Annotated in this window: 56 protein-coding genes and 1 riboswitch (1 of these 57 running past the window's edge); of the genes, 2 read left to right on the top strand and 54 right to left on the bottom strand. The window is 45.9% G+C overall.

The features are described from left to right. The 11 genes from ACIFQN_RS34400 to hpf form a co-directional block, all read right to left on the bottom strand. Positions 1-212: the 5' end (the start) of a carbamoyl phosphate synthase small subunit gene (locus ACIFQN_RS34400; protein WP_429837548.1), read on the bottom strand. The gene continues 895 nt to the left of window position 1, outside the view; only the first 212 of its 1,107 coding nucleotides appear in the window; it begins with the start codon at positions 210-212; its stop codon lies off the left edge, out of view. A 200-nt stretch (positions 213-412) separates the two neighbouring features. Further along, positions 413-1,594 carry an aspartate aminotransferase family protein gene (locus tag ACIFQN_RS34395; RefSeq protein ID WP_429837547.1) on the bottom strand — a complete coding sequence of 394 codons (1,182 nt, stop codon included), beginning with the start codon at positions 1,592-1,594 and terminating at the stop codon, positions 413-415. 28 nt (positions 1,595-1,622) lie between these two features. Next, complete coding sequence (gene argB, locus ACIFQN_RS34390; RefSeq protein WP_429837546.1) at positions 1,623-2,423, bottom strand: acetylglutamate kinase; 801 nt, start codon at positions 2,421-2,423, stop codon at positions 1,623-1,625. A 14-nt stretch (positions 2,424-2,437) separates the two neighbouring features. Continuing rightward, positions 2,438-3,478, bottom strand: a complete 1,041-nt coding sequence (gene argC / locus ACIFQN_RS34385) for an N-acetyl-gamma-glutamyl-phosphate reductase (RefSeq protein ID WP_429837545.1) — start codon at positions 3,476-3,478, stop codon at positions 2,438-2,440. Between the two features lie 135 nt (positions 3,479-3,613). Next, on the bottom strand, positions 3,614-3,988 hold the full coding sequence (locus tag ACIFQN_RS34380) for a c-type cytochrome (protein ID WP_429837544.1): 375 nt from the start codon (positions 3,986-3,988) through the stop codon (positions 3,614-3,616). 80 nt (positions 3,989-4,068) lie between these two features. Further along, the gene (locus tag ACIFQN_RS34375) at positions 4,069-4,338 is read right to left on the bottom strand and encodes a YciI family protein (RefSeq protein WP_429837543.1); all 270 of its coding nucleotides are present in this window, start codon (positions 4,336-4,338) and stop codon (positions 4,069-4,071) included. 136 nt (positions 4,339-4,474) lie between these two features. Further along, positions 4,475-5,588, bottom strand: a protein-coding gene (prfB, locus tag ACIFQN_RS34370) for a peptide chain release factor 2 (RefSeq protein WP_429837542.1) whose coding sequence is annotated in 2 segments (ribosomal slippage) — positions 4,475-5,506 and positions 5,508-5,588 — 1,113 coding nt in all. Because the reading frame shifts where the segments join, the coding sequence is not laid out codon by codon here. Between the two features lie 112 nt (positions 5,589-5,700). Then, positions 5,701-6,156 carry a hypothetical protein gene (locus ACIFQN_RS34365; protein ID WP_429837541.1) on the bottom strand — a complete coding sequence of 152 codons (456 nt, stop codon included), beginning with the start codon at positions 6,154-6,156 and terminating at the stop codon, positions 5,701-5,703. A gap of 229 nt (positions 6,157-6,385) precedes the next feature. Further along, positions 6,386-7,822: a S8 family serine peptidase gene (locus ACIFQN_RS34360; protein ID WP_429837540.1), complete on the bottom strand. Its 1,437-nt coding sequence runs from the start codon at positions 7,820-7,822 to the stop codon at positions 6,386-6,388. 218 nt (positions 7,823-8,040) lie between these two features. After that, positions 8,041-10,563, bottom strand: coding sequence for a preprotein translocase subunit SecA (gene secA / locus ACIFQN_RS34355; RefSeq protein WP_429837539.1), 2,523 nt, complete (start codon positions 10,561-10,563; stop codon positions 8,041-8,043). 211 nt (positions 10,564-10,774) lie between these two features. Further along, positions 10,775-11,332, bottom strand: a complete 558-nt coding sequence (hpf, locus tag ACIFQN_RS34350) for a ribosome hibernation-promoting factor, HPF/YfiA family (protein WP_429837538.1) — start codon at positions 11,330-11,332, stop codon at positions 10,775-10,777. A 210-nt stretch (positions 11,333-11,542) separates the two neighbouring features. Here hpf and ACIFQN_RS34345 point away from each other — a divergent pair, with 210 nt between their 5' ends. Next, positions 11,543-12,595 carry an HD-GYP domain-containing protein gene (locus ACIFQN_RS34345; protein ID WP_429837537.1) on the top strand — a complete coding sequence of 351 codons (1,053 nt, stop codon included), beginning with the start codon at positions 11,543-11,545 and terminating at the stop codon, positions 12,593-12,595. A gap of 50 nt (positions 12,596-12,645) precedes the next feature. Here the strand turns inward: ACIFQN_RS34345 and ACIFQN_RS34340 are convergent, their stop codons facing one another. The 5 genes from ACIFQN_RS34340 to ACIFQN_RS34320 all read right to left on the bottom strand — a co-directional run bounded on the left by ACIFQN_RS34340 (position 12,646) and on the right by ACIFQN_RS34320 (position 16,616). Next, positions 12,646-12,843, bottom strand: a complete 198-nt coding sequence (locus tag ACIFQN_RS34340; RefSeq protein ID WP_429837536.1) for a cold shock domain-containing protein — start codon at positions 12,841-12,843, stop codon at positions 12,646-12,648. A 92-nt stretch (positions 12,844-12,935) separates the two neighbouring features. Next, complete coding sequence (locus tag ACIFQN_RS34335; protein WP_429837535.1) at positions 12,936-13,610, bottom strand: amino acid ABC transporter permease; 675 nt, start codon at positions 13,608-13,610, stop codon at positions 12,936-12,938. Positions 13,611-13,922: 312 nt separating this feature from the next. Continuing rightward, on the bottom strand, positions 13,923-14,723 hold the full coding sequence (locus ACIFQN_RS34330) for a basic amino acid ABC transporter substrate-binding protein (RefSeq protein WP_429837534.1): 801 nt from the start codon (positions 14,721-14,723) through the stop codon (positions 13,923-13,925). A 293-nt stretch (positions 14,724-15,016) separates the two neighbouring features. After that, complete coding sequence (locus ACIFQN_RS34325) at positions 15,017-15,814, bottom strand: OmpA/MotB family protein (RefSeq protein WP_429837533.1); 798 nt, start codon at positions 15,812-15,814, stop codon at positions 15,017-15,019. Then, entirely contained in the window at positions 15,807-16,616 is an 810-nt protein-coding gene (locus ACIFQN_RS34320) for a motility protein A (RefSeq protein ID WP_429837532.1), read from the bottom strand. Before ACIFQN_RS34320 ends, ACIFQN_RS34325 begins: the two co-directional genes overlap by 8 nt. A gap of 127 nt (positions 16,617-16,743) precedes the next feature. Between ACIFQN_RS34320 and ACIFQN_RS34315 the strand changes: the two genes are divergently transcribed. Then, the gene (locus ACIFQN_RS34315; RefSeq protein ID WP_429837531.1) at positions 16,744-16,935 is read left to right on the top strand and encodes a putative motility protein; all 192 of its coding nucleotides are present in this window, start codon (positions 16,744-16,746) and stop codon (positions 16,933-16,935) included. 410 nt (positions 16,936-17,345) lie between these two features. Here the strand turns inward: ACIFQN_RS34315 and ACIFQN_RS34310 are convergent, their stop codons facing one another. The 38 genes from ACIFQN_RS34310 to ACIFQN_RS34125 form a co-directional block, all read right to left on the bottom strand. Beyond that, entirely contained in the window at positions 17,346-17,582 is a 237-nt protein-coding gene (locus tag ACIFQN_RS34310; RefSeq protein WP_429837530.1) for a transposase, read from the bottom strand. A gap of 87 nt (positions 17,583-17,669) precedes the next feature. After that, complete coding sequence (locus ACIFQN_RS34305; RefSeq protein WP_429837529.1) at positions 17,670-18,053, bottom strand: flagellar protein FliT; 384 nt, start codon at positions 18,051-18,053, stop codon at positions 17,670-17,672. 4 nt (positions 18,054-18,057) lie between these two features. Next, positions 18,058-18,438, bottom strand: a complete 381-nt coding sequence (gene fliS, locus ACIFQN_RS34300) for a flagellar export chaperone FliS (RefSeq protein WP_429837528.1) — start codon at positions 18,436-18,438, stop codon at positions 18,058-18,060. A gap of 22 nt (positions 18,439-18,460) precedes the next feature. Beyond that, complete coding sequence (locus ACIFQN_RS34295) at positions 18,461-20,008, bottom strand: flagellar hook-associated protein 2 (RefSeq protein ID WP_429837527.1); 1,548 nt, start codon at positions 20,006-20,008, stop codon at positions 18,461-18,463. A 15-nt stretch (positions 20,009-20,023) separates the two neighbouring features. Then, positions 20,024-20,374 (bottom strand): flagellar protein FlaG, encoded by a 351-nt coding sequence (gene flaG, locus ACIFQN_RS34290; RefSeq protein WP_429837526.1) that lies wholly within the window; start codon positions 20,372-20,374, stop codon positions 20,024-20,026. 87 nt (positions 20,375-20,461) lie between these two features. Beyond that, the gene (locus ACIFQN_RS34285) at positions 20,462-20,899 is read right to left on the bottom strand and encodes a YaaR family protein (protein WP_429837525.1); all 438 of its coding nucleotides are present in this window, start codon (positions 20,897-20,899) and stop codon (positions 20,462-20,464) included. 83 nt (positions 20,900-20,982) lie between these two features. Beyond that, the gene (locus ACIFQN_RS34280) at positions 20,983-22,791 is read right to left on the bottom strand and encodes a flagellin (protein ID WP_429837524.1); all 1,809 of its coding nucleotides are present in this window, start codon (positions 22,789-22,791) and stop codon (positions 20,983-20,985) included. Positions 22,792-22,817: 26 nt separating this feature from the next. Beyond that, a complete protein-coding gene (gene fliS / locus ACIFQN_RS34275) occupies positions 22,818-23,267 on the bottom strand; it encodes a flagellar export chaperone FliS (RefSeq protein ID WP_429837523.1) in 450 nt (149 codons plus the stop codon). Between the two features lie 64 nt (positions 23,268-23,331). After that, complete coding sequence (locus tag ACIFQN_RS34270; RefSeq protein WP_429837522.1) at positions 23,332-23,625, bottom strand: EscU/YscU/HrcU family type III secretion system export apparatus switch protein; 294 nt, start codon at positions 23,623-23,625, stop codon at positions 23,332-23,334. After that, positions 23,622-26,339, bottom strand: a complete 2,718-nt coding sequence (locus ACIFQN_RS34265; RefSeq protein WP_429837521.1) for a hypothetical protein — start codon at positions 26,337-26,339, stop codon at positions 23,622-23,624. Before ACIFQN_RS34265 ends, ACIFQN_RS34270 begins: the two co-directional genes overlap by 4 nt. Before the next feature lie 182 nt (positions 26,340-26,521). After that, positions 26,522-26,893 carry a hypothetical protein gene (locus ACIFQN_RS34260; RefSeq protein ID WP_429837520.1) on the bottom strand — a complete coding sequence of 124 codons (372 nt, stop codon included), beginning with the start codon at positions 26,891-26,893 and terminating at the stop codon, positions 26,522-26,524. Positions 26,894-26,949: 56 nt separating this feature from the next. Continuing rightward, positions 26,950-28,188, bottom strand: coding sequence for a flagellin lysine-N-methylase (gene fliB / locus ACIFQN_RS34255; RefSeq protein ID WP_429837519.1), 1,239 nt, complete (start codon positions 28,186-28,188; stop codon positions 26,950-26,952). Positions 28,189-28,372: 184 nt separating this feature from the next. Continuing rightward, entirely contained in the window at positions 28,373-29,431 is a 1,059-nt protein-coding gene (locus tag ACIFQN_RS34250) for a glycosyltransferase family 2 protein (RefSeq protein WP_429837518.1), read from the bottom strand. Between the two features lie 105 nt (positions 29,432-29,536). After that, entirely contained in the window at positions 29,537-30,349 is an 813-nt protein-coding gene (gene hag / locus ACIFQN_RS34245) for a flagellin Hag (protein ID WP_429837517.1), read from the bottom strand. 186 nt (positions 30,350-30,535) lie between these two features. Continuing rightward, the gene (gene csrA / locus ACIFQN_RS34240; protein ID WP_429837516.1) at positions 30,536-30,775 is read right to left on the bottom strand and encodes a carbon storage regulator CsrA; all 240 of its coding nucleotides are present in this window, start codon (positions 30,773-30,775) and stop codon (positions 30,536-30,538) included. 7 nt (positions 30,776-30,782) lie between these two features. Next, the gene (fliW, locus tag ACIFQN_RS34235) at positions 30,783-31,202 is read right to left on the bottom strand and encodes a flagellar assembly protein FliW (protein ID WP_429837515.1); all 420 of its coding nucleotides are present in this window, start codon (positions 31,200-31,202) and stop codon (positions 30,783-30,785) included. 16 nt (positions 31,203-31,218) lie between these two features. Next, positions 31,219-31,797 carry a DUF6470 family protein gene (locus tag ACIFQN_RS34230; RefSeq protein WP_429837514.1) on the bottom strand — a complete coding sequence of 193 codons (579 nt, stop codon included), beginning with the start codon at positions 31,795-31,797 and terminating at the stop codon, positions 31,219-31,221. Between the two features lie 24 nt (positions 31,798-31,821). After that, complete coding sequence (flgL, locus tag ACIFQN_RS34225; protein ID WP_429837513.1) at positions 31,822-32,715, bottom strand: flagellar hook-associated protein FlgL; 894 nt, start codon at positions 32,713-32,715, stop codon at positions 31,822-31,824. A 34-nt stretch (positions 32,716-32,749) separates the two neighbouring features. Then, positions 32,750-34,231, bottom strand: coding sequence for a flagellar hook-associated protein FlgK (gene flgK, locus ACIFQN_RS34220; protein ID WP_429837512.1), 1,482 nt, complete (start codon positions 34,229-34,231; stop codon positions 32,750-32,752). A 12-nt stretch (positions 34,232-34,243) separates the two neighbouring features. After that, the gene (locus ACIFQN_RS34215; protein ID WP_429837583.1) at positions 34,244-34,735 is read right to left on the bottom strand and encodes a flagellar protein FlgN; all 492 of its coding nucleotides are present in this window, start codon (positions 34,733-34,735) and stop codon (positions 34,244-34,246) included. 77 nt (positions 34,736-34,812) lie between these two features. Continuing rightward, positions 34,813-35,088, bottom strand: coding sequence for a flagellar biosynthesis anti-sigma factor FlgM (flgM, locus tag ACIFQN_RS34210; protein WP_429837511.1), 276 nt, complete (start codon positions 35,086-35,088; stop codon positions 34,813-34,815). Between the two features lie 168 nt (positions 35,089-35,256). Further along, positions 35,257-35,688: a TIGR03826 family flagellar region protein gene (locus ACIFQN_RS34205; protein WP_429837510.1), complete on the bottom strand. Its 432-nt coding sequence runs from the start codon at positions 35,686-35,688 to the stop codon at positions 35,257-35,259. An 87-nt stretch (positions 35,689-35,775) separates the two neighbouring features. Continuing rightward, positions 35,776-36,570, bottom strand: coding sequence for a ComF family protein (locus tag ACIFQN_RS34200; RefSeq protein ID WP_429837509.1), 795 nt, complete (start codon positions 36,568-36,570; stop codon positions 35,776-35,778). Continuing rightward, on the bottom strand, positions 36,567-38,495 hold the full coding sequence (locus ACIFQN_RS34195) for a DEAD/DEAH box helicase (RefSeq protein ID WP_429837508.1): 1,929 nt from the start codon (positions 38,493-38,495) through the stop codon (positions 36,567-36,569). Before ACIFQN_RS34195 ends, ACIFQN_RS34200 begins: the two co-directional genes overlap by 4 nt. An 88-nt stretch (positions 38,496-38,583) precedes the next feature. Then, positions 38,584-40,518 carry a PAS domain S-box protein gene (locus tag ACIFQN_RS34190; RefSeq protein ID WP_429837507.1) on the bottom strand — a complete coding sequence of 645 codons (1,935 nt, stop codon included), beginning with the start codon at positions 40,516-40,518 and terminating at the stop codon, positions 38,584-38,586. After that, positions 40,460-41,287, bottom strand: a complete 828-nt coding sequence (locus ACIFQN_RS34185) for a CheR family methyltransferase (RefSeq protein WP_429837582.1) — start codon at positions 41,285-41,287, stop codon at positions 40,460-40,462. The genes ACIFQN_RS34190 and ACIFQN_RS34185 overlap by 59 nt, the downstream gene beginning before the upstream one ends. A 28-nt stretch (positions 41,288-41,315) precedes the next feature. Continuing rightward, entirely contained in the window at positions 41,316-44,018 is a 2,703-nt protein-coding gene (locus tag ACIFQN_RS34180) for a response regulator (RefSeq protein WP_429837506.1), read from the bottom strand. Between the two features lie 173 nt (positions 44,019-44,191). Beyond that, positions 44,192-44,566, bottom strand: coding sequence for a glycosyltransferase family 2 protein (locus ACIFQN_RS34175; RefSeq protein ID WP_429837581.1), 375 nt, complete (start codon positions 44,564-44,566; stop codon positions 44,192-44,194). Positions 44,567-44,635: 69 nt separating this feature from the next. Then, positions 44,636-45,343, bottom strand: coding sequence for a response regulator (locus ACIFQN_RS34170; protein WP_429837505.1), 708 nt, complete (start codon positions 45,341-45,343; stop codon positions 44,636-44,638). A 32-nt stretch (positions 45,344-45,375) separates the two neighbouring features. Beyond that, positions 45,376-46,518, bottom strand: coding sequence for a sensor histidine kinase (locus tag ACIFQN_RS34165; protein WP_429837504.1), 1,143 nt, complete (start codon positions 46,516-46,518; stop codon positions 45,376-45,378). Further along, complete coding sequence (locus ACIFQN_RS34160) at positions 46,515-47,531, bottom strand: polysaccharide deacetylase family protein (protein ID WP_429837503.1); 1,017 nt, start codon at positions 47,529-47,531, stop codon at positions 46,515-46,517. The genes ACIFQN_RS34165 and ACIFQN_RS34160 overlap by 4 nt, the downstream gene beginning before the upstream one ends. 149 nt (positions 47,532-47,680) lie before the next feature. After that, entirely contained in the window at positions 47,681-48,892 is a 1,212-nt protein-coding gene (gene metK / locus ACIFQN_RS34155; RefSeq protein ID WP_429837502.1) for a methionine adenosyltransferase, read from the bottom strand. A 135-nt stretch (positions 48,893-49,027) separates the two neighbouring features. After that, a riboswitch (SAM riboswitch) is annotated at positions 49,028-49,128 on the bottom strand. A gap of 100 nt (positions 49,129-49,228) precedes the next feature. Continuing rightward, positions 49,229-51,757 (bottom strand): S8 family peptidase, encoded by a 2,529-nt coding sequence (locus tag ACIFQN_RS34150; protein ID WP_429837580.1) that lies wholly within the window; start codon positions 51,755-51,757, stop codon positions 49,229-49,231. A 236-nt stretch (positions 51,758-51,993) separates the two neighbouring features. Then, complete coding sequence (locus ACIFQN_RS34145) at positions 51,994-52,989, bottom strand: SLAP domain-containing protein (protein WP_429837501.1); 996 nt, start codon at positions 52,987-52,989, stop codon at positions 51,994-51,996. A 39-nt stretch (positions 52,990-53,028) separates the two neighbouring features. Then, the gene (locus ACIFQN_RS34140; RefSeq protein WP_429837500.1) at positions 53,029-53,991 is read right to left on the bottom strand and encodes an SLAP domain-containing protein; all 963 of its coding nucleotides are present in this window, start codon (positions 53,989-53,991) and stop codon (positions 53,029-53,031) included. Positions 53,992-54,082: 91 nt separating this feature from the next. Then, positions 54,083-55,030 carry an accessory Sec system S-layer assembly protein gene (locus ACIFQN_RS34135; RefSeq protein ID WP_429837499.1) on the bottom strand — a complete coding sequence of 316 codons (948 nt, stop codon included), beginning with the start codon at positions 55,028-55,030 and terminating at the stop codon, positions 54,083-54,085. Between the two features lie 821 nt (positions 55,031-55,851). Then, the gene (locus tag ACIFQN_RS34130) at positions 55,852-56,040 is read right to left on the bottom strand and encodes a hypothetical protein (RefSeq protein ID WP_429837498.1); all 189 of its coding nucleotides are present in this window, start codon (positions 56,038-56,040) and stop codon (positions 55,852-55,854) included. A 194-nt stretch (positions 56,041-56,234) separates the two neighbouring features. After that, complete coding sequence (locus ACIFQN_RS34125; protein WP_429837497.1) at positions 56,235-56,993, bottom strand: hypothetical protein; 759 nt, start codon at positions 56,991-56,993, stop codon at positions 56,235-56,237. Positions 56,994-57,671: the final 678 nt, after the last annotated feature.

The raw sequence follows: 57,671 nt of genomic DNA, 5'->3' as shown, positions 1-57,671 counted from the left end.
ATTCCGTAGTTCCCGATCAAAGGGTATGTGAATGTAACGATTTGACCCGCAAAGGAAGGGTCTGACATTACTTCCTGATAACCAGTCATTCCTGTAGTAAAAACCACTTCTCCAAATCCATTCATAGGGGCTCCGTAAAGGGTTCCCGTGAAAACCTCACCGCTCTCCAGCGTGAGATATCCTGTTCCAAATCCTTTATTTTCTCTATCCATCTATGAAGCCACTCCTCTCCATTGGGCACAAACCATAGAAATATGGCGACGGCATGTGAATAAGACATTCACATTTTTGTGTTTCCTACCGAAAATTTATGCAACTCTTTGTATTAATATACATTCAACATTATAAAAATGCAACGAGTTTTTTGACTTGGACCACTCGTTGCATTTTTCCAATGCGCACAATATTTTCTTTACTCTTGCGACAGTGCCTCGCCCAGGACTGCTATTGCCTGCTGCACCTCTGCCTCCGTAGTCACAAAGGAAGGAAGCAGCCTGACTACTTGAGGTCCCGCCATGAGCAGGATAACGCCTTTTTCCCGTGCATACGCTACAGCATTTGCTGCCGGGATCGCCAATTCCACTCCCAAAAGCAGCCCTTTTCCGCGAATCGTGGATACCTTGTCTGGATGCTCTGCTTTTAGCTTCTCCAGCTCACCCATTAGCATGGTATGAATATGAGCTATACGCCCCAGAATCTGTTCTTCTTCCATTGTCTCCAGGGTGGCAATCCCAGCCGTTGCAGCCAATGGGTTCCCGCCGAAAGTCGTCCCATGTGTACCTGGTGCGAATGCTTCTGCCACTTCCTTCGTTGCCACGACTGCTCCAATCGGGAAACCGCTCCCCAATCCTTTTGCAAGCGAGATCGCGTCTGGCTTCACTCCGTACTGCTGAAAAGCAAACCAGGTTCCGGTACGTCCGATCCCGGTCTGAATCTCATCTACCAGGAGCAGCAGACCATGGGTATCGCACAAGTCGCGCAGTGCCTTCACCCACTTCTCTTCTGCTGGATGAACGCCGCCTTCGCCTTGAACCAATTCCAGCATAATCGCGCAGGTTTTCTCTGTAATGGCGGATTGGACTGCTGCCAAATCGTTGTATGGTACGGTTACAAAGCCTTGTGGCAATGGAGCGAACCCGTCTTTTACTTTCTCTTGACCAGTCGCGGTCAGTGTAGCTAGCGTACGGCCGTGGAAAGACTGCTCGAACGTAATGATTTCGTAGCGATCATTCCCTTTCACCTTTTGGGCGTATCTTCGCGCCAGCTTGATCAAGCCTTCATTCGCCTCCGCTCCGCTATTGCAGAAAAAAGCTTGGTCCAATCCGGATAAGCGGCTCAGTTTTTCCGCCAGGATCCCTTGCTGCGGAATATGCACCAAATTGGAGCAATGCCACAATGTATCCAGTTGCTCATGCAGCTTGGCTGTTACTTTTGGTGGAACGTGCCCCAAGGAGGTTACCGCGATTCCCGAAGTGAAGTCTAAATACTGCTTGCCTTGGTCATCCCATACCTGGTTACCCTTCCCTTTCACCAAGCTAATGGGCCATCTTGCATAGTTATTCATGAGATGCATTGGTGCTGTTACTGTACTCATAATCTAGACCTCCTTTTTGAACTCCCATTTACAACGTTTGGTTTACATTCATTCTGACCGTTGTACCAACAGCTTCTCCGTTGCACACGGACAAAAGATCTTCTGCGGTCCCCCGGCAAATCACAACCTGTTCAACACCTTGGCCAAGTGCATCAAGTGCTGCCTGAACCTTCGGAATCATTCCGCCAGTAATAACCTCATCTGCGATCATTTCTTTGATCTCGCTGGCACTAGTCTCTGTTACAACCGCCTTGCTTCCATCTGCTTGAGGGCGCATGATGCCCGGAACGTCGGTCACCATAATCAGTTTTTCAGCCGAGAGTGCAGCTGCAATCGCTCCGGCAGCTACATCAGCATTGATGTTAAAAGCTTGGATCGCATCTTCACTAACAGCAAGGGGAGCAATGACAGGCACGTAGCCCTGATCCAAAATCGCCACGGGAATGGCCGTATTCGTCTGTTTTATTTCCCCAACCAATCCTAATGGCCTGGTCGTTTTTTCTGCCACCAGCGTCTGGCCGTCGATTCCACTTACGCCCCACGCCTTGGCCCCTGCTTGTGTCAAGCGTCGCACCAAGGCTTTATTAATGCTTCCACACAACACCATCTCTACGACACGCAGCGTATCTTCACACGTGACACGCAGTCCATTCACAAATTGGGGCGTGATCTGAACCTGATCAAGCATCCCATTAATGGCAGGTCCACCTCCGTGTACGATGACAAGCTGCCCTCCCGCTGCTTGCAGCTTCGCTATCGCTTGAAAAAAATGATCTGGCAGTTGATCCATCGTGCTGCCTCCACATTTGATGACTACGATTCCTTGCATCCGTGCTCCTCCTCTTACGGAAACGCCGGTACGAGCGGCAATCCTGCTTTTTCTGGCAACGCGAACATGACATTCATATTTTGCACCGCTTGACCAGCCGCACCTTTTACCACATTATCGATTACGGACAAGAGAATGACTCGACCTGTGCGCTCATCGACATGGACGGCAATGTCACAATAGTTGGAACCGTATACCTCTTTTGTATGGGGATGACTACCGGCAGGGCGCACCCGTACGAAAGGCTTATCCGCATAGGTGGATGTATACAGGTCCTGGATTTGTTCCTGTGTTACGTCCGCCGTTAATTGTCCGTATGCAGTGACCAAAATTCCCCGCGTCATCGGCACCAGATGAGGCGTAAACTGCACGATTGCCTCCACACCACTTTGTCGTAGCAGCTCCTGCTCGATCTCTGGCGTATGCTGATGTTTGGATACTTTGTATGCATGAATGCTTTCATTGATTTCACTGTAGTGAACACCCAGAGACATACCGCGACCTGCTCCTGATACACCCGACTTCGCATCGACAATCCAGCTATTCGGCTGTACCCATCCGCTTTTCATCAGTGGGAGCATGGCAAGCAATGCAGCAGTAGGATAGCATCCTGGATTCGCGATCAGACTCGCTCCCGCCACCTGCTCGCGGTTCCACTCCGTTAGGCCGTATACTGCTTTTTGTACCCATTCGGCAGGGGCAGCCTCTCGTTTGTACCAGGTTTTATACACATCTGCGCTGTCCAACCGGAAATCACCGGACAAGTCGATTACTTTGACTCCCTGCTCCATTAGTTGCGGCGTCAATTCAGCACTCACCCCAGCAGGAGTAGCCAAAAAAATGACATCATTATCAGCGCTCATCTTGGCAGCATCAATCGGAGACAGCAACGGCAATCCCAAACCTGTTACGTGGGGAAATGTTTTTTCCAATGCCTCTCCATCCGCAGAGCTTGAATATAAATTCGTTATTTGAGCCTCAGGATGCCCTGCCAAGACACGGATCAATTCCGCTCCTCCGTAGCCAGTAGCTCCCACAATTCCGACCCGAACCATGCTCTTCTCCCCTTTTCCATCGTTCTGTATTTTTATACATGAATAATAATAAAAATTCATACGGAATACAACCCTAAAAACAAGTGAACGCAAAAAAGCGCCCGATTTACTCGAGCGCTCCTGGTTGGATCCACACTATTTTTTATCTGCCAGCCATGCAGCTATGTTTTCTGCGTCCGCACCTTTTACCAATCCCGGCGGCATCGCACCTTTACCTTTATTCAATACTTCTAAAATCTGATCCTTCGTTAATTCTCCACCAATCTTTTGGAGATTGGGACCAACTGCACCTTCCAGTGTTTGACCGTGGCAGCCTGCACAAGTATTTTTGAAGAGTGCTTCTGCAGTTGCAGCATCATAGCTGCCAGATGGTGCTGTGGTCGCTGGTGGTGTGGTTGCTGGTGGTGGAGTCGAAGGTTGGGTAGCTGGTGGTTGAGCTGTTTTACCTGCACAGGCACTTAGCGAGAATACGAGTACAGCCGCCATGATTGCAAATGGAAAACGTTTCAAGGCTGTTCCCTCCTTTTTCGGATATTTCTTTGCTAAGTATGCCTCCTGTGAGGATTTATCATTCCTGTTCAAAATGGAAATTAGTTCAAAGGAAATTCGAGCGGACTCCATTCACGAAGCTCAAGTGTACGAGCTCCTTCGACAATAACTGGATCTGCTTCTGCCAATTTACGGGCTTCTTCCAGTGACTCAGCCTTGTAAATGACAAGACCTGCCGTCTTATCCGTAAACGGGCCTGCCATGAATACTTTGCCTTGCTTGTAAAGTTCATTCACATATTCCAGATGAGCAGGTCTGACCTTTGCATTCAAATCCTGGTCAATAATCGATAAAAATGCAGCGTATAACATCCTTCTCTCTCCTTTAAAGTAGCGTCTTTTTCTGAAGTATATCACATTTTGTAAATGGCCTTTTTCTCTGTTTATGAGTACAGGAAAATACGGCATGGAATCCATGCCGCAAAAGGAGTTTTCCCTCGAAGGTATTTTAGCGATTAATCTGTGCGCGTAAATAAGCATCAATGAACGTGTCAATCTCCCCATCCATAACTGCCTGCACGTTGCCTACCTCAACGTTGGTCCGATGATCTTTGACGAGGCTGTACGGGTGAAAGACATAAGAACGGATCTGGCTTCCCCAGGCGATGTCTTTTTGCTCACCCTGGATTGCTGCAAGCGTCTTCTCCTGTTCCTCCCGTTTGCGCTCAAACAGTCGCGCTGTCAGCATTTTCATCGCTCGCTCACGGTTTTTGATCTGAGAGCGCTCTGTTTGGCAAGTAACAACGATGCCCGAAGGCAAGTGCGTAATCCGGACTGCGGAGTCTGTCGTGTTGATATGCTGACCCCCTGCGCCACTTGAGCGATAGGTGTCAATTTTAAGGTCCTCCGAACGAATGTCTACAGCCGTATCGTCTTCGATTTCCGGCAGGACGTTGCAAGAAACAAAGGAAGTATGACGGCGTCCCGAAGCATCGAACGGAGAAATCCGAACAAGTCGATGAACCCCTTTTTCTGATTTTAGATAACCATACGCATTATAGCCTTTGATCAAAAGCGTCACACTTTTAACGCCCGCCTCGTCTCCTGGCAGGTAATCCAAGGTTTCCACTTTAAAGCCCTTGGCATCGCCCCAGCGAGTATACATACGCAAAAGCATGGAAGCCCAGTCCTGGGACTCCGTTCCACCTGCTCCTGGATGCAGCTCTAAAATGGCATTGTTTTTGTCGTATTGATCGCTGAGGAGCAGTTCCAGCTCAAAGCTTTCAAACGATTTTTTCAGCTCCTGGGTACTGTCGTACAAATCCTGAATAAGCGAGGTATCCCCTTCTTCGATGACAAGCTCCAGCATCAACTGGAGATCCTCATATTGAGAATCCAGCTTCCCCATGGTTTCTACAAGGTTTCGAATGACATTTAACTCACTGATCGTTTTTTGCGCAGCATCATTGTCGTCCCAAAAATCGGGAGCAAGCATGCGCTCTTCGAGTTCTCCGATCCGCTCCTCTTTTACAGGAAGGTCAAAGAGACCCCCTGATATCTGCTAAACGCTTAGCCATACTGGACATCTCTTGTTTGATGTCCGCAATATCAATTAATGCCATCTTGCGAATCACCTTCTCTTTACGTAAGCTTACGTTTCATTGTAACGTAATTTGCCAGATGCGCAAACTGACAAAAGTGTTACGCACAAAAGAAGTCTTTGCTGCATGCCGATCACGTTACCGTTTCTACTGGTGGGGATAACGAAGATCTGAAGTCTCGGATGTCGCGTGGTTGTTTGCTCTCCACCTGTGGAAAGACTGCCCGAGAAACTTTTGCCTGTCCTCTATTTATGATTCTTTGGCGAATCGGCCGCCTAATACCCGCTCGTCTCGCTGAGGATTGATTTTGATTATCCGCACTTTGGATTGCCTTTTCTGCCAGCACCTTCGGATGGACGAGCAGGCCAGGCGAAAAGTTCGGCTCCGGAATTTCCGTCAGCAATCTCTCTTCGTAGAAAACGGCATCTCGTGCTGTAAACACGCTTGGTTGCTCCTCGGTGGATTCTTCTCCAATGACTTGTATCGTTTTTTGCTCTTTTCCCGTTCTCATCACTGCTTTTAAAGTAGCTGCGATACAGTCCAGCATATCTTTCGCTTGTATGCCCATCACGTTGACTGACGTTTTCATTTTCCATCCCTCGTCTCCGTGTAATTGGTAAAAAGTGTTGTACCTATGATTCTATGGATTTTTCAAAACATTTCCACCTGAATCGTTCGATCACTTTTTCCAGTGTTAGACAAATAGATCTGTCGTATGAGACGAGGAAGAAGGGATTGGGACGAACGCTGTCTAGCCAAAAGGATTGGAGTAGAAAAAAAACCTCTGAGTCTGTACACTCAGAGGTTTCCATAAGGAATTAATCTTCAAGGGCATTAAAAATGTTTGCCTCACCGGCACCAAAATACTTGTCTTGTCCCCTTTTCCCGTAATCGTCTGCTGTTTTCCGGATCAATGCTGCCACCTGCACTGGGCTGTAATTCGGATGTTCCGATTTAATGACCGCAGCGATACCAGCCACTTTCGGCGCAGCCATCGACGTGCCATGCAAATAAGCGTAGCCTTTCAAATTCGAGGTGAAATATGGCGGCAAATAAGTAGGCCAAGTCGAAATGGTGCGATAGTGGAAATCGCGTTTATCCAAATAATCTCCTTTTGGGTCTTCCCGATAGAGTTCGTCATAGACTGGACCGTTGTCTCCACCCGGTGCCGCAATGTCAATCGGATTGCCGTAATTGGAATAGAAAGCGATCTTTTCATCTGACCATTCGTTGGTAGCGGATACCGTAATCACTCCAGGTATTTGAGCTGGAACTACCCGAGATGGTCCCTTGATATCCAATCCGTATGTTTCCTTCCAATATTCTCTCATGTCTTTAATATTGCCAAGTTCTCTGGAGTCATTACCCGCTGCAACCACAACCGTTACACCCTTCTTGACCGCATATTGAACAGCACGGTGGTAGGCAACAATGGATGCGGATTCACCCTTCTCCCCATAGTTGTGAGCCATCCATCGCCACCCGCCCAGTGACATGTTGACGACATCGACCTTATCATTGGCTGCAGCCACCAGTGCATCTGTAATCCATGATTGTTGCGCTCCTCCTGTCGCACCAAAGACTCGATAGGCGCGTACGGTCAATTTGGGCCCAATCCCCAATACCTTTCCATCTCCTGCGATGGAACCAGCTACATGGGTACCATGACCATTTTCATCCCACGCGTCATCAGTGCCTGGAACAAACGTCTTGCTCCCTTCCTCGTCTGCATTGTTCCGTAAATCAGGATGATCAAAATCCATTCCCGTGTCAATGATGCCGACTACCGTACCGGAATCCCCCTTGCTTATTTCATGAGAGGCGAAATCATTGGTGATCCTTTTTACATCCCACTGCAAATCATGGTAAGTTTGGTCCGGGTCATCCCAGTCAGGCTGGGGAACATCTGTAATCATTTGACCGTCTGCGGCTTCTGGCTCCTCTTCGTCCAGTAAGATTTCCAGCTCTTCTTCCGCTGACAGCACATCCTTGAACGCAGCTACATTATCAAAAAAGTCAGGATCGTCGGAAGTGGCGGATACGATGCCTATTTCCTCAACTACGGTTCCAACTTTGCCCCCTGCCTCTTCAATCTGTTCTTCAAAATCATCTGGAAGATCTTTTTTGTACGCGATCAGGTATGAGGTTTCCTTGCTTTTCCCTTGCACCGGGACTTGGACAACGGACAGAACGGAAGCCATCAGCCCAATAACCAGTGTAGAGTTGAACAGGACCAGTTTTAATGATTTTTTCAAGTAGATTCCCCCTCTGAATGCAATTAGTTAAACTCTTTTTTATTGTAAGAATTTTACTAATCGAACTCTAGAAGAATCGTTCGATAGATTCTCTTGTATTTTTACAAGAATCGTTACCATTTTACAAGTATTTTGTAAAAAAAGGATGAATATGTAAAAACATCCTCCCCAAGCACTTTACTCCTCGGGAAGGATGTTCGCATATACACGTTGCAAGATTATTGGTTACGCTTGTTCTGGCGGCGACGCTCCTGCTCTTGGGCACGGCGCTGCGCGCGGTTTTTCGGATCTGCATCACCAGAGGTTTCTGGATCTGGACGGTCAGACGGTCCGGATGTTTGCAGGTCCTCTGGATCAATACCCTGGCCGCGAATGACATCCTGACGCTCCAGGTTCTGGCTGACTTCTGCCTTCATGATGTACATGGCCACTTCTTCTTGTACTGCCGAAAGCATTGCTTGATACATCTCATACCCTTCGAACTGGTACTCGCGCAACGGGTCATTTTGAGCGTAAGCACGCAGGTGAATACCTTGACGCAATTGCTCCATCGCATCAATATGATCCATCCATTTGCTGTCGACCGCACGCAGGATCACCACTTTTTCAAACTCGCGAATCATTTCACCAATCTGTTCTTCGCGCGCTCTGTACTGCTTGGTGATTTCATCCTTCAAGAGTTCCATGATTTCCTCTGCCTCTTTGCCTTTCAGCATGTTGACAGTGATCGTTTCATCATGCAGGAACGTTTGGTTGGCAGCATCCGCCAAAGCTTGCAGGTCCCAATCCTCTGGTACCTCTTCTTTTGGACAATGCGCAGCTACGTTACGCTCAAGCACACTGTATAGCATGCCCAGTGCAACTTCGCTCAGGTTTTCCTGTTCCAAGATATCGCGGCGCTGTTTGTAAATAACCAAGCGCTGCTGGTTCATGACATCGTCATACTGGAGAACGCCTTTACGCGCATCGAAGTTCGAGCCTTCCACTCGTTTTTGAGCAGATTCTACTGCACGGGTGACCAGACGGCTCTCAATCGGCATGTCTTCTTCCATACCCAAACGATCCATCATGTTCATGATATTATCAGCACCGAAACGGCGCATCAGCTCATCTTGCATGGAGAGGAAGAACTGGGATGAACCCGGGTCCCCTTGGCGACCGGCACGACCGCGCAGCTGATTGTCGATCCGTCGGCTCTCATGGCGCTCTGTACCGATGATATGAAGACCACCGAGATTGGCAACACCTTCGCCCAACTGGATATCCGTACCACGGCCCGCCATGTTCGTAGCGATCGTAACCGCTCCGTATTGACCTGCGCGAGCAACAATCTCCGCCTCGCGCTCATGCTGCTTCGCGTTCAGCACGTTATGCGGAACACCTTTTTGCTTCAGCATGTGCGCTAGGCGCTCGGAGTTTTCAATGGAAATCGTACCGACCAGAATCGGCTGTCCTTTTTTATGACGCTCCACGATATCGTTCACAACCGCACGATATTTGGCTGCCTCTGTTTTAAAGACGAGATCCGGGAAGTCTTGACGAGCAACAGGCTTGTTCGTTGGGATAACCACAACATCGAGCCCGTAAATCTTTTTAAACTCTTCTTCTTCCGTTTTAGCCGTACCAGTCATACCGGACAGCTTTTGATACATCCGGAAGTAGTTTTGCAATGTGATCGTTGCCAGCGTCATGCTCTCGCTTTGCACGCGCAGACCTTCTTTTGCTTCGATCGCTTGGTGCAAGCCGTCACTGTAGCGACGTCCCACCATCAGACGGCCTGTAAATTCGTCAACAATGACTACTTCGCCTTCCTGCACCACGTAATCCACATCGAGTTTAAACAGGATTTGAGCCTTCAGAGCTGCTGTGATGTGATGGTTCAGTGTGGTATGCGCGGAATCGTACAGATTCTCGATGTTGAATGCCTGCTCAACTTTTCCAATCCCGTCATCAGTCAGGTTGACGATTTTCAGCTTTTCATCGACAGTAAAGTCTTTTTCCAGCTCCAGACGCTTCACAAAGTGAGAGCAGATGTAATACAGCTCTGTTGATTTGTTAGCCGATCCAGAAATGATCAACGGCGTACGCGCTTCGTCGATCAAGATACTGTCCACTTCATCGATGATGGCGTAGAAAAGCGGACGTTGTACCATTTGTTCTTTGTAAAGCACCATATTGTCACGCAGGTAGTCAAAACCGAACTCATTGTTCGTTCCATACGTGATATCACAAGCATACGCTTCCCGTTTTTCTTCCGCAGTGAGTCCATTTCTATTCAAGCCGACGGTCAGACCCAGGAAATTGTACAACTGTCCCATGATTGTCGAGTCGCGCTCTGCCAAGTATTCATTCACGGTTACCACGTGAACGCCTTTGCCTTGCAAAGCATTCAGGTAAGTTGCCAGTGTCGCCACCAGCGTTTTCCCTTCACCTGTCTTCATCTCCGAAATACGGCCTTCTTGTAAAACCATACCACCGATCAACTGCACGTCGAAATGTCGCATGCCAAGAACCCGTTTAGATGCTTCGCGTACTACGGCAAACGCTTCATTCAGGATTTTGTCCAGGTCTTCCCCTTTTTCCAGACGGGCTTTGAACTCAGCCGTTTTTTCCCGCAACTGGTCGTCGGAAAGCGCCGCTATGCCAGTTTCCAGCGCATTGATTGATTCTACGCGCTTAAACATTTTTTTGACTTCGCGTTCGTTGCTGTCGCCAAATATCTTTTTAACGAGTCCTAACATGAGGACACCCCTTCCATATGCTCCCAAACAAAGAATAATGAACTACTCCGTAAGAGAGGGTTCCACATATCCCAACAGAGATATTGATTTCTACGAAAAATAATACTTTCTAAAAAGCTATTTTATCAAATAGAGGCCAATGTACACAAGTAAAGGGAGTTGCCAATAGCAACTCCCTAGTCTTATACGAGTGATAGGCTATAAAGTTTCGTTATTTGGGCTCAATTAATCCGTAACGACCATCGTTGCGGCGATAAACCACACTTACATCATTAGTGTCGCTGTTTTGGAAGACGAAGAAGCTATGTCCCAGCATATCCATCTGCATGACTGCTTCCTGCGCATCCATCGGCTTCAAATTGAAACGCTTGGTTCGGACGATGTTGATATCGATATCGTCCTCATCACTGTCTGCCATAAGCACAGCAACCGGTTGACTCTCACGCTGTACCGCCTTGCTAACAGAATCAATTCGCAGCTTACGCATCAGCTTCGTTTTGTGCTTGCGAATCTGACGCTCCAGCTTTTCTGCTATCAGATCAATAGCAGCATACATGTCTTCATGTGTTTCTTCGGCGCGAATAATCACCCCGTTTAGTGGGATTGTGACCTCAATCGTGCCTTCCCCGCGACGTACCTGCATGGTTACTTGTACATCGGCAGGCTGCTGTGTTTCAAAGTATTTTTCGAGACGGCCGACTTTCTTTTCCACATACTCTCTCAGTGCTGCGGTGACTTGAATGTTTTCTCCACGAATGTTAAATTTCATGGTTCCAACCTCCTTCCGTCTATAAATAAGTATTCGGCACGATTGTAAATAATCCTCCTATTCATCTACAAAAAATCTTTACAAATTTTATATATTTCAACACGAATCGACAGAATATTACCAATACTTACTAGTTTCCCTATGCTATAATACCTAATAGTCACTCTAAACTTAATCCTGCATGTTACCATTCGCACAGGAGGAATCCTCATGGCCGGGGTGAAACCTTCCCACTCTATCATTGGAACTACGCTCGCCCAAGACGTGTACAACGAGTACGGCCTACTTCTTTTGCCCGCTGGGGTTATCCTTCATCAGAGTGACATCCGCCTACTCGAAGCCCATAAAATCATGGCCATTCACGTAGCTGCTGCCTCACCGAACATCGAAATGCCTTCACCTGTCTTACACTGGAGCGAGACTGAAGCAGCTAGCCAATATGTTGTGGCTGTTCAGAAGACTGGACATTTATTTAAGCAAATTGCCTCTGGGAACATGCTGTCGCTAAACCATTTTAATGACATTTTTTACCCCTTGCTTGATGAAGTATTACAGCGCCTTGGTTTTCTCCGATTTATCTATTTGAAAGAAGGAACAGGCGACTATACGTATCGTCACTCCCTTCATGTAGGCATTCTCGCCGCCTTAATCGGCAAATTATTAGGAAAGTCCCATGAAGAAATCTACTTTCTGGGACAAGCCGGTCTGCTGCATGATATCGGAAAGATGAAAATTCCTGATGAGCTTTTGTCCAAGCCTAGTCAATTGACGGAAGAAGAGTATGCGGAAATGAAACGCCATACGGAGTACGGCTATCAAATGCTCCGTTCCATGGACCGAGCTGATGAAATGTTGGCTTTATGCGCGCTGCTGCATCACGAACGACTAGATGGCACCGGTTATCCAGAGCAACGGACGAGGGAGTCCATTCCTTTTGAATGCCAGATCATCAGTGTCGCTGATGTATTTGATGCGATTTGCACGGACCGTGTCTATCGCAGAGGCTCCTCGCCTTTTGAAGCCGCGAATGTTCTTTGGGAACAAGCATGCGCGGGGAAACTGAATCCATTGATCGTCTCTCGCTTCATCCAGTATATCGTTATGCTCTATATTGGTTCCCATGCCGTATTAAACAATGGGGATCAAGTCGAAGTCATCATGATTCATTCCGACGAACCGATGCGCCCGCTCGTACGCAGGGGAGAAGAATTTCTCGATCTGCGAGAGCACCGGACGCTTCGCATTCATAAAATGATCAGTTAACAACAAACAATCCCCCTGCACCCGATGATTGGGCCAGGGGGATTTCATGTTTACAATTTCACGACGTTAGCTGCCTGTGGACCGCGGTCTCCATCCACAATATCAAACTCTACCGCTTGTCCCTCATCCAAAGAACGAAATCCATCCGATTGAATGGCCGAGAAGTGAACGAAAACATCATCTCCGCCTTCTCGCTCAATGAATCCAAACCCTTTTTCTGCGTTAAACCATTTTACTTTGCCTTGCATGGAACAGCACAACCCTTTCTTTTGTAAAAAATTAGGATATGTAATCCCTCGTGTTCCCATCTAGCTTGCCCAAATTCAATCACGAAATTCCATCACTTTGTGGAATATTTTTTCTCCAGTCCTCGTACGACAATTCGCGACAAGAATAAGGTCAGAACCAGATAAACAGCCGCTTCTGTAAGGTATGGAGTAAAGCGTTCAAACGTACTCTTTGCCACGTTCATAGCCGCGTAGTTCAACTCCGGTGTAGCAATGACAGCACAGAGGGAAGAATCTTTTAAAAGGGCGATAAACTCATTACCGATGGCAGGCAGCATACGCGTAAACGCCTGCGGAAGAACAATCAATCGCATCGACAAGCTCTTGGTCATGCCAAGCGATCTCGCCGCCTCCATTTGCCCAGGATCAATCGATTGGATACCCGCACGGAATATTTCCGCAATGTAGGCCGCTGCATTCAATGACAGTGCGACAAAACCGGAATAGATGGCCTCCGGATTCGGCTGTCCTGGAAAAAACAGCCCCCAGATCGAAGGGATTACCGCGAAGTGGATGAGCAGGATTTGAACCAGCATCGGTGTTCCGCGGAAAAGCTCTACATAAATGGAACACACCCATCTCAAGATGCGCTTGCTCGACATTTTTCCCAGACTGATGAATAGTCCGAGTGTGGTACCACAGATAGTTGCGACCGCTGTCAGTAAAATCGTATTGATAATGCCGCGAATAAATAGCTCTCGATAATCATAGATGACGCTCCAATCCAAACGGCAGTTCCCCCTTTCCTTAAAACTTAAATACACTCGGGAAGTAAGCTGGTGTTTTGGGTGAGTGGTTGGTCGGGCTGTGGTGGTGGGTGATTCGTACGGCGTTTCTTTAAGGACAACGCAATATCAAACGGTTGTGACTAATGAAACCATACTCAGGGAAGGAGCGAATTCATTGCGATGGTACGCGGAAAATAGAAGCTTGTTTCTCCCTATCCTGAAGCCATGTTTGTCCACAAAAAAGCTTATAAACAATTATCAGTGAACAAATACCAGGTACGCCCTAGGGACGTACCCGGCTCACGATCATACCTACTTGTTACCGAAGTACTTGTTGTAAATTTCCTGCAGTTTCCCGTTTTCTTTAATCTTTTTCAAGCCGTCGTTAATTTTGTTCATCATATCCGTATTCCCTTTTTTCACCATGATGCCGTAGTATTCTTTTTCAAACGAATCATCCTTGATCAGCTTGAACTTTTTGTTCTCGATTTTTTTCACATAATACTGAAGCACACCGTTGTCGCCCACGACAGCATCCACGCGGCCATTGAAGAAATCGTCTACGGAAGAAGGCATGTCATCATAGCCTTTCAGGCCTTCGTAGGTGTCTCCAAATGCTTTTTTGACCACCTCTTCACCTGTAGTCGCTGCTTGTACCCCGATCTTTTTGCCTTTCAAATCAGCCAGCTTCTGTACAGGTGAATCTTCGGCTACCAGGATCAACTGGTTGGCTTCAAAATAGGGTTCAGAAAAGTCGTACTTTTGTTTGCGTTTATCCGTGATCGTAATGGTAGAAATCCCAATGTCGACCGTTCCTTTATCCAAACCGTCAAATAGCGGATCCCACCCCGTATTCTTCCATTCGACTTTAAATCCGCCCGCTTCTGCAATGGCGTTCAACACGTCCACATCATGGCCGCTGATCTTGTCTGCTTCCAACATTTCAAATGGCGGATAAGCCGCATCTGTTCCTACCACATAAACCTTGTCACTCGCTCCAGCTCCTGATCCACCAGCCGCTGGTTGCTGACCACCCGATCCACAGGCCGAGACCAAAAGTCCCGCTCCTACGATCAGCGCAAGCGACGACAACCACTTTTTCCCGATCTTCATCTGAAAGTCCCCCTTGTTTCTATCTCTTTGGTCTTTGTTTGTCCCCAACTATGTCCACAAGAAAATCGTGCTTTTTTTGCGTTCTCCACAGAGTTATCCACATTATCCACATAGCGTTGTGCACAAGCTATGGAATAACTATCCTCTGCGCTGCACGCTTGAATGCTCCCCCCTTATACGGACGAGATGGCACTTAGAATAGGAATTTGTGTAAAAAAAACAAGATTCTTGCATGTAAGATATATTTCGCTCTCACATACAAGAATCCTGCCTTATTATCAGAAAAATAGGAATTATTCTTTATCTGCCAAAATAATAATCTCTACTCGGCGATTGCGTGCACGGTTCTCGTCATTCGAATTATCCACGAGTGGCTTGTATTCGCCTAATCCAGCCACTGTAAAGCGAGAGGCTGGTAAAGAATATCCATCAACCATTTCCCGCATCACCGCGATAGCGCGCCCAGAGGACAGCTCCCAGTTTGAATTGTACGTACTATGTGTAATCGGCACGTCATCTGTATAACCCTCAACCCGTACGAGATGACCAAACCTCTGCAACACCCCTGCGACGGTGCCCACTACCTTCTTGCCTTGCTCCTGCAGCTCGGCTGAACCACTCTTGAACAGGATGCTCTCTGGCAGGCGGATCCGCAGACCCTCTTCTGTCTCCTCGAAGTCCAGATTCAGCTCCGCCAAGGCTGAGGAAAGCTGTGTGCGCACGGTGTCCATATCCCGCTCTCCCGTATCAGCTTTACCAGCTATTGGTTTGAGTGCGCTTGGCGATTCCCCGCTGCTCTCGCTCTCCGGCGTCCCTGCGAGCGCTTTTTGGCGCGCTTCCAGCTGATGGACCTCACGCTGCAGCTCCAGCTTTTGCAGGTTTAAAAGATCCAGACTTTCATGCACCTCTTGCATCGCTGCTTGCTGCTGCGCTTCCTCTTTTTTTATCTCTTCGCGCTGAGCCTGGATATTGGAAGTATACGTCGCCGCAATAATCACCACGATCACGAATAGCAAGGTAATCAGGTCACTGTAGCTGAGAAGCCAGCTTTTCTCCAGCTCCTTTTCGTCATACAGCCGTTCATCATGCATAGCGATCCTGCCTTTCAATCGTTCCCTTCATGCTGCCTGCCTCTTTAATGAGCACCAGCTTCTGGTCCCCCGGCAGGAACGAATTCAGTTTTTCAAACAGCAGGCGCGGCGTCTCCATTCGCTGCAAGCCGACACAGCCCTCGATGTAGAGACGCTTTTCAAACATTTCCCGGTCATACAAATCCATCATCCGGTAATAACATGGCAGAGCAAACAGGTTGGCCAAGAGAGCTCCATACAAGGTAGCCACTACCGCTGCACTCAAGCTGTGGCCGGTCTGCGTAAAATCAGAGAGCGAGCGCAGCACACCCGTCATCCCGAGCAGCGTCCCCACCAGCCCCATCCCAGGTGCGAGCAAGCTGATCAGCCGAAAAAAGCCCGCAGACTGCTGGTAGCGATACTGCTCCCCTTTGAGCTCGTTCTCCAGAATCAAGCGCAGCTCATCCTCGGGAACGCCCTCAATCGCCAGCAAGCTGCCTCGCTGCACAAACGAGTCGCGTTCTTCCTGCAGCTCTTTTTCGAGCGCGATATAGCCCTGTTCTTTTTGCACGAGCGCGTAATAGTAGAAGCGCTTGATCGTTTCTTCCACATTACTCTGGCGCCCGTGGATCAAGAGGCGAATCATTTTTTTGAGGTCCAGATGCTTGCGCTTGATCGCGTAAGAGATAACTACGGCCAGCGCTACCAGCTCGATCGCTGTTATGTTTAGGAGATCGGCGAGGTTGCCGTTCAGGTATACCGCGTGGATAAAGATGAGGACGACTGCTCCTATAAGTAGGAGCGAGCGGCGTTTTGTGGACAATGCTGTCACCTTCCTATGAAAACGGTTATCTTGGTATATCGGTTATTTTGAATTTACTTATTATAGCAGAGGTTGCGGAATCCGATAAATGAAAGAAAGCAGATGACAGGAAAGGAGGCAATGAACCATGGACATGAGTTCTATCATGGGTGCACAGGTCAGCCAGCTGCAGCAAACCGTTAGCCTGAGTATGCTGAAAATGTCACAAGCGACAGCGGCAGCAGGGGCTATGGTTATGCTCCAGGATTTCGCCAATGCGCAGGCATCCACACAGGCTCCTCATCCTACGCTTGGGAAGCAGATCGATTTGAGTGTGTAAATAAAGGCGGGTTGGTCGGGCTTTAGTGGTGGGGAGGAAAAAGGAGAAAACGCTCCAGATTCTTGGGTCCCTTGCTGGGGGTCATCCCTGGACGGCTACATGAAAAAAGGGAAACCGCGTCCAAAGTAGCCGATCTATGATGCTTTTTCAGAGGTGGACGCTTAAGAGCGTGTTTCCCTTTTTCCATTCCGCCTCGGCTGGTCCCCAAAGATCTTCGCTTTTTTCCCCTTTTTCCTCGGCCAGCTTTGCCCTTTGTACCGACTTTTTTTAGAGGGCTTTTGTAAGCAAAGGGTACAAGAGAACAAAAGAACAAGAAAACAAACTCGAAGGAGAACCCTTTCTATTTTCTGCAAGAAAAAAACGAAGAATCCTCTTCTTCGTCGTAAATCGCTTGATTCCTATCCCGCTCTTTAGTGGGGTAGGTTTTTTTGATTGGAGGAAGTGGACGCTTTTCCCCGGCGTTCCTCAAGACCTTGGATTCCGTGATCGCGGTAGTTTTTGACCCATCTTCTGACATAGGAGCTGCTGATTAAATTCAGCTCTTTTGTCACACGATTATAGCCGAGTCCTTCTTCCAGGTACATGTTGACTGCTTTTAGCTTGAACTCTGGTGTGTATGTTGTGAATCTTTGTCCCTTTTGTGGCATAAAGACGCCCTCCTAAAGTACACGATACGGCTCATTGACGTACCTGTTCATTCAAGAGGGAACTGTCCAAAATGCCGTGATCGTTTTTTATTTCTTGGTGTCGAAGAAAGCGCCGTAGGGTGCGGTTCCGTATCCATTGTACTGCTTGTTTACTGCTTTTCCGCGTTGGAGCTGGGCTATTTTATCGGAAAGCTGATCTTGTTTTTCCTCCATGATGGGGATTATGCGCTGATCCAGTTCCAGAAACGGGTCCAGGTACTCCGCCTTCCATTCAGGCGGTAATACCACCCCTTGAGAAGTGGTATCTGCTATCTGCTGCATCAGTTCTCCACGTTTATCCAAAAGCTCCAGCCATTCATCTGGATCCGATTCTTCCTGCATGACAACCTGCTCCAGTTCGCGTGAACGAAGCAACAGTTGTTGAAGCAGCAATTCTAATATCTCTATTGAATTCGCTCTCGTTATCCCCATTAAACTACCCCTGTGTCTTTGCCAGTATCATAGCTTGCTTCCACGTATCGCGGAACTCCACTACGAGTCCCTCTACTTCCTCTAGTATCTCAATATCCTTCTTGATATTTGCTTCAACCAAACGCCGTTGAAGGTACTCATACAGCAGGAGCATTTGTTCTGCCACAGGGTATTGTCTATTCAGCGTAATGATTAATTCTGAAATAATATCCTGAGCCTTGGTGTTATACTCATTCGCCTTATCCCACTTCTTGTTATCAATCGCAGCTTTCGCCTGCTTGATAAACTTGAGCGCGCCATTGTATAGCATCAAGGTTAGCTCACCGGGAGTAGCAGTAGTAACCGAATTGCTTTGATAGGCTTGGGCAGGTTGTTGATATGCCATTTCTGTCCAGCTCCTTTTATTCTCACTGTCCTCCGCCGAATTGCTGCGCAAGCCATCCGCTTTGCGAATTGGCACGTTCAATAGCCTTCTCCATCGCTGTAAACTGTTTCCAGTAGCGGTTCTCGATATCTTTCAAGCGGACTTCCCATCTGTCAATGTCTTTGTCAAGTCTGTCGATGCTCTTGCCGAGAAAACTGTTATCCTTTAACGAAGCGCTGCTACCAGCTTTTTCGGTAATTTTTTCCATAGATACTTTTAACTGATCGTAAAGACGCGTGGCAATTCCGCTCTCATCGAACTTGGCATTTGGGTCACTTGCCGTTTTCGTGAACAACTCTATTACTTTACTACCGTTTTCCGTAATGGCTTCACGTAATTTTTTTTCGTCAATATGCAGCTTTCCATTTTCCGAATACTCCATTGTCTTGATTCCGATCTCACTTAGCGTGTCGAACTTAGCATCCGACACACCGGAGACCCTGGAAGATAAAGCACGACGCATCCCGTTCAATGCTGAGGTTAGCATGGCATCGGAACGCAACATTCCACTATTTGCCTTTTTTTCCCACGCTTCAATTTGCTTTTCCGACATAGCTTCTTTTTGTTCATCCAATAGCGGTGCAAAGTCGCGATAACGTTTTTCAGTGACCACGGAATTCATCTTGGCAATGATTTCATTGTATTTATCTACAAAGCCTTTGATTGTTTCGTAAATACCGTCTACGTCAACTGTAGCCGAAACGGTAGCATCACCTTTTGATTTTAATGTATATTCCATGCCGTTTATCGTGAAAGTATTGGATGTGCGCTCCGTTGTCATTCCATTAATGGTAAATTTTGCATTTTCCCCTGATGTTGCATCCGCTAGAGCTAATGCATCTTTCAAAAAGGCTCCCGAAACCTTGATCTCACTACCTGCACTATTTTTTCCAGTATGGTTTGTTGATAATGAAATCTGGTCGGCGGCGGCATCGTAGAACATCGAAACACCAAGACCGGAGCTGTTCACTTTTTTTATCACGTCATTGAGGGATTCGGTGTTGGGATCAAAGGAAAAAGTCTTCGCTGGTGCCATACTTCCGTCTGGCTGAAATACTTCAAGTGAAAACGAATACGTGCCATCAGCAGCTTGAGTTCCCAAATTTGAACTTTTAAGCTTACTCAGTTCATCTTTAAGCAGGGCATCCGGGTTAATTTTATTTGTTGTACTGGCTGAGATTCCCTCCGTCCCATTATAACTCAGTGTACTAGATACTTTAGCCAATGTATCTACTGTAATTTGTGATGTAGAGCTGGTACTGCTAGCTGTAGATTTGGCACTTACTACGGCTTCGCTGGAAGATGTTACCTTAAACTTCGAATAGGTCCCTTTTAGTTTCATATTCAAAGCCGTGTTGCGTAGATCCAGCATCAAGGCATTCATTTCCCGGTAGCTATCACGCTTCCATTCTTCTGCTTGTTTCTTTTGCTGCAGCTTGTTCAATGGCACACGACGGGCGTTCATCATGTCCTTGATCATTTGTTCTGTATCCATGCCAGAAGCCAATCCACCTATGCGCATGCTACTCATAATGCAAGTACCTCCCTATCGTTTTTCATCCACCAGCAATCCGATCATTTCTTGCATTTTCGCTTTGATGTCGAGAATCTTTTTGGAAGGGATTTGCCGAATCACTTCATTTGTAGCATCATTGACGACTTCCACATAGTATTCTTTCATTTCTTCATGCATGCGAAACTTGAGATGGGTGTTCTCCGTTTGGATCCATTTGTTCAAGCCGTCGATTGCATTTTCCAATTCCTTGGGCGAGCTTTTTTTACCTGCTTCATTTGCCGTCTCAATATGGCCTTCACTTTGATTTGGACCTGTCAATTGATTTTCCGAGCCAATCGATTTAATAACCATTCCCGTCTGGTTAGGAAGACGAATTTCCATTAGTACTCCTCCTTATCGATATAAGTCCTTACCTTCTATATCGGATAAGGCGATGGAAAATTTTAGACTACTCTCAAAAGCAGGGCCCTACGCAAAAATGTTGATCAGCAAGCCTTTAATTTCACCGATTCGTTCGAGAATACGCAGTCCGGGTTCCTGTTTCTTCAACATGGAGTCAGTAAGTTCCAGCAGTTGTTTATCTACCTCTGTTACAATCTTATAGATTCTAGAACGTCCTCTCCGGTTAAACCCTTGTCGTTCCTCCAGACTGAGACCATGCTTCACGGCATCTTCCATGAAGCTTTTCACCAGTGATTTAAATTTTCGCAAGTCCCCTACTGTGCGGGATTCAGCGAGAATTTTTCCCTGCTCCTCAATTTCCTGGATTCTTTGATGGAGCCGTTCCGTATCAAGATGCTCTCTGCCCCTGTTCATCATTTCGGTAAAGGCTACTTTATCAGCAGCAATCTCTTGTTTCGGTTTCGCTACTTCGCGGGACAATTTGCCTACCTTACTAACTTCCACGATTATCCTCGCCCTTCCACAAAATCTAGCATTAGATAGAAAAGGAGATAAGCGTAATTCCGACCTTATCTCCTCTTACTCTATTATTTTAACAGTTGAAGGATACCTTGTGGCAATTGATTCGCCTGGGCCAGCATAGCTGTAGCAGCCTGATTAATAATATTATTCTTAGTGAAGTTAGTCATCTCCATTGCCATGTCGGCATCACGGATACGTGACTCAGCAGCCGTCAGGTTTTCATTCGCTGTGGTCAAGTTTGTAATCGTGTGCTCCATCCTGTTTTGGTATGCGCCAAGTTTGGAGCGCTCTTCGGATACTAATTTGATGGCACTGTCAATAGCAGCGATCGCATCTCTCGCTGCTTGCTGCGAAGAACTTACATCAATACCAGCAACCGCATTGACACCCGGAGTGCCAATTACGATCTTATGACTCGCGTCTCTCGCTAACCCGAGGGAAGCCGTATCCATCACACTGATAGCGATCTGCATGCTTTCATTAGCATTTGCACCGATCTGCATGTCCAGAGTCAAGTTTTGGCCTGCTGTAGATGCAAAGTCAGCGTCAGTAATTTTTATTTCCAAGCCATTAGTGAGTCCATCATCGGTTTTGTCCGTCGTCAATACCAGATTATTTCCTGAGATGTTGGAAGATGTTAACGCCGGAAGAGCATCTGCCTTTTCCACCGGGTCCCCAGAAATATCAGTTAAAAGCTGATTTACTTCTTTTAATATATCAGTTGGAGTTTTGCCTGTTACATCGATAGTAATTTCATTGTTCAAAGGATCATAAGGCGCAGCCGGCGTTCCAAACCTGATTAACAAATTATCAATTTTGAGCTCGTCGCCAGCTTTTGGAAGATCTGCAAAACTGATTGAAACTGTTTTTGAGGCGGATGCATCCGGTTTTCCTTTCAGTGTTCCAACTGCTGTAGTGGTACCCGCTTCATAATAGGTGACACCTGTTGCGGCTGATGTGCCGACAGCAATCTGATCAGCCTCTTTCGGCGACATGTTATTCACTGTTGTTAAAACGAGTTTTCCATTAGTTTCAAAGGTAGTATTTGTACCATCACTGTTGTCTGCATAAGTAATTTTGCTTGCGGCACTGTCAAAAGTCTTATCATTTGCAATGATAGCAGCTTTCAAAGCGTCCAAAATACTGTCTACATTTGTTTTTGCGTCACCAACAGCATCTCCTCCCGCTGCCCATGATGTTATGTTTACCGCAATATTACCAGTAGTAGTTATTCCAGCATTAGTTGCACCTGTAACGTCAAGCTCGTATTTTTTTCCGTTAATTGTAAATGTTAACCCATCTGCGCCATCCTCAGTTAATTGACCTAGCTCAACGCCCAAATCCAACTCAACGGATGCTTTGGCAGTAGGGTCGGCAACTACAGTCCCCTGCCAAGTTCCAGGAGGTGTGAATTTAATATCAGAAGAACTAGTGGATGCAAATGCTTTTCCATCGACTGAACCACTCAACAAGTCTTTTCCATTAAATTGTGTTGTTCTGGCGATACGATCAAGCTCTAGCGTCAATTGGTCAATTTCATTCTGAATGGCATCTCTATCCTGGTCCTCCAACGTACCATTGGCTGCTTGAACAGCCAATTCCCTCATGCGTTGCAAGATTTCGTGCGATGTTCCCAAAGCACCTTCTCCCGTTTGAATTAAAGAGACACCATCCATTGTATTTCTTTCAGCCATTGCCAATCCTCTAATCTGTGACCGCATTTTTTCAGAGATGGCAAGACCTGCCGCATCGTCAGCAGCACGATTAATGCGCAGACCAGACGATAGTTTTTCCAGATGCTTGGATACAGTTCCTTGATTTTGGGACAAATTGCGGTATGCATTTAATGCTTGAATATTATGGTTAATCCTCATGTGATCAATTGCTCCTTTTCGTTGGTTTATTCTTTTTGATCTAAAGTACCATGCTCATAAAAAAAGTCTTGGTCATAAGCAGACGTTTTTTTCCTTAATACAACCTTATCTGGTCTATTTGCGTTGCTAGCAAGGGCTGTGTTCCATGCGTCGTCGATAATCTTTATGAGAGAACGGACCTCATCAATCGGACCGACAGTTTTGTTCAAGTTTGCTTCGATTAACCGTTCTGCCATATAGTTATAGATTGCTTCCAACTGATCTGCGACAATTCCCGCTTCGTAATTGATCCCCGCTCCCAGCCTGTAAAGAATGTCATTGCAGTTTTGCAAAAGTTGGTTTGCCTCGATATAATTTCTTTGTATTATAGCTGCTGAAGACTTTTCAAGCTTCTCTATTAATGCTCTATATAAAAGGTTCGTCAGTTCTTGGGGTGACTTTTGATGAACCGTTTGTTCTGTAAGGACTTCAACCACTGATTTCACCTCCTACAAAATCCTCTCCTAATTTTATTATCGGATAATTGATTTCCAAGTTTGATTACTTTTTTTCCATTTCTTCTAGCAACAACAAGACTTCAGCAACAACTGAATATAATTGCGGAGGAATGTTATCGCCTAAATCCATGTCAATTAAATTTTCAACAAGCAGCGAATCTTCTTGAATCGGAATGTCATTCTCTTTTGCCATACTGATAATTTTGTCAGCAATATGGCCTCGACCTTGAGCAACTATTCTGGGAACGCTATCCGACTCCTGGTCGTAACGAAGGACAGCAGCGACTGGACCATTGACAGCCTTTCTTTGTGTAGGGTTAAACCATTTGCGGATCATATTTTAAAATCAAGCCCTTTCGCAAATGTATTGGGGCGAGTCGGTTGTGGTGGAGCTTGGACCTGCTGACGCTTTCCGTCCTTTACTTCCTCCGTTAATTTTGCAAACGAGACGCCAGAAATGTTATATCCGATCTCTTTCAAATTGTCCTTGCATTTTGAAACAAGAGAATCGACTTTTTCCTTGATATTCGGCAGATTATTTTTAATGGTAATGGACAGATTTCGATCTACTGCCGAAATATGAATTCCCGTTTGCCCCATTTTCTTCGTCTCGATCAAAAAGTACAGACTGCAGTTTTCCCAATCAACTTTTTGTCCCTCGTTTTTTGAGTTTACGTATACCTTAGCGCTTTCCAAGCTTCCCCCCAGCATAACAGGCAATTGAAAAAACATATTTTGAAGATTCGAGCCTGTATCTGATTTGCTCAACAACTGTTGACCTGTCAAGTTATGAAGTGCCTTCTCCACCTGCTGATTATTAGCTGGAAGAGAGGATTGCGTATCCTCTATTTGTAGCTGTAGAAGGGCAGCCTTTAAGTTTTTGTGGAGGTCATCATTTTCATTCTGTTGACCAAAGGAGAGCGATTGTGCGACTTCGCTCTCGTAGTTCAGTCCCAAGGAACGGAAAAACTCAAACGTGTTTCGTGCAGATGGTTCGTGACTCTGGTATTGCTGTGTGACTTGTGCGACTTGCTCGGTCACTTTATGCACAGACGGCATTTCGTCCGAAAAAACGCTTTGCACGGTCAAAAAGTGCTGCACTCTAACATTGGATGGCTTCCATTGCAACGACTCCAATTTCGATTTAACCTCATTCAGTATGGTCATGGCCTGGGAGTTTTCGCCCTTGGTCAAAAGCCTCCTGGCTTCAGCCAACTGACTGCTTGCATTCATGATTTGTTTTTCTGTCTCCATGTCGGTCAACATGGTAAGGTCACTTTTCAAAATGGCTTTGTCTAGCATGTCGATGGTCGATTCCAAAAGCGGCTTTACACCTGAAATAATGTTTCCTCTGTTTGTTTGGGCAACATGAATGATGTTATCAATGTTTCGGGCTACTTCCCGTTTCACCGCTTTAAATTGACTGGCAGCCTGACTTAGTCTGGCAGTAATTTCTGTCACGACCAAATCCTTGGTCGCAAGTAATGCCCCCATATTTTCATTGTATTGGTGCTGTCCCGAGCTTATGTGATCGCTTCCCTCATTAGTAACGCTCGCAGAAACAAGGTCAAGCCCCACTTGATCTAAAACTTTTAATACTTGCTCTCGTCCGACTTGTTCCCATCCCATCTGTTGCAGGGAAACTGCTTGAGCAAGCGCTTTTTCCACTTTTGACACAGCAGGCGAATCAGCATTTGGTTGGTTGTCGAATTGCAACTGAAATTGTTGGACAACACGCTCCAAGGAAGGTTCTTGCTGGACCATTTTGATTAGGTTTTGCAATAACTCATCCGGACTTTGTGTTACGTTTAGTCCCATGGAAGCAGTGCTTGCAGTATTTGTAGTGTTTGGGACCTGGATTGGCGGCTGAGTTACCTGTGCTTTTGTTATTTTGGTGTCCTGACCTTGGCTTGAGATCCTGCCTAATTCTGCTGTGACTTGTTCCAAAGATTGCAGGAGGAGTATACGGGCAGGTCTATCCTGGCCATATTGCTGTAGTTGCTGTGCCTCCAATAGTGCTTTTTCGATCTTCGCTGCTATTTCTGGCACGATCTTGGCGTTGTTCAACAGTTGAGTGCGGATTTGCTGGATTGCCTTTTCCAGGTTTGATTCTCGTTTTACTGTTTCCTTTGCCTGGTTTAACGCTTCTTTTATCTGTGCAGATGTCTCAGGTGGTCGGCTTGCAGTCTCTTTTCCCTGACTTGTCGTTTCTTTCGGCAGTTGATTCGAGAGAGCTTCCTCTATTTTCGTCAATGACTGAGATAAATGCTCTCTTCCTACACGCTCCTGCCCTCGTTGTTGCAGGTATTGGGCTTCGATTAGGGCTTTTTCGATCTTCGCTGCTATTTCCGGCACGATCTTAGGGTTGTTTTGCAGTTGGGTACGGATTTGCTGGATCGCTTTTTCCAGACTTGGCTCTGATTTCACAATCGCATTCATATTTCTCGTGATGCTTTGCATGCTATCAACAGACTTTTTCTGGATTGACAGGTCGCTATTTTTTTCTAGATTAGATAACACGTTTGTGAGTGTTGGTCCGTGGAGCACTGCGTGAACCGATTGAAGTTGTCTGGGGGACACACCCAGTTTTTTGTTCGCAATGGCTTGTATCGCTTCCAGCTTTTGCTGTACATTTCCTGATGCCTTTTCCAGAAATTCTTTTACGTCACGGAGTGTCTCCTTGCTCAGAGGAATTCCGCTATCCAACAAGATTTTGGCCGCCTGCTTCAATTCAGGTGTGGCTGTGCTACCAAGGCTACGCAAGATAGTAGAGACGTCCGGTTCCCCTGTTGAACTTCCCTGATCAACGGAAACCGTCCTCACTTTGGGGACCTGCCCCTGACTATCCGTTATTTGAAGAGTCATTCGTTCTCCCGAAGGGATTTTCCCTTCAAATTGAACTTGCACATCTTTCCCCCTAATTTGGATAATTGCTCCATTTTCAGAGATCGGCTCTTTTATTTTTACAGCATATACTTCCCCCTCTTTTAATTCTAAGGGAAACTCTGTTGACATTGTCTGGCTTGTTGAAGTAGTTTGATTGACTCTCATCTATCATCACTCCCTAAAGGATGAAGAACAGTAAAGATATATACCTTTTTATCGACAGAAATGGACACGGAGTTTATATGACTCGAAATTTTTTATAATGGCTGGCCAGCAATAGCTAACACCCCTAACCATTCCCACAAGTAAAAAAGACCTCAAGAATTATGAGGTCTGGATCATAAATTTCACGAAAATATAATGGGTTGTAAACTGCGCTGTAACTCTCCTTGCCACAAGCGATAGTCCGGTAAGACATTTTGATCCAAAAAATTCAAAATTTCTTTCCGATTACCGCTCATCTCATATGTAGCAGCTACCATTTCCAACCCATTCTTCACTTGCTTAGATATTTCTTCAAGTTGGTTGGATGGGAGAAAGGGTAAAAACAACGCAAGCGATTGTTCCATTTGCAAAAAAGCATCAACTACATCACCAAATAATTCAAGCGCTTGTTCCAAATACCCCTCGTTCAGTTGCAACTGAATATGCTCTAAAGCTTCTATCCCAGTGTCCGATAGCTCAATAGTACGTCTCATGGAATCCAAGTATTTTTCCATTATATAAACCTCGCTATACTATTACTGTATTTTTTGTTGTATTACATGTAAAAGTATTAATTCTTAATAAGAATCGACATATACGCCATAGATATATAGCCGCTGTTTCTTAACAAGTCCCTCACTTCCATCAAAAATGAGTTGCTATGCTCAACGATTTTGGCGAACGACTGAATCAATTTAATAATATGATCTATGTTCAATTTTTCTTTATGAAAGCCAGCCATACCAATCAAAACAAGTTTGATTATCGCAAAATGGACAACGAGCATTACATATTCATCGAAGACTGCCTTACCGTTGTTAACAGGAAAGAGATTTTTATAAACGTAATTTACTAAATAATTTTCCAAGATGTACTCATGCTCCATCATGAAAGGAAGGTAATATTTATGATATGCCTTTTGATAGTTCTCAGTAACCAGCTCTAAAGAAGTATCTTCTGTGTACCCAATCCCTTGTGCCATCTCTTGGCAGCACTCTACATACCGTTTGCTGTTTACCCCCTTCATAAACCTCATGTCATTAAGTTTTTTGACAAGAAGCATTTGAATGGTAGCTGAAATAGGAATGGCAGATAGATTACCTTTTAAGCCATCCTCCAGAAGTTTAGTATAAGAAGCAATTAGCTTTGGTATATCTGTTACTTTATCATCGTTTATATATGTCTGGAGTTTTTGAAAAAACATCCCTAGAGCAATTAATCGATCGGATAAGGAATATTCTCGATTTTGCAGTACTTGAATAGAAAAGATACGTAACTCCCAAAAATATTGAACGATTTTATTTTCCGCTTTATTTAATGTATCAACTTGACTGAAGTATGCATTGCGAACAGTATTAGACTCCTCAATCTCTTCAAATTGGATACCACCCGAATTTAAGAGAGCTAGTCTTGCAGCCTCTGGACAAGACATGGTTGCTGATTTCTCTAGAACACCATTCACTTTATTCGTTATCCTTGGATAAGAACTGCAAGTAACGGAGAGATACTCATCACCCATTTTTGCCTGAACACTACACAGTTTTTCATCATTTAAGAGCGGACAAGCACCATTGGAATCCATAATAATTTTGGCATAATGAGCTTCAGTTGGGTTGGAGCGATTTCGCTTGACGTGTTTATCAAGGACCTTTTTAAAATTGAGTTCCCGCATTTTATTGTATTTTTTATAAGTAGCACTATCAATATTTACACGCCATCCCACACAACAAGTATCTTCACAACTAGGTCCAATACAGGCAAATTGTTTCATGTAACTGGGTACAAAAATTTTTTGTTTATTATCAGCCATTTCTACGATCCCCTTTTTTAACTTTCGACGGCTTTGTTTTATATATCGGCTACATTAATAATAAGTTGAGTAGTTCCTCAGTACTAAAGTGCGCTCTCATATCAATCTCTGTCCACTCAAACTGATACCAAATAAGACCGTCGGAATATACCCGACGGTCTTTCTCGTACGCGACCCCAGTCATCTAACCTAGTTTTCCATGCCGTAAAATTGCAGGTCCATAGTTATACTTAGAAGAGACCTCGTAATAATATCTTGCTCTTTCTATAATTCCCGTTGTTTCATAATATACAGCCAGGTTGTATGCTGCAAGAAAACTTCCTGTCCCCAAAACACTATCGTATTTATCAGAATCGCCTACTTCCAAACACTTTAGGTAGGAGTTTTCAACAAGAGGTAAATACTCTAAATATTTCTGTATGTCACTTAAAACTAGTTCCATATAGAATAAACCGCATACAAAATGGAAGTCTGGCAGGCTCTTTAGCATGTTAGATTCGCTTTCAATTATTTCAAGACCTTTTTTGAAATTATTCCCTCCAATACAAGCATACAAAAATTCAACGATTAATTGAGTCCGATAGCGATCTTTCAAAGTGGTGGTTTTATATGATTTTTCAAAATAATTTAAAGCCTTTTTAAAGTCTTTCTGCAATCTGAATTCCTTACCAATTTGGTAAAGAAGGTAATGATCTTTGGGATTTTCCCTTAATGCAAGCTGGAGTAATTGTACATTTCGGTTTGTTTTATCTGATTGATAGTAACCGTCATGAAAAACTTCGATAGGCGCATTTTTTCGAGGGAGGTTTAAGTTAACTTGTTCATGTATTCTACCTTCAAAATAGGCTCCTTTTGGAATCAATCGTGAAACAAATGCCTGAGATTCTTTGTCTTCTCCATCTTGACGAAAACAATTGATTATCTTAATTCTCCCTACTACATTTTCATTGCTTAGAAATTCCTCTAAGTCATCCTTACTCACTCTGATCAGATACTCATCTGCGTCTAAGACTAATCTCCACTCACCTTTGCAATGTTGCAATGAAAAATTACGTGCGTCAGCGAAGCTGTTATTCCATTGATAGTCAAAGATACGAGCTCCAAATGACATTGCTATTTCTTTTGTATTATCAGTAGAACCTGTATCTACGATAACGATTTCATCCACAAGTGACTTAACACTCTCCAGGCACCTACCGATTTTTTCCGCTTCATTTTTAACGATCATAGCTAATGATAACATTCAATTAGTTCTCCTACCTTTACCTATCTTTACTATACGAGAATTTACTTTGAACAATTTTACTATATAGAAAAAGAGACCCCAAAACGAGGTCTCTATCACTAATTAACGAAGAAGTTGCAGAACTCCTTGAGGTTGTTGGTTAGCTTGAGCCAACATTGCTTGTGCAGCTTGGTTAAGAATGTTATTTTTCGTGAGTTCCATCATTTCTTTCGCCATATCTACATCACGAACACGAGATTCTGCTGCTTGCAGGTTTTCTGCACCAGTGTTCAAGTTATTAATGGTATGTTCAAGGCGGTTTTGAACAGCACCCAACTTAGCACGTTCAGTAGAAACTTTCTCAATTGCTACATCTAGCGCACCTAGGGCAGTCTGAGCATTTGCTTTTGATGTCAGGTCCTTACCAGCAACAGTTAATGCTGTGCTGTCTAAATCAGAAAACGTGTAAGAAATTTTTTGTCCCGAGTTAGCTCCTACTTGGAAATCCACAGCAGTGGTGGAACCGTCCCACAGCTTTTGTTTGTTGAACTCTGTATCAGTAGAAATGCGATCAATTTCCGAGATCAAAGCCTTGAACTCTTCATCGAGTGCTGCACGGTCTTCTGTAACGTTTGTGTCATTGGACGCTTGTACAGAAAGTTCACGCATACGTTGAAGGATGGAATGGGTTTCGTTTAATGCTCCCTCTGCTGTTTGAATCATGGAGATACCATCTTGAGCATTGCGGGATGCTTGGTTCAAACCGCGAATTTGACCACGCATTTTTTCTGAGATTGCCAGACCTGCTGCATCATCTCCAGCACGGTTAATGCGCAGACCGGAAGATAGCTTTTCCATTGATTTAGAGGATGCCGTGTTGTTAATACCCAATTGACGGTGAGTGTTAATTGCTGCAAGATTGTGGTTAATAATCATTTTAATTTTCCTCCTTGATTGTCACCACCACGTCCATGTGGTTGGTTCATTAATTTTCAGAAAGCCGACTCAATCGCGCGCTTGGGTCATTTTTCCTCTACATTATTGTTATCGGAAACATGCTTCATGTTTTTTAGTCTTTTTTTTTAGTTTCTTGACGAAAGTCGACAAAAAAAATCTGATACACTACTCCGTATCAGATTTGCTATTTATCCACTCTCTTAGCTGGGACAAATCCATTTTGCTTTGTGAAGCCGTGCGGTTTTCTTCCTTGATCGCCATGTAAATCTCCTGACGAAACACCTCGACATCACGGGGTGCCTCGATCCCGATTTTGACGACATCCCCTTCCACCGCCACAATTTTTATTTCGATTTGATCCCCAATCATTACCGATTCATTCTTCTTCCGCGACAATACTAGCATGCTTCACCTACTCACTGGCTGCTTTCGCCCGAATTTGCATCAGTGGCTCACGAATCTCGTACTGCTCCGCATTTAAAATAACCTGCTTAGCCAGTTGATTCTTCTCATTTAATACGATCGGTGCTTTTAGGTTAACCGTGATTTGTCCTTCCTCTCTGAATGAGACGACATTACAGATGAACATTGGTGTGTCTTCCTCTATCTGTAACTGGGCTTTCACCGAATCAGGCAAGGTAAATTCATATTCCGGAAAAAAGAGAAACGGCTCAATTACCCAAAATCCGACTTGTTCATCTTCCTGCGATTGCAGTGAGAAAAATGGACTTCCTGGCTCTCCTTGAACGAGCAGGAATCGTTGAAGCTCAGGAAACCCTGGCACTCCGTCCTGAAAGATCAGTTCTTTTATTTGTACGTCGAGAGATGACATTTACACCGCTCCTTTATTACAACCCTGTGTCTACGCGCGTTCCTACTACATTTATCTGCAAGCTGTTCTTTTGAAGAAGGTAGGCTTCCACCTTGCCCCTCGTATAGTTGTGTACAGCCTTTTTGATTTCAGGGTCTATCCTCATGCCTCGCACTTGCACTTCGATGATCGGTTTTTTGGCTTCGTAACGTATCTCAATACCGTCTCCGATGATTGAACCTGCTGCGATAATTTCCTTGCCCTCATAGATTCCGCTCTCTTCATAAGCGATATCTGCTAAAGGATTACCTTTATTTTCGATAGCAGCAAGCCGATCTCCTTCGTAACTAATCTGCCCGATTGCTTCCATCGCTCTTCTGTTGCCAAAGTCTGCATAATCCGCCGTTCTACGCAAGGGGCCTCGCAGATCGATGTTGGCTTGCGCCTCACTCGTATCAATGTACAATTCCCCTTGCTCCTGACGGATATCCAGAATAGCCGCTTCTTGACGCATATTCAGCTCTGCTTGCGGCTGCTGAATTTCTTGGACGGGCTTTTGCACATCTATCCCTAATTTGGCATAGGTTTGCGTCATGCTTAATTGCGGAAGTCGCATGGTATTATGCTCCTTTCGCCGTCATTAACGGAGGAAATCAAGCAATGATGGTTGAATAATCCTAGCCCCAGCTCCTAGTGCAGCCCTGTGCACATTTTCCTGTGTCTTCAGATTTGTGATGACCTCGGCAATATCCGCATCTTCGTTTTTGGACATGCCCTCCGTCAATGTAACCTCCTCTTTTTCCATCCGATCCTGGATGAGCTCGATTCGATTGGCTCTCGCCCCTAGCGTGGATCTAACCGCCAACATGTTATCTATCTGCTCGTCAATGTTCCCCAACTCGCTGTTAACCGGTTTTCCAGCTTTCAATTCTCCGATTACCTTATCCATAAGCTCAAAGACGTTCTGTCCAGAATTACCTTTAAAGTTAAATACAGATTGCCCCGTTACGTTGGTTGGAACTTGGATTCCCGTACTTACTTCAAGCATAATCTCGCTATTATTCGTGCTCGTAATCTTTCCAGTGGAAACATCAAATGGGGGTGTCATGATATCACTGCCGCCAAAGATATATTTTCCGCCCAATGTCTGGTTGGTGATAGTGCCAAGATGCTCCTTCAACTGCTCAATTTCCTTACCGATCGCCTGTAATGAATCTGGGCCCAGAGTAGTGTTACCCGAATTCACAGCCAGCTCCCGTATGCGATGCATAATCGAGCCTGCTTCGTCGAGTGCTTTATCCGAAAGTTCCAACCACGACTGAACCTCGCCAATATTTCGCTGATATTGCTCATTTTCCATCAAAGAAGAGCGGTAGAACATCCCTCGTGTAGCAACCACTGGGTCATCTGAAGGCTTTGATATTTTACTTCCTGAAGACAACTGCTGTTGCATCTTATCCATACTATACATGGAATTATGTAGATTCCGTAACATGTTGCTATTCAGCATATTTTGAGTAACGCGAATCGCCATATAGGATCCCTCATTTCACATAAACATTTCCATTTTATAAACCGACTCGTCCCATCCCATTAATTACTTTGTCCAATATCTCGTCCATACTTGTCATGACACGGGCAGAAGCACTATAGGCATGCTGGTATTTCACCATTTCAGCCATCTCGTCATCAATTGATACACCTGATACGGATTGACGCTGGTTATCAACGGTCCCAACAATTAACTCTGAGTTTTTTTGATTACGCAATGCCTCCTGTGAATCAATCCCTAGTTGGCCAATGGTATATCGATAATAGTCGTCAAGCGTAGAGCTCTCTTTTAGATCAGTAGGTCCTGTACCTGCTTGAAGTACTTTGAATTTAATCTTGGCAATTTCTAATGCATTTTGGTTGTTACCAACAGCCGTACCTCCTGTCTCAGGCTGAGCTGCAGCGATTGCGTCCAAACTAGCCAGAATAGCAGGATTCACTACAATACTACCTGCTCCTTTCGGATAGTCCTTTGAGCCTGCGGGTGCGCTCGCATCCAAAAAGAATGGCAGATCCTGAGGCGCTCCACCATTTTTAATATCGGTAAGGCTAGCTCCCTTTCGATGTAGCTCATTGATTTCATTTGTCAAGTTGACAGCCAATACATCCAAACGCTGCATCATGTTGGGGACTATTTCACCCCTTGCCTCGTATACACCTGCCATATAACCAGTGGTCGGTACAAGCATTTGACCACCCAAAGAGAGGTCCAAAAGTCCGGTATCTGCGTTCTGCTGTGTGGTTACCGGCTGAGATGTCAGACCAGTAACAAAATCCTGTCCCTCTACAGTAACATTCACCATACCGTTTGCACCCGGCGTCATCTTGACGTCTACCAGCTTGGACAGCTTGTCTAGCAGGACATCACGTTGGTCGTACAAGTCATTTGGCTGATATCCGTGCGGAACCACATCTGAAATCTGACGGTTCAGACTGGCAATCTGCTGACCTAATGAGTTCATCTCCATCGCTTTGACGCCCATCACATTGTCAAGGTCACTCTGTATTTCCTTCAAATGGCTATACAAACCGCTGAATGTATCAGCTACTGCTTTTGAGCGTTCACGGACAACTGCGCGAGCCGATGTATTTGTCGGATCCTTGGATAGATCCTGCCAAGCCTGCCACATCTGATCCATTACTTTTTGAAGACCGGTGTCAGAAGGTTCGTTCATGATGCCTTCTAATTTTTCCAACGTCTCGAATCGGGCATCCCAATAACCCTGACGTTTATTTTCACTTCGATATTGAATATCTAAGAAGTCTTCTCTCAGTCTTTGTAAACTAACAACATTAACCCCTGTTCCCAAAAGACCTGGTTCAACACTAGCATTCATCCCGGGATAGGGGAGACCTGTTGTAGCCTGCATATTCGCCCGCTGCCGCGTGTAGCCTTCGGTATTCGCATTCGCAATATTATGCCCCGTCGTATTAAGCGCAGACTGCTGTGCAAACAGTCCTCGCTTGCTCACTTCTATTCCATGAAAGGTAGAGCGCATTTCGACACCTCTTTACGCTTTTTTATTGAAAAAAGTTCGATTTGCCTGACGATACGTATCCGCCGTCGGTTTGCCGTATATGAAGTCATCCTCGGGCGTATCGGTAATCAGGTCGAGCGTCATATTTACAAAGGATAGGGATTGCTCCAAAAGCTGCTGGTTCAATTCGTTCGCTTCTTTAAGTTCGGTGACAATCCGGCTTAGTTCATTGCGAAAGGATGTGAGTCGCAGCTTCTCTTCCGCACTGGTCGTCAATTTGATCAATTCAGCCAGTGTGCCTTCCTGCGGGGTCAAACCCTTTTCGGTTGTCAGCTCTTTGACCGCATTCAGGCGGGCTGTTTCTACCGCTGTGACACCCTTGATCAGCTTTTGTTCCTGGCGCGTGATTGCCACCAGTTCATCCACATCTCCTTTTACCAGCACCTCTTTCTTTTGCATGGCTAAGGTATACAAGGCTTTGTGCAAATGGATCAAATTGTCGAGCAGATCGTAGAGTGTGTGCATGTTTGTCATGGTTCTCCTCATCTTCCCTAGTGAGGTGGATTATAGAGAATGCTCCGAAATCCGGGGAACATCCTCCCTTATAGCTTTTTCCAAAAGGAAAGGAACTTCTCCGCGAGCTTCTCACTGGAAACGCGATAAGACCCTTCCTCAACTTGCTTTTTCAGTTGATCCACTTTCTCTCGGCGCTGCGGGGAGTTTGGATCTTCTACCTGTCTTTGCATTTCCAAAGCTTCCGTGGAAATGTTTACTTCGTCCTTGCCCATTGGGATCTTGCCGCTTTTACCTACTTGTGTATTTCCAGACTTGTTATAAGCATTGATCATGCCTACACGGTTGGGTTCATTAATCCGCATGCGTAAACCATCCTCTCAAACCACCGGACATTATTGGTTGTGCCTGCCCAATCTGATTGACCGGGCCTTGGCTTTTGTTACAAGTGTATATAAATAAAAAAACCGATGATACCTTCTAGTAGTATCATCGGCTTTTTTCTTGTGTACGATTAGTTTTTTTGAGCAAAACTATTCGTCAGCATTCTGCTTTCTTCGATAAGCCGCTGCCTCTGCCAACCTGGCGCGGTTATCCTCTTCCAGCCGCTGCTCCACACCCTGCTGCTGGTTGATTTCATGTTTTAATCCTTTCATGCAAGAATCACACATGTTGCCGGTCCGGATCAATAAGCCGCAAACCTCGCACGGGTACCCCAAATTCGGGTTGCCTTCGATGGAGATGCGGCCTTCTTTAATAAATTTGGTAATCTGCTTCACACTCACGCCAGTTTCTTCGCTCACTACATGAATATTCGATCCACGGTTCTCCCGTTTGCGCAAGAACTTGGCACACTTTTCATATTCTTGTTCGACTATTTGATTACACTTGGGGCAAATGTCACGGACTACTTGTACAAAAAGAGCATCACACCGTGAGCAGTTTGCCAGCTTACCCATAGACATACCGCCACCCCCTTTGATCACTCGGAAATTTCATACCGTTTCCAGACTGCTGTTTTTTTCCATGATAACGTAATTTTATCAACCTGGCTATCGGTATATGGTCAAGGAGTGAATTTCATAAAATGGTCCCAAATGTGCTCGCAGGGTAGTTGCGCAGGAACGCAAGGTCGATCCCGTCGTGTAAATATCATCTACGAGCAAGATTTTACTTGGCCCATAGCTACTGGCCCCCGCAATCGGAAAAACAGTGTCCCCAGCCCAGGAAAAGGCTTCCCGCATGCTTTCCTGACGAGCTATACGGCCTCTCTGCTTGCTCAGCTTTGCCGTTTCTTTCGTGCGCTGAAGCAGGGAGCGCACAGGTACTCCACTCGCTCTACTCAGCTCTGTAGCCAAAAGATCCACCTGATTAAAGCCTCGTTCATACAAACGCTTGCCATGCAAAGGAACCGTGGTGATACAAGTAAACTGAGCGGGATCATAATAGCGAAGGAAAGTTACCGCGAGAAGTGTCCCGTAAAAGCTTGCCAGCCGTTCATCTCCGCGGTATTTGTAAAGCCCCAAAAGACTTTTGCCCCAATCGTTGTAGTGGAGCAGGCTGCGGTTACGTTCGAGTGCTTCCTCATGCAGCTGAGTGCAGTCCTGACATAACTCCCCATTACCTTCACAGCTCTCCTGATCCCTTCCGCAATGTCGGCAAATATCATCGCCTATCACTGGCAATGTCTCCAAGCACCCTGCACATATCGAAAGCCCCGCCAACAACCGATAAATGACCGGGTAACGCGCTTGCCTGGACAATTGACGCGCCCAGTGGCGTACAGCTGCCTCCCTTGCCTGTGAGACGACGCGTCCCCCGCAGCTTACACAAGCGTTTAAACTCATCCATGTACCTCCTGTGCACGCAGTCTTTGCGCCAACTGATTCATCCGGCAAATTTGCTTCACCGCTGCCTTGGGTGCATTAGCACGATCCGCCTGCAAAAACAGTACGGTCCCCGTCGTGTCATCTACTGATCTCCCAACACGCCCAGCTATTTGCACCAAAGACGCTTCATCAAAGACGGGGGCCTCCGCGCCTAGCACCACGACATCACTGCGCGGGATCGTCACACCGCGTTCCAAAATCGTTGTCGTTATCATGAGCGTATACCGTTTATCACGGAAAGCGCGGACCTTTTCCTCCCGCAATGGATCTGCCGCGTGGACGCCGGCCATTTGCGCTGCATGAGCGGGTAAAAGCCTTTGGGTATACTCAAGCACTTTTTCTACGTCATCAATTCGGGGGACAAACAGAAAGACTTGCCTCCCACCATCCAATGAACGCCCCACCATTTCGACCAACGGAGCAATCGGGCGATTGGTCTGAACGCGCTTGTGCAAGCCTTGCACAGTAACAATCTCGGGAACGGGCAACGCAGATCCATGGTAACGACCTGGCAACAAAACGTGAGAGACCGATGATAACGGTATGACAGAGGAAAAAGCACTGGAAAGGCGCCACTGCTTTCTGATCAGCCGTTTTTGCAAATATCGCGGAGGAGTCGCACTCAGATAAAGCATTTTGCCTCCAGCTTGTACCGCTCTGGACACAGCTCGATACAGTACGGGATTGTTATGATACGGAAACGCGTCAGCCTCGTCCAACACAACAAGTGGAAACCTCCGGTAGTAACGCATGACCTGATGAGTCGTCGCGATCGTAATGTCACTATCCTCCCACTTCTGGGCGCTTGATCCGTGCACGGCAATCACGCGCGCATTGGGAAAAACTCGTTGTATGCGCGGCGCCAGCTCCAGCACAACATCTTTGCGTGGAGTCGCAATCAGCACTCTCCCACCTGTCGACAGCGCTTCTGCGATCGACGGAAACAACAGCTCCGTTTTTCCTGCGCCACATACGGCCCAGATCAAAAACTCGGACAAGCCTGGTCGCGGATTGGCCACAAATCGGCGGGCCATCTCTGCTGCTGTCGCCTGGTCTTTGGAGTAGCTCCCCGTCCATTGCAATCGCGCGACGTCACGGACTCGCTCTCTTGGCGAACGTGCCGATGAGACACCAGATTTGGCTGGTATCAGGAGATACGGCGTACAGCACTTGCTTCTGCCCATCCCAAGACACTCGGTGCAATAAGCGCAGCCTTGTCCACAGCTATAACAAATAGTCAGCTGGATGTCTTTTTGTTCACTTCCGCATCGATCACAAAACAGCAGCAGCCGATTGCGCCACCACCCTTTTCTCACAGACAACCGTATCCCTGGACGCCACTGCGCATCACCTGCCAGCACCATTCGCTGCAGCACAGCTGGCAACTCGTGATCATCCATACCCCTTTTTTGCAGCAGCGTCTCTACTTCTTCCCAAAGAAGCGACCGCCCGGCCAAGACCTGTCTATATTCCCTTGTGTCTATGTCATGGAAGCCCCGATACCCGTCATATTTATGTTCCTGATCATGCTTGAAGCATTCACTCGTCTCCCAAACAAACCACTCATCTCGCAATGGTTCTCTTCCCGTTGCCTCACGTCCATATATAGCGCTCGCCTCTCGCACGTAGGAGAGAGCCATCTGCCGCAAATCAGCCAGCGCCTTTTCATTAATCGTACGGCCCTTCCGATAAGACTCTTGCAGACGGTCATTCATTATTTCTCTCAAGGAAAAGGCGAGCGAGAGCGAAGGACTTTTCCCGATCACGTACAGCTGGCACCCTTCTCGCTCTCGCCAAAACGACTGATCCACCTCAAAGCACGGTGTTACATACGCCTGCACTGCCTTGGTGCTTTCTTTGAGATATAACAAATACTCGCGCACACGCTTCCCTCCCGTCTCCATTTGCCTTGCAATCAGTGTGCAAAAAGATAGCGGTATCGTGCAAAGAAAAAAAGAGGCACATGGCCTCTTAGATTTTAAAACGAACAAAAAACACTGTTCCCGTTTCGTCTGTTTTCACATCGATTTCGGCATGATGACGATCAGCGACACTGAAGCAAATCGCTAGGCCGAGACCCGTTCCCGTCTCTTTTGTAGTGAAAAAAGGAGTTCCAATTTTTTGGATCAGCTCTGGTTTGATCCCAGATCCTTGATCACGAATTTCCAGTACGACCGCCTGATCCTCTCTATGGGTTTTGATCGACAGTCGCCCACCCGATGACATGGCTTCGAGGCCGTTGAGGGCAAGATTAAGTATCATTTGTCGTATTTCTTTTTCGTCCATAGAGAGTGGAGGACATTCTCCCAGCTCCAGACTTATATATTTATCAGAGAGTAGAGCCTCTGCTTGTATCAAGGGAAACAGCGATTCAATAATCGCATTTAAATCTTGGATTTGTTTATCATTGACTTTGTTTTTGGCCAAATTAAGAAATTCGGTAATAATAGCATTAGCACGATCCAACTCATTTAACATTAAATCAATGTATTGCAAAGGATTATGAGGACTATGATTGGACAGCTGTAAAAAGCCGCGGACCGTGGTCATTGGATTCCTGATTTCATGGGCAATTCCCGCTGCCATTTCCCCAATTAAATTCAAACGGTCCAGCCGAATCATTTCATTCTCCAAGTGAACGCGCTCCGTAATATCTGTTATAAAGCGAAGAACACACTTTTCCCCGTCAATTTCAATAATTTTGGCGGATAGTAAACCCTCGCGTGTCTCGCCCATTTTGGTCACATAGCTAATTCTCGCATTGTGAACCGGCTGCAGTAAATCGAGAGGGCGTCCTCCCGTCATTTCCTTGTCCGAACTCACCGTGATTTGCAAAAAGTCAAAAGCCTTGCCCTTCACTTCCTCATACTCATACCCTGTAAAGTTGAGCCATCCCTGGTTTACATCAATATATCTGCCATCCTCCATAGATAATATGGCAATCAAGGAGGGCGACGACTCAAAAATGATTTGAAACCGTTCTTGGGACAAATGAAGGTCGTTATTGTACTGCTGCTTGCGTTCTTCCTCCAGCAGCTTTCGTTCTGTAATATCACGGATGGAACAGACAATAATATTTTGATCCTCAATGCTCGCGTCGCCTAATTGAGCATCGACAGGAAACACACTTTCATTTTTTCGCACGGCCTCGGTTTCAACCAGACTCGTAGCCAGTGGATAAGCCCCTTCACACCTTATCGCTGGGAGAAGCTTTGAAATGTGTTCGCCGAGCAATTCATCCGGAGTATATCCAAACATTTGCTCTGCGGCGGAATTCGCCGACAGGATATAGCCTTGATCATCAAAGGTTACGATTGTATCCTTCAGCGTTTCACTGATCACCCTGGCCAATGCTTCTGACTTGCGCAAATCAAAGGTAACCCGATCCAGCTTTTGATGGGCTGCTTCTAGCTCTTTCTCTCCTTGAAGCATCAAGCGTTCGTGATTTTTGTAAATACCCACGAACTCTTCCACCTTTTTTTGTAGAGCTTCCGGCTGGAAAGGTTTAAAAATATAGTCGATTGCACCTACACTATAACCGTGAAAGACATGTTCAGCCTCTTGGCTAATGGCGGTGATGAACAGGATCGGAATGTGACGTGATTTTTCTCTCGCCTTGATCAATTTGGCGGTTTCAAATCCGTTTAAGCCCGGCATTTGTACATCCAGCAATATGGCGGCAAAATCTTGCTTCAATACATACTTCAAGGCCTCTTCGCCAGATTGGGCACTAACCAAATGATATTTGGGGGAGGTCAGAACTGCTTCTAGTGCCAGCAAATTCTCCGGTCGATCATCCACCAATAAAATACTTACTTTCTGCTTAGGGAGCTCACCTAGCGATGATTCATTTGATTTTTCTGTAGATCTTTTCTGTGCAGTCAAATTCCTGGTAGTAGTTCGCATGACTAGTATACTTTACCCCCTCTCTATTACCCAAACCTAGAAACCCTGATAACACGAGACTTTCGTAAAGCAGACTATGGACATGGTCCTGCAAGATTTTATTGAAATAAATCATGACATTCCTGCAAATAATGACATGAAAATCATTAAAAGAATGGTCGGTTGCCAAATTATGCTGAGCAAATACAACATTTTCTCTGAGGAACGGTTGAAAGATCACATTTTCAAATGTAGCCGTATAGTACTCGGAAAACGCTCTGGTCCCTCCCGCCTGCAAGTAATTTTTGGTGTACATCTGCATCCGATCCAACGGAAAGATGCCTTGCTTTGCTTTTTCAAGAATACTTTCATTCATGTCGGTTGCGTAAATTTTTGTTCTTTCATACAAGCCTTCTTCATGCAAAAGAATGGCCATGGAGTACACTTCTTCACCCGATGAGCAGCCCACATGCCAAATCCGTATGGAAGGATACGCTCTCAGCAGGGGGATAATCCTCGTTCGAAATGCGAGAAAAAAGGGTGGATCTCGAAACATCTCTGTCACATTAATGGATAAATCATCGAGCAGTCTTTTCATGGCACCGGGATCATGGAATATTTTTTCCTGGAGGCCCGATATGCTTTTCACCTTTTCTGCTCGGATACGATGCCAGATTCTGCGCTGAAGAAATGGCTCGGCATAATTGCGAAAATCGAATCCAAAATAGCGATAGATTCCTTCCAAAAGAATCGCCATCTCTATTTTTTCCAGCTCCAGCTTATCCAGCATCTTGATGTCTACCAATATCTAATCCCACCTATCTGTAAAGCCATACCCTCATCAAAGAGAACAGCTGCTCTAAATTTACAGGCTTGCTGATATAATCGGATGCACCTGCTTCTATGCATTGCTCCCTGTCATGCTTCATGGCTTTCGCTGTCAGAGCGATAATCGGCAACGTCTGATATTCCGGCTTTTGACGTATCATTCGCATTGCCTCAAACCCATCCATCTCTGGCATCATGATATCCATCAGGATCAAATCGATATCCTGGTTATTCATTAATACGTCGATCGCTTCTCGCCCATTTTCTGCAAACACAACCTGCATATGGTGTCCCTCAATTGCAGTAGTCAGCGCAAATACATTTCGCATATCATCGTCCACAATCAGTATTTTCTTTCCGACCAGCAAAGCTTCGATCGAATCATTTACGTTGATTGTGTCAGCTGATTCTACCTCTTGAAATAAGCTGGCAGCAGCCTCCTTCTCGGCGAACATGGTGATCTCATGACGATAAGGGATATAGAGTGTAAAGGTACTCCCTTTTCCTTCTTCACTCTCAATGCCGATATGCCCGCCCAGCAAAATGGCCATTTTTCGGCTGATCGACAAGCCAAGCCCCGTTCCCCCATACTTTCTGCTGGTTGTCCCATCTGCTTGTTTAAATTCTTCAAAAATAATATCCTGATTCTCTTTGGAAACACCGATCCCTGTATCCGTGACAGAAAAGGCGATCAGTATGTCGTCCTCGCTGCCAGAAGTAAAGGTTTCTTCGTTTGCTCTTCCGATATGCAGTGAAACGCTTCCTTTTTCCGTGAATTTAAAAGCATTCGATAGTAAATTTTTCAAAATTTGCTGCAATCTCTGCTCATCGGTCCAAATCATTTTGGGCACATCAGGAGCGATTTCCACTGTAAACGAAATGCCTTTTTGACGAGCGACAGGCATAAACTGCTTTTCTACGTGCGCTTTAATCGAGCGAAGCGTTACATCCTCGGGTGTCACTTCCACATTGCCTGATTCGACTTTGGCGAGATCCAAGATGTCATTGATCAAATGCAACAGATCATTTCCTGATGAGTAAATGGTATTGGCATACTCCACTTGCTTCGCCATAAGGTTTTTCTCATTATTTTCAGCAAGCATTTGGGCCAGAATCAAGAGGCTGTTCAGCGGTGTACGAAGCTCATGCGACATATTGGCGAGAAACTCCGATTTATACTGGGAGCTAATCGCAAGCTGCTGTGCTTTTTCCTCCAAGATCAATTTGGTTTTTTCCAGCTCTTTTGTCTTCTGCTCCGAGTTTTCGTATTGTTCTTCGAGCTTTTCATTAATCGTCCGCAGTTCTTCCTGCTGAAGCTGCAGCTCTTCTGATTGGCTTTGCAGCTCTTCGGTCAACGCCTGAGAATCTTGCAGCAGTTTCTCGACCTGCATCCGGCTCATAATGCTGTTGATGGTGGCACCGACACTGCTCATGACTTCCTCTAGCATCAACTGCTGCAGAGGACTGAACTCTGTAAGAGAAGCCAATTCAACAACAGCCAGTACTTGTCCCTCGAATTCTGCCGGAACAATCATGATCATTTTCGGTGAAGCGAGTCCGATCCCGGAGGTAATTTTCATATAATCGTCTGGAATCTCTGTGAGTGTAATCTCGCGGTTTTCCAAAGCGCACTGACCGACAAGCCCTTCGCCCAATCGAAAACCTTCTCCTCCAACCTCAGCGTCGTTATCAGCGTAGGCTGCGAGCTTGCGAAGACGAATGCCGTCTGCTTTGCCTTCTTTGATATAAAAGACCCCGTAGCTCGCGCCGACCATTGGTGTCAGCTTCGTGATGAACAGACTGGCTAAATCGTGAACATTTTCGATTCCCGCATACATCGTAGCAATTTCGGCAACGTGCGTTTTAAGCCAGCTTTGATTCTCAGCTGTTTCACTGAACTCTTTTACTTTCTGAATATGCTCCTCCAAAGCTTGGGCCATGTTATTGTACGCATCAGAAATTGCGCCGATCTCATCCTCTGAATGGATTTCGAGTCGTGGTAATTTATCCGTTTCATAGTCAGCTACTTCCGTCATCACAGAGGTGACCTGCTTTAGACTGCCTGTGATGCTTCTGACCACCCAAATCGTAATTCCAATTCCAATGACGACACCCAGCACCACGTATACATAAGTCATATTGACTACAAATTGATAGCCATTTTGCGATTGGTCGAGCTCTTGAATCATCGCTTGTTCTTCGATTTTCTTTAACTCGTCAATGATCTCAAACATTTGCTCGCGAATATTTCTGCTTTCATACCAGTAGAGCCGATTGGCTTCCTCTTCTTTGCCTGCCTCCCGAAGATTCTCAATCTTGTATTGATTATTCTGATAAATTTCCCCGAACACTTGCAGCTTTTGTACCAATTCCTTTGTTTCCCCTACCCTTTCCAACTTCCCGAGATCGTCCATAGCTATTTTCAAATTCACATTGTTTTGATTGATATTCTCCTGAAAGACCGGGATCAGTTCTGCTGGCGGGTTGGCTAGCATGCCTCGCGAATCCCTGCTGATGCTATTTAAGTTTTGATTAATAATATTGACCAGCCTGACCTTCTCATAGCGCTCCTGCACGACTCGATTCAGATTGTGATTGAGCTGATTCAGCATACTCATGATAAAGGACAAGAGAATGATACTGAGGACAATAATAAAACAAAAACCTACATATAGCCGCGTTTTAAACTTCATGTGTAGCAATCCCCTCGATCCAGCACAAAAATAGGCATGGTTGATATTTCCATTTATTCTTAAGGTGATCATAGTCCAAGAACGAAGAAGAATTCAATATGTACGAATACAAAATTCAGAAAATATTTTCCATAAGGAAACCTAGACATTCTTTTTTGTATAAAAAAAGAACGCTAAACGCGTTCCTTTTCATTCAAACTGCGTAAATCAATCGTTACGATTGTAGATACAGGTGCAGCGTCCTCTTGTCGATCCAATAGATAGCAATATGGATAGCGATCAAAAACATCTGATATCTGGGCCGTATCATCCAGTGAACCATCATCTATCAATGTAATGAGGATGGGCTTGCCACTCCAATAGGATCGGAACAGCAGCTTCCGAACGACTCGCTCCAGTACCTGTTCTGAATCACGCAGCAACAACCGGTAATGCTCATGGGGCAGTTCGGCAACTCCGCTCGTTTGCCGGATCCAGCGCTCAGCTATCATCACGAACAAAGAGGAGCAGCCAAATGCCGCCAATAGCCATACAACCAGTTCTTCCATCACGGTCATACCTCCTCCACTACTAAGGTATGCCTGATAGCTTGAACAGGGTGCCAGTCCTACTGTAATCTACAGTTTCACCCAGCCGTTTTTAATGGAGATAACGACCGCCTGTGTACGGTCCTGTACGTTCAATTTTTGCAAAATGCTGCTGACGTGGTTTTTGACAGTCTTTTCACTGATAAACAAAAACTCGCCTATCGCACGGTTGCTTTTACCTTCTGCCATCAGTTGCAATACTTCACGCTCACGGCGCGTCAAGGATTCGATTATTTTCGGATCAATGGTTTGCGAGTCATCTAAGGAGAAGCTGCGTTCTGCCGATCCCTCTTGCTCGCTCAAACGACGGAATTCCTCAATCAGTTTACCCGTTACTTTGGGATGTATGTATGCACCGCCACATGCTACGACGCGCACAGCATCAACCAGATCGCTCGTCCCCATCTCTTTGAGCAGGTAACCGGACGCTCCAGAGCGCAAGGTACGGTAGACGTAGCCTTCATCATCATGAATCGAGAGCATGATCACACGCGTAGTAGGGCTAACCGTAATCACATTTTCAGCAGCAGAAACGCCATTAATGTTTGGCATGTTGATATCCATCAAGAGCACATCCGGCTTGTGTTCCTCTGCTAAAAGAGCGGCCTCTCCTCCATCGGCACCTTCTCCGACGACCTTGAAATCCTCTTCCATTTCCAAGATGCGCTTTACGCCTTCCCGGAACAATTGATGGTCGTCTACAATTACGATACGGAGCTCTTGCTGTCTTTTATCCATGGTTCATCCCCCTGTACATATTCTGTAAGATTTCACAATTTCAGCGGTATTTGGAAAATGACCCTCGTTCCCTCGCCAGGAGCAGACTGTAAATCCACCAAGCCCTCCAATAACTGAACGCGCTCCTTCATGCCGAGTAATCCGAACGAATTGCCGTTTGCCATCCGTTTATCCAAATCAAAGCCAACACCATCATCTTTTACAACGAGGCTGAGGGATTCCTGCAAAAATTCCACCTTCACTTGAACAGCCTTTGCCTCGGCATGCTTTTCTACATTGTTCAGGCACTCCTGAACCAACCGAAAAATCGCAGCCTTCACTGAACTGCGCAAAGGAGGCTCTATTCCAAATATTACTAAATCAATGGAAGAAGCGATACGTTCTTCGCAGGTTCGAATATACTTTTGCAAGGTAGGCACTAACCCTAGATCATCCAGAGCCATTGGACGCAAATCAAAAATAATCCGTCTGACGTCAGCCAAACTCATCCGGACCATTTCTTTCAACTCATGGAGCTCCATCTGCGCCTCTAAAATACGCTCATTTTTCAGCATTTTTTCCACAATCTCCGAGCGCAGCACGACGTTGGCCATAGATTGTGCCGGGCCGTCGTGGATTTCTCGCGCTACTCGCTTGCGCTCTTCCTCCTGCGCCTGGATGATTTTCAGCCCCATCAGTTGGTGCTGTTTTGCCGACTCCAATGCCTCTCCGATTTTACTCAAATCGCCAGTCAAATAGCCGAGCACCACACCCATTTGCGAGACCAGCTTTTCAGCCCGGATAATGGTTTCTTCCAACGTCCGCAGTTGGCGCTCCAAATCGTTGCGTCTGCGTTTCAAGTTGTTTTCCCGCTCCCGGTAAATGGAGAGCTCCACTTGAATGCGACTCGCTTCTTCATAGGCGATCCGAATGTCTTCCTCGGTGTACATATGGAAATTACGACTCACCAAAACCAGCCTGTTGCGAGACTTTTGGTAGGCAAGCTCCAGGGCATCTACTTTTTGAATCACTTTGGAAATTTCCTGACGCAGCTCATGCAAATCGAACTTTAGCGAATTGCCTTGCTGTCTGGCGCTTTCCGCTATATCAAATATTTCGGTTTTACTCGTCTCAACAGTTTCAATCGTTCGCTTGATCACCCCATCGAGCACGCTGATGTCAATCGCTTTGTTCATGATTGCTCTCCTTCAAACTCATTTTTCGCTTTCGTGAACAGCTGATGGAGGTTCGTCTCATCCACATCTTGTAACCCTACGTCATTTCGAGGGATGGCAAACGGATTTGTACCGCGTTTGGCTAGCCCTGGTGTAGAGGTAAACACATACTCGTAACCGGCTTGCCTGGCAGTCTCTAATACAATGTGGTTCGTGTAGCCAAAAGGCAGGGAGAGTGCTTTTACTTCTTTGCCGATCCATGAACCAAGGCCTGCACGTGACATGCGGAAGTCTACAAACAGTCTGTCCCTGTACTCCTGTTCGCCTTCCAAACGGTTCAGATCCTTCAAATAGACAGGTGCCGTTTCTGGCCCCAGTTCTCCCCATTCATTTCGGGCTTCTTCCTCATGCAAGCTGTACGTATGGGAACCGATGTCAGCAAGCCCTGAGGCAAGCATCTCATTCACCTGTTGACGCGTCAGCGGTGTAGTCATATTCTCGCGTTTTCGCTGCTCTACATCTCGCAATCGACCTGCAATCGCAAAGTTGACAGAAGAATAACCGTATGCACGCAAGATCGGGAATGCTTTTGTGTAATAGCTCTCATATCCGTCATCAAATGTAATCAATACTGCATTCGCGGTCGATAAGGTACCCGTCTGCACAAATTGCAAAAACTCTGCAAGCGATATGGGATGTAAATCATTCTCATGCAAAAACGCCATGTGCCGTGCAAATAGTTCCGGCGATATGACGTACCTCTGACCAGACTCATCTGTCACATGATGATACGTTAATACAACGACCTGATTGTTGTACCACTTTTTCGGGCTTACCGTTGCATTTTGTGTTGCTGTGACGTTTGGCTCAGCATTTGCTGCCTCGCTTATGAAGTTAGACGTATCAACTTGGGGAAAAGGTTGCACTTTTTGCGCATTCTTTTTTACCAAACCCGATTCACCCAATAATCCAAGGGCCATGACAAAAAACAAACAGGTAACAAACACGATCAGGAAGAGCCTTCTTTTCTGCAAAAAACCCCTCCTCACTTCCCTTTTAGGAGATTCGACACATCCCTACAAATTCCTTTGTCCACTCTTCCCCAATAACTGGATAGCCAGGCAACAAACCGGCCACACAAAAAAGAGCCCAGTAACAGTACCAGGCTCTTTCTTTGCAGTTATTATTTTCCCAGTTGCGCTGCCTCTTGCTTCAGTACTTCTGCTTTGTCTGTTTGCTCCCATGGAACATTCAGGTCGTTACGTCCGAAGTGGCCATAAGCCGCTGTTTGTTTGTAGATTGGACGACGCAGGTCAAGCTGTTTAATGATACCAGCTGGACGCAGATCAAAGTGTTTACGAACCAGTTTCACGAGATCTTCTTCGGAAACAGTTCCTGTACCAAACGTATCTACAGCAATGGAAACAGGCTGTGCTACACCAATTGCGTAAGCTACTTGAACTTCGCACTTGTCTGCCAGACCTGCAGCCACGATGTTTTTCGCTACATAACGAGCTGCGTAAGCACCGGAGCGGTCTACCTTGGTTGGATCTTTACCAGAGAACGCGCCGCCGCCATGACGAGCATAACCGCCGTAGGTATCTACGATGATTTTGCGACCAGTCAAGCCAGCATCCCCTTGTGGTCCGCCAATTACGAAACGACCAGTTGGGTTGATAAAGTATTTGGTGTCTGCATCCAGGAGTTCTGCAGGAACAACTGGTTTGATTACATGCTCAACCAGGTCCTTTTTGATTTGCTCCAAAGTCGTTTCTGGAGCATGTTGGGTAGAAATAACAATCGTATCGATGCGAACAGGTTTGTCTCCGTCGTACTCAACGGTTACTTGCGTTTTTCCATCAGGACGCAGGTAAGCCAGCGTGCCGTTTTTGCGCACTTCAGTCAGGCGGCGAGCCAATTGGTGAGACATGCTGATTGGAAGTGGCATCAGCTCAGGTGTTTCGTTGCAAGCAAAGCCAAACATCAGACCTTGGTCACCAGCACCGATCGCTTCGATTTCAGCGTCAGACATTTTACCTTCGCGGGATTCCAGAGCTTGGTCAACACCAAGAGCAATGTCAGCAGATTGTTCGCCGATTGCCGTGATTACACCGCAAGTATCCGCGTCAAAACCAAACTTGGCACGATCATAGCCGATTTCACGGATTGTTTCACGAACGAGCTTTTGGATATCAACGTACGTGTTTGTGGTGATCTCACCCGCTACGAGCACCAAACCAGTGGTTACGGATGTTTCGCAAGCGACACGAGCGTTTGGATCTTTAGACAGAATCGCATCCAAGATGGAGTCGGAAACTTGGTCACAAATTTTATCCGGATGTCCTTCGGTTACGGATTCAGATGTAAACAGACGACGACCTTTTTGCAAAGCCATGAGAAAATTACCTCCTTTGACCTCATACAAATAGTGTGGTAGCCGAGACAGGATTTTATCGACGTAAACGCAAGAAAAAAAACCTTTTCCGTCTTCGTGGAGGAAAAGGTTTGCGCGCTTTATGCTTCCTTCATCCTCTTATCGGCCAGAACAGATGTCCGTTCTGCTGGTTAGCACCGCTCTAGTCGGTTGCCGGGCTTCATCGGGCCAGTCCCTCCGCCTGCTCTGGATAAGAGTATCCATTACGGTTTATAGAATAATTGTTTTTCTCTGCGGTGTCAATAGACACATTTAGCGAAGCGCGTATTTCCCGCGTACTTGACGTGGGAAAAGCCGTTATAATTTATACGCTTTTGAAATCAAGACCACTACCTCTGCCCGCGTAGCAATCCCCTGCGGTTTGAAAGTCGCTCCATATCCATTCAACCAATTCCGCGCCGTCAGTGCTTCGATAGAGGAAGAAGCCCAGTGGCTGGCCGGCACATCGCGATAGGAGGACGTGCTTCGATTATACAACAGAACCTTTTGTGCACGGGCGATCATAGCCGCCATCTCCGCACGGGAAATCGCCTGATCAGGCTTCATCTGCATGTTTGGATAGCCCTTCAAGATGCCTTTCTGATAAGCGATTCCCAAATTGTTGTACGCCCAATGTTTGGTCGACATATCCCGAAAGACGGCCTTGCCTGTATAGGAGCTCCCTACAGACTCGCCGCTCGCCCTCATCGCCTGAATCAGCATAGTGGCAAACTGCGCCCGAGTCACAGCCTGATTCGGCTTGAAGGTCGCATCGTCAAACCCTTTGACAATCCCTCTGGCGCTCAGCCTAACGATCTCGGAGCGCGCCCAGTGGTCCGAAATATCGCGATATCCAGCCAGCAGTGGCTGCTGATTCACAGTCAAGCGATACAGATCATACTTGAAAGAGATTCCGCTGTTCAAACGGATATAATACTTACCCGGCTGCAAACGCAATCCCATGATTTCTCTGCCCTGATCCGATAGCTCAGCCACTTCATTCGTGGTAGCCATCGCATAATCGAGATTTCGTTCACTGTAGAGAGCCAGTCTCATCCCATTGGTGACCGGAATAAACGGGGCACGAATACTCACGTACGATTCTGTCTTGACCGTAAATTGGAACCAGTCAGAATCAGACGCCGTGGGGAAATTTCCTGTCATCAAGGTTCCGCCGCTTAATGGAGACGCCTGGTGGTAGGTGTCATTCGGTTCATTCGGATCTTTTTTTATTGGAGTAAAGCCTAAGTCCAGACGGTATTCCCCATTTACAGCATTGTGCTCATATTCACTCACACGGATAAGATATTTACCCGGAGATACTTCTTTTCTCATTTCGACAGCTGGATTGTCACGGTCGCCGCTATAATAGGCTGGGTCCCAAACTGTATTTTTCCCATCTTGCTTGCCAACGGTCAAGACAACATCCATCCGCTTGTTGTCAGGGGTGACTGCGACGTTCATTTGACCATATTCGCGAACGTAATAAGAGAACCAGTCCTGATCTCCCTCAAAATGAAAATTGCCTGTGGCGCTGATCTGATTCCCAACGAGCGGCCTGGCTGTGCTCACTGTATCATTCGGTTCATTTCGATCCGGGTTGATGCTGAATCTGCTGGTCAGCACGTACGTAAAGGAATTGACCCCGGCATTTCGCATGAGTCGAATATTCATCGTTCCAGCCTTGGCAGGGATTGTGACTGTATCCCCATTTCCGATGTACTGCGTGACGGGTGTCCGATTGTCTGAATAAAAAGTAGCTGCCATCGCTGAAGAAACCCCTGAAGTAACCGTAGCCGTAAAGCTTACTTTTCCATCATAAGGAACGTCCATCTTGAACCAGTCAACCGTGTCATTCGGTCCGAGATTCCCGCGGATTTGCGCCTCGATCGGAAAAGCCTTCGCTTTGGAAACAGAGTTGTTAGGCTCCAGGAAATCGGATGACATCGGAGAACGCACAGCCTTATTGACATCCAGCAAGCCATAACCGGTTGTTCGATCCCATCCCTCTTGGCCAATATCCTTTGCAGTCTGGTAGAGCTGCATTCGAACGTCCAGTGGACTTAGCTTTGGATAATGTGCAAGTATCAGTGCAGCAGCACCCGCGACTTGAGGAGCAGCCGCTGAGGTTCCGCTAAAAGAGCCGTATTTTCCGCCAAGCTTGGTCGTATATATATTGAACCCAGGAGCCATCATATTCAGCTCTGGACCGGTATTGGAGGCGGGAATCGGCTGGTTATTGCTTTTGACGGCTCCTACAGCTACAACGGTCGGATAAGCAGCCGGATAGGCCACTCGATTCCCTTCATTCCCACTGGCGGCGACCAGGATTGCTCCGCTTCTTTCCGCACGGTTCACTGCATCAGCCAGCGCCTTTGAGTAGGACATGCTGCTAAACGACATCAGGATGATTTTTGCGCCTCGATCCAGGGCTGTATTTATTCCTTTTGCAACCAGATCAATATCGGCAAAACCTCTTTTGTCCAATACCTTAATTGGTAAAATGCGAGCATTCCATAATACACCCGATACCCCTATGGCATTATTCCCTTTAGCACCGAGGACTCCGATGACTTCGGTTCCATGTCCATTGTCATCCTGGGCGCTTTTTCCTGGACTGACTAGATTAATGCCCGGCAGCAAATTCCCTTTTAGGTCGGGATGATTGTAATCAGCTCCCGAGTCCAGAACAGCAATCACAATCGACTCGTTGCTGTGTGCTGCTCCCCACGCTTTATCTGCGTTGATCTGACCCAAATGAATCTGATTGTCTAAATAAGGATCATTCGTTCCAGCAGCGAATACGGGATGAACATCGGTGACGGCCATCGTCATGACCAACACCATCACAACCGCTGCTTGTATCGTTTTCTTCATAAAAAAACAGTCCTTCCTTCTCTCTCCTGCTTTCGTGCGCAGTCAAAAGGAGTTCAGGTATAGAGAATCTTCAAAAAAGCTCGTTTTGTGCTTCTCGTCCTAGCATAGCGGATGAAAAGGGGGACGCGCAACCCTGAACATCCAGTTATTGGAACACTCTGATCGCAAGAAAACCCTTTTCACCATTGGCAAAAAGGGTTCCTCATTTACTGCAGCAGGCCTTTGTTGTCGTCTGCTTCCGGTGCTGTAAATGGCTCAGCTTTTTTTCTTTGCTGGGCCTTTGGAATAAAAGCAGTCAATTCCGCTACGTCTACCTCTTGCTGCTTCATGGAGGAAGACGGGATATCGAATGCCCATACCCGATGACTCTTCGCTTCTACCTTCATATTTTGAAGGGTATAGTGTACACGAGCAACGGTTTCTCCTGCCTTGTCATGCACAATAATCGGCACTTCTGTAAACTCCAGGCGTTTTTCCAGCCCGTTGCGGAAAACAACCACGACTTTTAGTCCGTTGTCTTCACTCGCCTTAATTTCAAGCACTTGCAGATCGACTTCACCTGCTTTTACGGGTGTTTCTTCCGCTGCTTTCTTCATATAATGCTCGGTCTCGTTTGTGGAGAGCCCGATATTTAATTCCTGATTTTCCTGCGTCTGACTACTTGGCGGCTTTTTGTAGGTCAGAGTCAGTGGAACCTCTTTTTCCGGGATTTGAGTAAACTCATCCCAGCGGAACATAAACTCAATCGGACGGCTAGACATATCTCCAACAGGTCCTGTAGCAACCAGATCAAACGTCTTCTTCGCTACCTCTACGCCCTCGGTAGTAACCAGGGTCAACGGAAGCTTTTGCAAAAGAATACTGCGATCTGTCGAATTGCGAACAAACGCGAGCACCAGGTATCCGTCATTTGTCACCTGCGTGTAAAAAGGAAAGATGCCAAGCTCATCACGAACGACAGAAGGCAATTCATCATGAACGTATTGCAGCAGCTCCTGCTCCGCGTCTTCTAATTGGTTATCCCACGGACCGTTCATGAGTAAGAAAAGCTCCTTGGATTCAATACGGTTAGCTGACTGCTCAGGCTGATCGATCCCGGATACACCCAGGTAAAATTCTTTATGCAAATGCTCGTGAATATCTTCTCTGACTTGTTCCAGACTTTCTTTGGAACCAAACCAATTCTCCAATAACCAACTCATAGGTCAACCTCCTCATTCCTGCAATAGAAAAGTTGTGGACTACTCTACTTCAAGAACCCATCTACGCAGGTTGGCATCTGGTTTTTTGACAACATCTGGCGGGAATACGATCAGCCATGGACGGCTGTTGCCCGGCTGTACACGAATCGTACTGGCATCAAGTACGCCGCCAGCCACTAGATCGCCATCTGCATCCGAAATCTTAAGTTCCAATTGATCAGGGCGATACTCATCCTTCATCCCATTACGGAACAGCATGGCAGCCACCAGATGGCCCTCTTTGGTTTTCCCAATGTCAAAGCCAGTGACCTCCACCGTGTTGATCGGAATCGGCGGCAAGGTATGCGCCAATTTTTCCAGACGATCCTTTTGGCGATCGGTCATGCGCTTTTCCATTTCAGGATCAAGCTCCAACGTACGTGGCCAAATATGCGTGCTGCTTCCAGCCTTCATCATTACTTTCCAACGACTGAAGGTAAAGTTGTCATGCAGGAAGCTTTCTTCAGGGAAGAGCAGCTCCCATGGACGACTCGAATGCGGCGGGATTGGACCCATCTCAGATAGATCAACTCTGATCCGCGCAAATGGGTTGTCATCTAAGTAAATTGCCAAACGAATATTTTTAAATCGTACGGTACGATCCGTTGCGTTACGGAAAAACATCGTAACGGCGAGCCCGTTAGGCTGCGGAACCATACTAAAACCAGTCACACTGACCAAGCCTCTAGCCATATCCGGCAATTCCGCTTGCAAGAAGCGCAGGGTGTACTTCTTCTCCGCGTCCAGCTCTTGCTCCCACATTGGGTGAAGCGAGAGTTCTGTGTGTACTCTGTTGCTAGTAGCCGCAGGTGTTGGTGCTGGCACATCTGCTTCCAGATCTGCCTCACTGCTCTTCAGCTCAGCAGCATCTATCCCTGACTCTTCTTGAATCTCTTTTTTCAGTTCTTCGATGGAACGGCTATTCTGATCTTTGCCGAACAAATTTTTCATAAAAGAAAACATGCGTAAACCTCCTCACCGTCCGTGCACGAACGAAGCTTCTTCTCATAATAATAAATGTTTCTTCCTACCCGATCAAATCAGGCTACACGATCTACGACTGCTGGGGCACACTGACTCTCCAACGGGAAAAATCAGGCTCTTCTTTTTGAAGCATCTCAGGTGGATAAATAAACATCCACGGTTTGCTGGTGCCGGCATTTACAGTCAGGCTGCCGAGCTCAAACAAGCCCTCTGCTACCTTTTCGCCAGTCGCATCAAAGAGAACCAGCGGCAGCTTTTCAAAGGAAAGGGATTGTGTCGATCCGTTGCGAATCAAAAGCATGACATGAAGCGCACCTTCATCCGTACGACGAATCTGTACACTCTGAATGTTCACTTCACCCTCTTTTAGTGCGGGCAGATTCTTAGCCAGCTCAATCAGCGAATGTTTCTGTTCGTCAGACAAAGCCTTAATCCAGGACTCTTCCAGCTCTAGCTGCTGGGGCAGGACCATTTTTTTCTGCGCCATCTCAAAGGCAATCTTCCAATTCGCCAGAAGCACGTCTACTTGCAAGAAATGCTCCCGCGTAAATACAAACGACCACGGTCTAGCAGAACGCGGCGGAATTTCCCCTATCTCGCTCAAATCAAAGGATTGGCGGGTAAACAACTGCTGATCCCCGAACAATACCACCAGCGTCATCTCTCCCAAGCGTACAGGACGATCCGAGCTATTCCGGACAAATGCCGTCACTTCTACACCAGCATCATGTGGAACGAGAGCCGTACCAGCAAGAGAAATATTCCCTTTGTCCAGTGGAGCCAGCTCCTGTGCCATAAACGAAAGCGCATATTTTTCCTGCGTACTGAGCTTCGCTTCCCATGATTCATGCAAGGAGAGTGCTGTAACTACGCCGGTCGATTTTTTTTGCACCTGCTGCTTTTCCTGATGTGACTGTTCGGTATCAGAAGCGGACAAAATGGACTCCTCCCGAACCTGCTCACGCACCTCTTGCGGTGTTGGTGTTTTCCCCATTAAATTCTTCAAGAAGGATAACATAGCCTCGCTCCCCACTTATCTCTACATCTATATAGAGTTTACGTTCGTCATTCACTATAGCATAGTGGCATCCTTTTGCAACATAGAAAACTTGGCATTACCAGCGATAAACCAAGCTCGATCCGCAGCCTATTAGGACACAGTCGGACCCTTGATAAAGGATGAGTAATATTTGTTAGGATACCTGTATGCCTAGACGATGTCAAGGAATGGCAGAGTGGGACAGAATGTGGGGAAACCTTGGTTTTGCCCTGTATTTCATCCTATTAGCGTACAAAGTTTACATTTTAATCCTTTGTTGATAAAATAATGGTGTCTAAACAAATGTCTTGGGGTTTTACCTTTTGCCGGCTGATGGGTTCAGTCGGCTTTTTTCTATTGAATAGGTCGGGCTGTAGTGAAGGAGAGGAAACAGGAGAAAACGCTCCAGGTTCTTGGACACCTGCAGGGGGGACATCCCTGTCCGGCTCCCATTCCAAAAGCGAAACCGCGTCCAAAGTCGCCGATTCAAGAGGATTCTCAGAGGTGGACGCTCAAAAGCGTTTCGCTTTCTCCATTCCGCCTCGGCTGGTGTTCCAAAGACCTTCGCTTTTTTCTCCTGTTTCCTCTCACTGACGTTAGGTTACTGTCATTGATTTTATAAAATCCTTATAAACAAAATGCCCTAGGAATTCACTTCCTAAAGGCATTTTGGCAGGGGTTTTAGCTATTCTCAACTAATCGTTTCATTATATATAGAAGTTTATCATCGCAAAAACATTTGATGACTGACTATTTAAATAATTATCAACAGATTCATCCACAATGTGTGGACAAACTCGTCAGACGGCATGATTGCTGCGCCTCAGCATCGTAATTCTTTCTGTCACGAATTGCACCTGACTGTAGATGAGCATTCTGGATTGCCAATTCAACTGGGGATCGACGACTTGCTCCTTGATTTCTTCTCTGATCCTCTCAAGCTCGCTTACATCATTAACAGAGTTTATGTACAGATGGAAATGATTCATACTCCCTTCACCCCCATTTTCCATCAAGTTCGTTTCCTAGATCGCTAGCACCCTCGTCATTGAATTCTTTGGGGCTATAATAGTCTTTGGTGCCATTGTAACAAATCTATTTTTGAAAAAAACCTAACTAAAGATAGGATTTTACGCAAAGAGAAAAAGCCCGAAATAATCGGGCTCTTTCAACATGATGTTTTTTAGTCCTTTCGGGTCACGATCAATTGGATAGACTGCTCTACATCGCCAAACTTGGCGGTAATCGTTACAGGCTTATCCTCATCCCAATCGCTTGAGTCTTTTGTAGTCACCGCTCCAGAAAATACTACGGCTACTGACTCATCACTGGACTTCCATTCGATTTCATCTGGATCAAGCTCTACATAGTTGCCATCCTCGTCATACCCCATGGCCCATAAAAAAATGAATCTGCCCCCTAATACACTTTGTCCATCTCTGATCGGTATTGGGGTCCCCGGTACGTCGTCTTCAAAAGGAATTTCCATGAAAAAAATCGTGCTCACAGTGTCCGCAGCATTTACAACGGTAATTTCTGATGTAGCAGATACTCCTGATTGATGTGTCGCTGTAATGATCGCGTCACCAAGGTCTTTCCCTTTGACCGCATACACATAGGCGACTGCTTTGTCAGAGAACTGTGGATCATCGAAGGCAACCATCTTTCCAGCATTGTCGATAGCGGCTACAGATAGTGAATCTCCATCTTCAACCAACCCTAACGCTTGTCCAGGCAATCCATGGATACCTGCAATCGGCTCAGCTATTTCTGGTCTGGAGCTGCTCAATACGATATCCTCCACCTGATTCAGCTTGATGAATTTCCCCTTCTGATCTTTCGGTGTGAAAATGAGCGCTTTGATTTTGTTCTTTGCTAGCTTTGCTTCTGAGGGATTTGCTTCAATCGTCGTTACTACCGGTTCGCTATTTCTGGCTCGCACCAGACCTACACCGTGCGGGCGACTTTCATCGCACACGGCGTGCTATCAGCGGATAAAAAGATTCTTTTTACAACGGGCACTTGTATTCTAACAATTCTTATTTATTCATAAAACTAACTTTAGTTAGCATTTTTGATCGTTTTTTTGTAATGAAAGAAGCCCCTACACCTGAATGAAGATGTAGGGACAGCTATAAACGATTGAAATGATCTCCCAGGATACACTTGAATAAGTTTTCGTGCTAGTCAGCATTCTTCAAAGCCAAAAATGTAATTCAAATAATCATTTGTTACTCTCATCTTACAATTTATTGATCCTATTATAGATTGTGTGTTGCTGAATAATTCTATTTTGCTGCTTTCTTCATAAAATAGTGTCTAAAATTAACTATATAACAACTAACCCTTGTTTTATCAATACGTCTAAAAAACCTTGATTTTACAGGCTTTCAAGTTTTCAATACGGGTAAAAATAATTAACCTTATATCGATTAACGGATATTGACTAATGACTTTTACTACTTCCAAATTCGTTTTTTTTTCATTCCTTTGTACTTGGCGTGTTCCATATTCATTTTTTCTACAAAGGATGGTTAATTTTTGGTTGGAAAAGCTTAGTGGTATCAATAAAATAAAAATCGTCAGATAATTTCAGGATTTTGTTTAGATTTGTGCTATT

Source organism: Brevibacillus sp. NRS-1366, from assembly GCF_050467985.1.
This window is presented reverse-complemented; position numbering and strand designations above follow the sequence as displayed.

What these genes read in the sequence shown, in the direction of transcription:
- flgL (WP_429837513.1), bottom strand. Translation starts at nt 32,715, where the DNA reads ATGGCGATTCGCGTTACTCAAAATATGCTGAATAGCAACATGTTACGG.
- ACIFQN_RS34130 (WP_429837498.1), bottom strand. Translation starts at nt 56,040, where the DNA reads ATGAATCATTTCCATCTGTACATAAACTCTGTTAATGATGTAAGCGAG.
- ACIFQN_RS34315 (WP_429837531.1), top strand. Translation starts at nt 16,744, where the DNA reads ATGGACATGAGTTCTATCATGGGTGCACAGGTCAGCCAGCTGCAGCAA.
- ACIFQN_RS34175 (WP_429837581.1), bottom strand. Translation starts at nt 44,566, where the DNA reads ATGGAAGAACTGGTTGTATGGCTATTGGCGGCATTTGGCTGCTCCTCT.
- ACIFQN_RS34145 (WP_429837501.1), bottom strand. Translation starts at nt 52,989, where the DNA reads ATGAGTTGGTTATTGGAGAATTGGTTTGGTTCCAAAGAAAGTCTGGAA.
- ACIFQN_RS34295 (WP_429837527.1), bottom strand. Translation starts at nt 20,008, where the DNA reads ATGAGTAGCATGCGCATAGGTGGATTGGCTTCTGGCATGGATACAGAA.
- ACIFQN_RS34150 (WP_429837580.1), bottom strand. Translation starts at nt 51,757, where the DNA reads ATGGTGTTGGTCATGACGATGGCCGTCACCGATGTTCATCCCGTATTC.
- secA (WP_429837539.1), bottom strand. Translation starts at nt 10,563, where the DNA reads ATGTTAGGACTCGTTAAAAAGATATTTGGCGACAGCAACGAACGCGAA.
- ACIFQN_RS34140 (WP_429837500.1), bottom strand. Translation starts at nt 53,991, where the DNA reads ATGTTTTCTTTTATGAAAAATTTGTTCGGCAAAGATCAGAATAGCCGT.
- ACIFQN_RS34310 (WP_429837530.1), bottom strand. Translation starts at nt 17,582, where the DNA reads ATGCCACAAAAGGGACAAAGATTCACAACATACACACCAGAGTTCAAG.
- csrA (WP_429837516.1), bottom strand. Translation starts at nt 30,775, where the DNA reads ATGCTAGTATTGTCGCGGAAGAAGAATGAATCGGTAATGATTGGGGAT.
- ACIFQN_RS34395 (WP_429837547.1), bottom strand. Translation starts at nt 1,594, where the DNA reads ATGAGTACAGTAACAGCACCAATGCATCTCATGAATAACTATGCAAGA.
- ACIFQN_RS34180 (WP_429837506.1), bottom strand. Translation starts at nt 44,018, where the DNA reads ATGAAGTTTAAAACGCGGCTATATGTAGGTTTTTGTTTTATTATTGTC.
- ACIFQN_RS34325 (WP_429837533.1), bottom strand. Translation starts at nt 15,814, where the DNA reads ATGCATGATGAACGGCTGTATGACGAAAAGGAGCTGGAGAAAAGCTGG.
- ACIFQN_RS34330 (WP_429837534.1), bottom strand. Translation starts at nt 14,723, where the DNA reads ATGAAGATCGGGAAAAAGTGGTTGTCGTCGCTTGCGCTGATCGTAGGA.
- hag (WP_429837517.1), bottom strand. Translation starts at nt 30,349, where the DNA reads ATGATTATTAACCACAATCTTGCAGCAATTAACACTCACCGTCAATTG.
- ACIFQN_RS34205 (WP_429837510.1), bottom strand. Translation starts at nt 35,688, where the DNA reads ATGTCTATGGGTAAGCTGGCAAACTGCTCACGGTGTGATGCTCTTTTT.
- argB (WP_429837546.1), bottom strand. Translation starts at nt 2,423, where the DNA reads ATGCAAGGAATCGTAGTCATCAAATGTGGAGGCAGCACGATGGATCAA.
- ACIFQN_RS34305 (WP_429837529.1), bottom strand. Translation starts at nt 18,053, where the DNA reads ATGGGGATAACGAGAGCGAATTCAATAGAGATATTAGAATTGCTGCTT.
- ACIFQN_RS34230 (WP_429837514.1), bottom strand. Translation starts at nt 31,797, where the DNA reads ATGCGACTTCCGCAATTAAGCATGACGCAAACCTATGCCAAATTAGGG.
- fliW (WP_429837515.1), bottom strand. Translation starts at nt 31,202, where the DNA reads ATGTCATCTCTCGACGTACAAATAAAAGAACTGATCTTTCAGGACGGA.
- hpf (WP_429837538.1), bottom strand. Translation starts at nt 11,332, where the DNA reads ATGAAATTTAACATTCGTGGAGAAAACATTCAAGTCACCGCAGCACTG.
- flgM (WP_429837511.1), bottom strand. Translation starts at nt 35,088, where the DNA reads ATGCGGATTAATGAACCCAACCGTGTAGGCATGATCAATGCTTATAAC.
- metK (WP_429837502.1), bottom strand. Translation starts at nt 48,892, where the DNA reads ATGGCTTTGCAAAAAGGTCGTCGTCTGTTTACATCTGAATCCGTAACC.
- argC (WP_429837545.1), bottom strand. Translation starts at nt 3,478, where the DNA reads ATGGTTCGGGTCGGAATTGTGGGAGCTACTGGCTACGGAGGAGCGGAA.
- flaG (WP_429837526.1), bottom strand. Translation starts at nt 20,374, where the DNA reads ATGGAAATTCGTCTTCCTAACCAGACGGGAATGGTTATTAAATCGATT.
- ACIFQN_RS34340 (WP_429837536.1), bottom strand. Translation starts at nt 12,843, where the DNA reads ATGCAAGGCAAAGTAAAATGGTTTAACGCAGAAAAAGGGTTTGGATTC.
- ACIFQN_RS34215 (WP_429837583.1), bottom strand. Translation starts at nt 34,735, where the DNA reads ATGCACACACTCTACGATCTGCTCGACAATTTGATCCATTTGCACAAA.
- fliB (WP_429837519.1), bottom strand. Translation starts at nt 28,188, where the DNA reads ATGGCTGATAATAAACAAAAAATTTTTGTACCCAGTTACATGAAACAA.
- ACIFQN_RS34375 (WP_429837543.1), bottom strand. Translation starts at nt 4,338, where the DNA reads ATGTTATACGCTGCATTTTTATCGATTATTGACCAGGATTTGAATGCA.
- fliS (WP_429837528.1), bottom strand. Translation starts at nt 18,438, where the DNA reads ATGGCATATCAACAACCTGCCCAAGCCTATCAAAGCAATTCGGTTACT.
- ACIFQN_RS34135 (WP_429837499.1), bottom strand. Translation starts at nt 55,030, where the DNA reads ATGTTATCCTTCTTGAAGAATTTAATGGGGAAAACACCAACACCGCAA.
- ACIFQN_RS34260 (WP_429837520.1), bottom strand. Translation starts at nt 26,893, where the DNA reads ATGGAAAAATACTTGGATTCCATGAGACGTACTATTGAGCTATCGGAC.
- ACIFQN_RS34165 (WP_429837504.1), bottom strand. Translation starts at nt 46,518, where the DNA reads ATGAACAAAGCGATTGACATCAGCGTGCTCGATGGGGTGATCAAGCGA.
- ACIFQN_RS34190 (WP_429837507.1), bottom strand. Translation starts at nt 40,518, where the DNA reads ATGCGAACTACTACCAGGAATTTGACTGCACAGAAAAGATCTACAGAA.
- ACIFQN_RS34185 (WP_429837582.1), bottom strand. Translation starts at nt 41,287, where the DNA reads ATGCTGGATAAGCTGGAGCTGGAAAAAATAGAGATGGCGATTCTTTTG.
- ACIFQN_RS34270 (WP_429837522.1), bottom strand. Translation starts at nt 23,625, where the DNA reads ATGATCCGCAAATGGTTTAACCCTACACAAAGAAAGGCTGTCAATGGT.
- ACIFQN_RS34265 (WP_429837521.1), bottom strand. Translation starts at nt 26,339, where the DNA reads ATGAGAGTCAATCAAACTACTTCAACAAGCCAGACAATGTCAACAGAG.
- flgK (WP_429837512.1), bottom strand. Translation starts at nt 34,231, where the DNA reads ATGCGCTCTACCTTTCATGGAATAGAAGTGAGCAAGCGAGGACTGTTT.
- ACIFQN_RS34250 (WP_429837518.1), bottom strand. Translation starts at nt 29,431, where the DNA reads ATGTTATCATTAGCTATGATCGTTAAAAATGAAGCGGAAAAAATCGGT.
- ACIFQN_RS34280 (WP_429837524.1), bottom strand. Translation starts at nt 22,791, where the DNA reads ATGAGGATTAACCATAATATTCAAGCATTAAATGCATACCGCAATTTG.
- ACIFQN_RS34365 (WP_429837541.1), bottom strand. Translation starts at nt 6,156, where the DNA reads ATGAAAACGTCAGTCAACGTGATGGGCATACAAGCGAAAGATATGCTG.
- ACIFQN_RS34200 (WP_429837509.1), bottom strand. Translation starts at nt 36,570, where the DNA reads ATGAGTTTAAACGCTTGTGTAAGCTGCGGGGGACGCGTCGTCTCACAG.
- ACIFQN_RS34345 (WP_429837537.1), top strand. Translation starts at nt 11,543, where the DNA reads ATGGCCGGGGTGAAACCTTCCCACTCTATCATTGGAACTACGCTCGCC.
- ACIFQN_RS34170 (WP_429837505.1), bottom strand. Translation starts at nt 45,343, where the DNA reads ATGGATAAAAGACAGCAAGAGCTCCGTATCGTAATTGTAGACGACCAT.